The 57,671-nt window shown below is 62.9% G+C and carries 49 protein-coding genes and 1 pseudogene (2 of these 50 cut by a window edge); 15 read left to right on the top strand and 35 right to left on the bottom strand.

Going from position 1 to position 57,671, the window contains the following annotated elements; all coding sequences use genetic code 11:
* The 4 genes in view from LB535_RS14920 to LB535_RS14905 are tightly spaced (at most 20 nt apart) and all read right to left on the bottom strand, a layout consistent with a single transcriptional unit that may run on beyond the window.
* Positions 1–644, bottom strand: partial view of a 2Fe-2S iron-sulfur cluster-binding protein gene (locus LB535_RS14920; RefSeq protein WP_224632753.1) — the 5' end (the start) only. 2,200 nt of this gene lie to the left of the window's left edge; the window shows 644 of its 2,844 coding nt (coding positions 1–644); it begins with the start codon at positions 642–644; its stop codon lies off the left edge, out of view.
* The gene (locus LB535_RS14915) at positions 641–907 is read right to left on the bottom strand and encodes a sarcosine oxidase subunit delta (RefSeq protein ID WP_224523179.1); all 267 of its coding nucleotides are present in this window, start codon (positions 905–907) and stop codon (positions 641–643) included. The genes LB535_RS14920 and LB535_RS14915 overlap by 4 nt, the downstream gene beginning before the upstream one ends.
* A gap of 20 nt (positions 908–927) precedes the next feature.
* The gene (locus LB535_RS14910; RefSeq protein WP_224632752.1) at positions 928–2,169 is read right to left on the bottom strand and encodes an FAD-dependent oxidoreductase; all 1,242 of its coding nucleotides are present in this window, start codon (positions 2,167–2,169) and stop codon (positions 928–930) included.
* A 7-nt stretch (positions 2,170–2,176) separates the two neighbouring features.
* Positions 2,177–3,574 carry an MmgE/PrpD family protein gene (locus tag LB535_RS14905; protein WP_224632751.1) on the bottom strand — a complete coding sequence of 466 codons (1,398 nt, stop codon included), beginning with the start codon at positions 3,572–3,574 and terminating at the stop codon, positions 2,177–2,179.
* A 169-nt stretch (positions 3,575–3,743) separates the two neighbouring features.
* Here LB535_RS14905 and LB535_RS14900 point away from each other — a divergent pair, with 169 nt between their 5' ends.
* The 4 genes from LB535_RS14900 to LB535_RS14885 all read left to right on the top strand — a co-directional run bounded on the left by LB535_RS14900 (position 3,744) and on the right by LB535_RS14885 (position 10,013).
* The gene (locus LB535_RS14900; protein WP_224632750.1) at positions 3,744–4,637 is read left to right on the top strand and encodes a LysR substrate-binding domain-containing protein; all 894 of its coding nucleotides are present in this window, start codon (positions 3,744–3,746) and stop codon (positions 4,635–4,637) included.
* A 177-nt stretch (positions 4,638–4,814) separates the two neighbouring features.
* Positions 4,815–6,470 (top strand): ABC transporter substrate-binding protein, encoded by a 1,656-nt coding sequence (locus LB535_RS14895; protein WP_224632749.1) that lies wholly within the window; start codon positions 4,815–4,817, stop codon positions 6,468–6,470.
* Between the two features lie 146 nt (positions 6,471–6,616).
* Positions 6,617–9,034 (top strand): FAD-dependent oxidoreductase, encoded by a 2,418-nt coding sequence (locus LB535_RS14890; RefSeq protein ID WP_224632748.1) that lies wholly within the window; start codon positions 6,617–6,619, stop codon positions 9,032–9,034.
* Positions 9,035–9,110: 76 nt separating this feature from the next.
* A complete protein-coding gene (locus tag LB535_RS14885) occupies positions 9,111–10,013 on the top strand; it encodes an SMP-30/gluconolactonase/LRE family protein (RefSeq protein ID WP_224632747.1) in 903 nt (300 codons plus the stop codon).
* Between the two features lie 27 nt (positions 10,014–10,040).
* On the opposite strand, the gene LB535_RS14880 is transcribed toward LB535_RS14885, so the two are convergent.
* The 11 genes from LB535_RS14880 to LB535_RS14835 all read right to left on the bottom strand — a co-directional run bounded on the left by LB535_RS14880 (position 10,041) and on the right by LB535_RS14835 (position 23,071).
* Positions 10,041–10,958: an allantoinase PuuE gene (locus tag LB535_RS14880; RefSeq protein WP_224632746.1), complete on the bottom strand. Its 918-nt coding sequence runs from the start codon at positions 10,956–10,958 to the stop codon at positions 10,041–10,043.
* Between the two features lie 22 nt (positions 10,959–10,980).
* Positions 10,981–12,057, bottom strand: coding sequence for a pyridoxal phosphate-dependent aminotransferase (locus LB535_RS14875; protein WP_224632745.1), 1,077 nt, complete (start codon positions 12,055–12,057; stop codon positions 10,981–10,983).
* A complete protein-coding gene (locus LB535_RS28835) occupies positions 12,048–12,182 on the bottom strand; it encodes a hypothetical protein (protein ID WP_263490720.1) in 135 nt (44 codons plus the stop codon). Before LB535_RS28835 ends, LB535_RS14875 begins: the two co-directional genes overlap by 10 nt.
* 126 nt (positions 12,183–12,308) lie before the next feature.
* Positions 12,309–14,360, bottom strand: coding sequence for an ABC transporter permease (locus LB535_RS14870; RefSeq protein ID WP_224632744.1), 2,052 nt, complete (start codon positions 14,358–14,360; stop codon positions 12,309–12,311).
* 41 nt (positions 14,361–14,401) lie between these two features.
* Positions 14,402–15,463: a glycine betaine/L-proline ABC transporter ATP-binding protein gene (locus LB535_RS14865; RefSeq protein WP_224632743.1), complete on the bottom strand. Its 1,062-nt coding sequence runs from the start codon at positions 15,461–15,463 to the stop codon at positions 14,402–14,404.
* A 93-nt stretch (positions 15,464–15,556) separates the two neighbouring features.
* Positions 15,557–16,495, bottom strand: a complete 939-nt coding sequence (locus LB535_RS14860; protein ID WP_224632742.1) for an ABC transporter substrate-binding protein — start codon at positions 16,493–16,495, stop codon at positions 15,557–15,559.
* 83 nt (positions 16,496–16,578) lie between these two features.
* Positions 16,579–17,409 carry an SDR family NAD(P)-dependent oxidoreductase gene (locus LB535_RS14855; RefSeq protein WP_224632741.1) on the bottom strand — a complete coding sequence of 277 codons (831 nt, stop codon included), beginning with the start codon at positions 17,407–17,409 and terminating at the stop codon, positions 16,579–16,581.
* 18 nt (positions 17,410–17,427) lie between these two features.
* The gene (locus LB535_RS14850; protein WP_224632740.1) at positions 17,428–18,198 is read right to left on the bottom strand and encodes a glucose 1-dehydrogenase; all 771 of its coding nucleotides are present in this window, start codon (positions 18,196–18,198) and stop codon (positions 17,428–17,430) included.
* A gap of 8 nt (positions 18,199–18,206) precedes the next feature.
* Positions 18,207–18,713: an acetone carboxylase subunit gamma gene (locus tag LB535_RS14845; RefSeq protein WP_095768577.1), complete on the bottom strand. Its 507-nt coding sequence runs from the start codon at positions 18,711–18,713 to the stop codon at positions 18,207–18,209.
* A gap of 6 nt (positions 18,714–18,719) precedes the next feature.
* Positions 18,720–20,915 (bottom strand): hydantoinase B/oxoprolinase family protein, encoded by a 2,196-nt coding sequence (locus LB535_RS14840; protein ID WP_224632739.1) that lies wholly within the window; start codon positions 20,913–20,915, stop codon positions 18,720–18,722.
* A 14-nt stretch (positions 20,916–20,929) separates the two neighbouring features.
* Positions 20,930–23,071 carry a hydantoinase/oxoprolinase family protein gene (locus LB535_RS14835; RefSeq protein ID WP_224632738.1) on the bottom strand — a complete coding sequence of 714 codons (2,142 nt, stop codon included), beginning with the start codon at positions 23,069–23,071 and terminating at the stop codon, positions 20,930–20,932.
* A gap of 110 nt (positions 23,072–23,181) precedes the next feature.
* Between LB535_RS14835 and LB535_RS14830 the strand changes: the two genes are divergently transcribed.
* Positions 23,182–23,964, top strand: coding sequence for a helix-turn-helix domain-containing protein (locus LB535_RS14830; RefSeq protein ID WP_140839218.1), 783 nt, complete (start codon positions 23,182–23,184; stop codon positions 23,962–23,964).
* Between the two features lie 677 nt (positions 23,965–24,641).
* Here the strand turns inward: LB535_RS14830 and LB535_RS14825 are convergent.
* Positions 24,642–25,055 (bottom strand): annotated as a pseudogene (locus LB535_RS14825) (NAD-dependent epimerase/dehydratase family protein); the annotation flags it as partial.
* 179 nt (positions 25,056–25,234) lie between these two features.
* On the opposite strand from LB535_RS14825, the gene LB535_RS14820 reads away from it, so the two are divergent.
* The 6 genes from LB535_RS14820 (at position 25,235) to LB535_RS14795 (ending at position 31,867) form a co-directional block, all read left to right on the top strand.
* A complete protein-coding gene (locus LB535_RS14820; RefSeq protein WP_224632737.1) occupies positions 25,235–26,203 on the top strand; it encodes a LysR family transcriptional regulator in 969 nt (322 codons plus the stop codon).
* Between the two features lie 172 nt (positions 26,204–26,375).
* Positions 26,376–27,389: an amino acid ABC transporter substrate-binding protein gene (locus tag LB535_RS14815; protein ID WP_224632736.1), complete on the top strand. Its 1,014-nt coding sequence runs from the start codon at positions 26,376–26,378 to the stop codon at positions 27,387–27,389.
* A 68-nt stretch (positions 27,390–27,457) separates the two neighbouring features.
* On the top strand, positions 27,458–28,645 hold the full coding sequence (locus tag LB535_RS14810; protein ID WP_224632735.1) for an amino acid ABC transporter permease: 1,188 nt from the start codon (positions 27,458–27,460) through the stop codon (positions 28,643–28,645).
* Between the two features lie 3 nt (positions 28,646–28,648).
* Entirely contained in the window at positions 28,649–29,788 is a 1,140-nt protein-coding gene (locus tag LB535_RS14805; protein ID WP_224632734.1) for an amino acid ABC transporter permease, read from the top strand.
* 12 nt (positions 29,789–29,800) lie between these two features.
* Positions 29,801–30,580, top strand: a complete 780-nt coding sequence (locus LB535_RS14800; protein WP_224632733.1) for an amino acid ABC transporter ATP-binding protein — start codon at positions 29,801–29,803, stop codon at positions 30,578–30,580.
* Positions 30,581–30,634: 54 nt separating this feature from the next.
* On the top strand, positions 30,635–31,867 hold the full coding sequence (locus tag LB535_RS14795; protein WP_224632732.1) for a MalY/PatB family protein: 1,233 nt from the start codon (positions 30,635–30,637) through the stop codon (positions 31,865–31,867).
* 693 nt (positions 31,868–32,560) lie between these two features.
* On the opposite strand, the gene LB535_RS14790 is transcribed toward LB535_RS14795, so the two are convergent.
* From LB535_RS14790 to LB535_RS14705, 18 genes are all read right to left on the bottom strand, one after another.
* Positions 32,561–33,373: an NAD-dependent epimerase/dehydratase family protein gene (locus LB535_RS14790; protein ID WP_224632731.1), complete on the bottom strand. Its 813-nt coding sequence runs from the start codon at positions 33,371–33,373 to the stop codon at positions 32,561–32,563.
* Between the two features lie 3 nt (positions 33,374–33,376).
* On the bottom strand, positions 33,377–34,579 hold the full coding sequence (locus LB535_RS14785) for a pyridoxal phosphate-dependent aminotransferase (protein WP_224632730.1): 1,203 nt from the start codon (positions 34,577–34,579) through the stop codon (positions 33,377–33,379).
* Complete coding sequence (locus tag LB535_RS14780) at positions 34,579–36,195, bottom strand: hydantoinase B/oxoprolinase family protein (protein WP_224632729.1); 1,617 nt, start codon at positions 36,193–36,195, stop codon at positions 34,579–34,581. Before LB535_RS14780 ends, LB535_RS14785 begins: the two co-directional genes overlap by 1 nt.
* Positions 36,192–38,288 (bottom strand): hydantoinase/oxoprolinase family protein, encoded by a 2,097-nt coding sequence (locus tag LB535_RS14775; RefSeq protein WP_224632728.1) that lies wholly within the window; start codon positions 38,286–38,288, stop codon positions 36,192–36,194. The genes LB535_RS14780 and LB535_RS14775 overlap by 4 nt, the downstream gene beginning before the upstream one ends.
* Positions 38,285–39,955: a thiamine pyrophosphate-binding protein gene (locus LB535_RS14770; RefSeq protein WP_224632727.1), complete on the bottom strand. Its 1,671-nt coding sequence runs from the start codon at positions 39,953–39,955 to the stop codon at positions 38,285–38,287. The genes LB535_RS14775 and LB535_RS14770 overlap by 4 nt, the downstream gene beginning before the upstream one ends.
* Before the next feature lie 121 nt (positions 39,956–40,076).
* On the bottom strand, positions 40,077–41,480 hold the full coding sequence (locus tag LB535_RS14765) for an FAD-binding oxidoreductase (RefSeq protein WP_224632726.1): 1,404 nt from the start codon (positions 41,478–41,480) through the stop codon (positions 40,077–40,079).
* 50 nt (positions 41,481–41,530) lie between these two features.
* Positions 41,531–42,286 (bottom strand): amino acid ABC transporter ATP-binding protein, encoded by a 756-nt coding sequence (locus LB535_RS14760; RefSeq protein ID WP_224632725.1) that lies wholly within the window; start codon positions 42,284–42,286, stop codon positions 41,531–41,533.
* Between the two features lie 9 nt (positions 42,287–42,295).
* The gene (locus tag LB535_RS14755) at positions 42,296–43,375 is read right to left on the bottom strand and encodes an amino acid ABC transporter permease (RefSeq protein ID WP_224632724.1); all 1,080 of its coding nucleotides are present in this window, start codon (positions 43,373–43,375) and stop codon (positions 42,296–42,298) included.
* A gap of 5 nt (positions 43,376–43,380) precedes the next feature.
* Positions 43,381–44,544 (bottom strand): amino acid ABC transporter permease, encoded by a 1,164-nt coding sequence (locus tag LB535_RS14750; protein WP_224632723.1) that lies wholly within the window; start codon positions 44,542–44,544, stop codon positions 43,381–43,383.
* 84 nt (positions 44,545–44,628) lie between these two features.
* Positions 44,629–45,663 carry an amino acid ABC transporter substrate-binding protein gene (locus tag LB535_RS14745; RefSeq protein ID WP_224632722.1) on the bottom strand — a complete coding sequence of 345 codons (1,035 nt, stop codon included), beginning with the start codon at positions 45,661–45,663 and terminating at the stop codon, positions 44,629–44,631.
* A gap of 88 nt (positions 45,664–45,751) precedes the next feature.
* Entirely contained in the window at positions 45,752–46,699 is a 948-nt protein-coding gene (locus tag LB535_RS14740) for a LysR substrate-binding domain-containing protein (protein WP_224523045.1), read from the bottom strand.
* A gap of 80 nt (positions 46,700–46,779) precedes the next feature.
* Positions 46,780–47,529, bottom strand: coding sequence for an SDR family NAD(P)-dependent oxidoreductase (locus LB535_RS14735; RefSeq protein ID WP_140630296.1), 750 nt, complete (start codon positions 47,527–47,529; stop codon positions 46,780–46,782).
* A gap of 10 nt (positions 47,530–47,539) precedes the next feature.
* Positions 47,540–48,250, bottom strand: a complete 711-nt coding sequence (locus LB535_RS14730) for an SDR family oxidoreductase (protein WP_224632721.1) — start codon at positions 48,248–48,250, stop codon at positions 47,540–47,542.
* Between the two features lie 279 nt (positions 48,251–48,529).
* Entirely contained in the window at positions 48,530–49,318 is a 789-nt protein-coding gene (locus LB535_RS14725; RefSeq protein WP_224632720.1) for a FadR/GntR family transcriptional regulator, read from the bottom strand.
* Between the two features lie 56 nt (positions 49,319–49,374).
* Positions 49,375–49,722, bottom strand: coding sequence for a RidA family protein (locus LB535_RS14720; RefSeq protein ID WP_224632719.1), 348 nt, complete (start codon positions 49,720–49,722; stop codon positions 49,375–49,377).
* 10 nt (positions 49,723–49,732) lie between these two features.
* The gene (locus LB535_RS14715) at positions 49,733–50,539 is read right to left on the bottom strand and encodes an SDR family NAD(P)-dependent oxidoreductase (RefSeq protein WP_224632718.1); all 807 of its coding nucleotides are present in this window, start codon (positions 50,537–50,539) and stop codon (positions 49,733–49,735) included.
* Positions 50,532–51,344 carry a shikimate dehydrogenase family protein gene (locus LB535_RS14710; protein ID WP_224632717.1) on the bottom strand — a complete coding sequence of 271 codons (813 nt, stop codon included), beginning with the start codon at positions 51,342–51,344 and terminating at the stop codon, positions 50,532–50,534. The genes LB535_RS14715 and LB535_RS14710 overlap by 8 nt, the downstream gene beginning before the upstream one ends.
* 3 nt (positions 51,345–51,347) lie before the next feature.
* Positions 51,348–52,238: a 2-hydroxy-3-oxopropionate reductase gene (locus LB535_RS14705; RefSeq protein WP_224632716.1), complete on the bottom strand. Its 891-nt coding sequence runs from the start codon at positions 52,236–52,238 to the stop codon at positions 51,348–51,350.
* A gap of 108 nt (positions 52,239–52,346) precedes the next feature.
* Here LB535_RS14705 and LB535_RS14700 point away from each other — a divergent pair, with 108 nt between their 5' ends.
* Together LB535_RS14700 and LB535_RS14695 are read left to right on the top strand one after the other, a co-directional pair.
* Positions 52,347–53,111: an HpcH/HpaI aldolase family protein gene (locus LB535_RS14700; protein WP_224632715.1), complete on the top strand. Its 765-nt coding sequence runs from the start codon at positions 52,347–52,349 to the stop codon at positions 53,109–53,111.
* Positions 53,112–53,119: 8 nt separating this feature from the next.
* Complete coding sequence (locus LB535_RS14695) at positions 53,120–54,337, top strand: NAD(P)/FAD-dependent oxidoreductase (protein WP_224632714.1); 1,218 nt, start codon at positions 53,120–53,122, stop codon at positions 54,335–54,337.
* A 113-nt stretch (positions 54,338–54,450) separates the two neighbouring features.
* Here the strand turns inward: LB535_RS14695 and LB535_RS14690 are convergent, their stop codons facing one another.
* On the bottom strand, positions 54,451–55,485 hold the full coding sequence (locus LB535_RS14690) for a LacI family DNA-binding transcriptional regulator (RefSeq protein WP_224606173.1): 1,035 nt from the start codon (positions 55,483–55,485) through the stop codon (positions 54,451–54,453).
* Between the two features lie 197 nt (positions 55,486–55,682).
* Between LB535_RS14690 and LB535_RS14685 the strand changes: the two genes are divergently transcribed.
* Both LB535_RS14685 and LB535_RS14680 read left to right on the top strand, forming a co-directional pair.
* Positions 55,683–56,729 carry a sterol desaturase family protein gene (locus tag LB535_RS14685; RefSeq protein WP_224632713.1) on the top strand — a complete coding sequence of 349 codons (1,047 nt, stop codon included), beginning with the start codon at positions 55,683–55,685 and terminating at the stop codon, positions 56,727–56,729.
* Positions 56,730–56,823: 94 nt separating this feature from the next.
* Positions 56,824–57,671 carry the 5' portion of a sugar ABC transporter substrate-binding protein gene (locus LB535_RS14680; protein ID WP_140542665.1) on the top strand. It continues 118 nt past the right edge of the window, so the window shows 848 of its 966 coding nt (coding positions 1–848); its start codon is at positions 56,824–56,826; the stop codon falls past the right edge of the window.

The following is a 57,671-nucleotide window of genomic DNA, read 5'->3' as shown; positions in this document are numbered from 1 at the left end:
GAGAGGATGGCCGGATCGTAGCGGCCATAGCTCAGCGCGCCGCCGATCTCCGGATTCTCGTCGCACAGCACCACATCGACGCTGGCCTCCGCGGCGGCGATCGCGGCGCTTAATCCCGCCGGGCCGGCGCCGACCACCAGCACGTCGCAATGCAGATGCGTCTTGTCGAAATGCCGGTGCGGCGCCTTGGTGTCGACCACGCCCAGGCCCGCCTTGCGGCGGATCACCGGCTCCCAGAATTTCAGCCAGCTGTCGCGGCGTGGACCCATGAACGTGCGGTAGTAGAACCCGACCGGCAGGAAGCGGCCGAACCTGTCCATGATGGCATCGCGGTCGCGCTCAAGCGAGCCGTTGACGTTCTGTGCGCTGACCCGCAGCCCTTCTCTGATCGGCGTGCGCTCGGCTGCAGCGTTCGGTTCGAATGGCAATTGCACCAGCGCGTTGGCGTCGGTCCCGGTCATCGACAGGATGCCACGCGGTCGATGATATTTGAACGAGCGCGACAACACCCATTGGCCGGAAGCGGCGAGGGCGCTGGCGATGCTGTCGCCTTCATAGCCTTTAAAAGGCTTGCCTTCGAAGGTGAAGCGGATAGGCTGGCTTCGATCGATGCGGCTTCCGAAAGGGGCGAGCAGCCGGTTCATGCGCGGTCCCGCAGCTCGGACGCGTCGAAGGTGCGGATGATCTCGTTGCTGACAAGATCGCGCTCGGCCAGGAAGAAATAGTTGCTCGGCACGTGCCGCCACCACTCGGTCACGATACCTTTGCGGTTTTCTGCGCGGAACAGATGGCGCGACCATTCGGTATCGGCGGTTGCGTCCGGATCGGGCCGCGCACGCACCGGGCCGAAGGACTGGAACTCGTCGATGTTGCGCAGGCCGTTCATGGGGCAGGTAAGCAGTTTCATCGGTCAGTGTGGTTTCATGGCTAATGGCTGGCGGCAGTCGCGCCCATTTCATTGAGCAGCCGGAAGGTTTCGAAGCGCTCCAATGCAAATGGTTTGAGGATATCGGGCACCCGGCCGTCGGCGATGGTCTGCGCCATGCGCTTGCCGGCGACAGGCGTCGCCTTGAAGCCCCAGGTGCCCCAGCCGCAGTCGAGCCAGAGATTGGCGAGGGGGCTGGCACCCATGATCGGGCTGTAGTCCGGCGTCATGTCGGTGATGCCGGCCCATTGCCGGAGTAGGCGCACGCCCTGCAGGAAGGGGAAGAGGTGGATGGCGCCCTCGGCGAGGTGCTCCTTCATGTCGAGCGTCGAGCGCGTCGAATAGAGCTGGTAGGGATCGGAGCCGCCGCCGATGACGACCTCGCCGCGCGAGGATTGCACGAGATAGGTGTGCAGCGAAACGGAGGAGACCAGCGTGTGCAGCCAGGGTTTCAAGGGCTGGGTCACCATTGCCTGCAGCGGATAGCAGCGGATGGGGAGCTCGACGCCGGCCTTCAGCGCGACGTCATAGTTCATGCCGCCGGTGGCGATCAGCACCTGGCCGCAAGCGACGCGGCCCCTGTTCGTCTTGACGGCCTGGACCCGGTCGCCGACGACCTCGAAGTCTTGCACCTCGGTGCGCTGGTGGATCTCGACGCCACGTCGCGACGCCTGGGCGGCGTAGCCCCAGGCGACGGCGTCATGGCGCGCCGTTCCGCCGTCGGCATGCCAGAGCCCGCCGAGGATTTCGAGCGGGCCGCCATAGTCCATATTCAAAAGCGGACAGAGCTCCTCGACGCCCTTCTGGTCGACGACCTCGGTGCGCGTGCCCATATGCTTGCCCATTTCGGCGCGCATGTGGAAGCTGCGCATCGTCGCCTCGCTATGCGCCAGCGTAAGTTGGCCGCGCTGCGAGAACATGACGTTGAAATCGAGCTCATGCGAGAGCCGCTCGAACAGCTCGACGCCTTCCTTGTAGAAAGCGATGCCTTCCGGCGTGATGTAGTTGGAGCGGATGGTGGTGGTGTTGCGCGCCGTGTTGCCGCCGGCGAGATAGGCTTTCTCCAGTACCGCCACGCTGCTTATATCGTGATATTTGGCAAGGTGATGCGCGCAGGACAGTCCATGCCCGCCGCCGCCGATGATGACGACATCATAGGCCGGCTTCAGCTCGGGCGTGGCGGGGATGTCGCCGCTCACCGGATAGTCCCTGCTGAGACCGTATTTCAGGAGCCTGAGGGGCATTGCGCGCTCAGCTCGAAATCTTGGGAGGATCGTAGAGCAGCGCCGACAGATCGGAGAAGCGGCTGTTGCGGTCGTCGAGCGAAAGCACCGCGTCGCGGATCGCAGCGGCGCGGCTAGATCCGAGCACGGGCGCGGCGAACTCCATGTATTTGGCCTCGACGTCCTGCCTGGTCATCGGCGCTTCCGGGCCGCCGCGCGCATGCACGTCGCCGGACGCCAGCACACGTCCGTCCGTCGTCGTGATGACGACGTCGGCCCAGCGGCCGGCCGGGAAGCGGGCGCTGTGGCGCTCGGTTTCGATTACCGTGATGCGCGTCAGCATGTCCGCGACCGCGGCGTCCACGAGCCCGGAGCCGGAAATATGCTCGAGCCCGATCCGCCCATGGAGGATGAAGGTCGCCACGGCGAAGCGCAGGCTGTATTGCGCCTTCGAGGTCGTGTCCGGCATGCCGTCGAAGAGCGTTGCGGCATAGTGGAAGCTGTTGACCTGGACATGGCCGATGTCGGACGGGGCAAGGTTGTGCGCCAGGCAAAGTCCACGCACGGCATCAATGGCCGCATGCGCCCAACGGCAGATCGGGTAGGGCTTTACATATTGATGGAGCGACTGCCAGAAGACGCCGAGATCCTGCCAATGCGCCGCGACCTCCGGCGCCTCCACCGTGATCGCCGGCGCGCCGGTGAAGCCACGTTCGGCAAGCAAAGCCGCGGAGAGGCCGACGAGAGCGCCGAGGCCGGAGCCGTCATGCAGCATGGTTGGCGTGGCGATCTCGCGCATCATCTGGCTGCGCGGGCCATGATACTCGGCAATGCCCAGCGCCTCGCGCAGTTGCGTTTCGTCGAGCCGCCGCTGCCGTGCCGCGATCGCCGCAACGCCCAGGGCGTTCCAGGCGCCGGAGGTATGATAGTCGCTCACCGTCGCATGCAAGGCGATGCCGGCCCGGCCGGCGATTTCGTAGCCGACCACCAGGGACGCCAGCGCCTCCGGCCCGGTGAGGTCGGGCCTCGCCTCCGCGAGTGCTGCAAGCGCCGGCACGACCGCCACGCCGATATGGCCTTTGGTGGGGCTGTAGCCGTCGTGGGCGTCGAGATTGTCGATCTGCGTGGCGACGGCATAGGCCGCGCCGGCAATGCTGGCGCGCCGTCCGTCGAACAGCATGCGGGCGGAATATTGCGGGTCGCCCGAGCCATAGAGCAGGACGGCGGCGTCGCGGGCAATGCGGCCTGCCTCCATCGGTCCTGCCGCGACGGCGATGCCCAGCGTGTCGAGCAGGAGGTAACGGGCCTGTTCGAGCACCGGCTGAGGGAAGACGGAAGCTGGACGCCGCAGCACGAAATCGGCCAGGCGTGTGAACGTATCGGAACTGACGACAGGCCCCTCACGCCGGTATGACGGCACAGCCACGCGCTTATCTCCCCTGTCTTCTCACAACATCATTAAATTGGGTTCATCGCGCAGGCACGCGATTAGTTTGGCGGCTTTGGCCAAAAATATTGATGCCATGTCGCTTGTCTGCGATTGAACGCCCGGTTGCCCATGCGATAGCTAGGCAACTGTGGAACAGGAGACCGGGATGAAGCCGCCACCCCCCTTGAACTATATCCGCTCGTTCGAGAGCTCGGCCAGGCATCTGAGCTTTACCACCGCTGCCAAGGAACTGGGCTACACGCAAGCCGCGGTCAGCACGCATGTGCGCGCGCTCGAACATTATATCGGCCGGCAGCTGTTCATCCGCTATCCGCGCAGCCTGAAGTTGACCGAGATGGGGGAGGCGTTCCTGCCGACCTTGCGCCAGGCGCTCGATCAGATCGACCAGGCGACTGAGGCGATCGTCGCGTCCTCTCGCAACCGGACAGTCGTGGTTTCGTGCCCGATGAGCCTTGCGGAAAACTGGCTGGCGGGCTGCATGGCCGCCTTCCGCAAGAGGCATCCTGAGATCGAGATCGTCCTGCACGGCACGATCTGGGAGGATCTGAACGAGCAGATCGCCGACATCACAATCTCCACGCGGCGTTTCGATGACAGGCCGCCGGCGGCGATCCCGCTCTGGAACGACGAACTGGTGCTGCTCTGCGCCCCTGCCTTGCTCGAGGGCGAGCATGCGCTGGAGACGCCGCAGGACATGCTAAAGGTCGACTGGATTTTCGTGCATGGCCGCCAGGAATACTGGCAGGCGGTGACCGAGGCGCTCGGCGTTGACATGGAGGACCATGACAAGGGCCTGTCGACCAACGCCTCCAACATCGCGCTCGAGCTCGCCGCGATGGGGGCGGGGCTCGTCGCCACGCAGCGCTCGCTGGCGCATGCCTATATGCGCCGCGGGCTTCTCGTCGAGCCGTTTCCGGTGCGGCCGCCAAGTCCCTGGAATTACTATCTCACCGAAAGCCAGCTTTCGAAGGGAAATATCGCCCGAACAGTGAGGGAATGGATCTTGTCCAGGGCCAGGGAAGACGCCGCCCGACCATAGGGCTATCCGCTCCTTCAAAAATTTAGCTAGCCAATGCCATTGTTTTTTTAGGCCTCAAGGGCCGGTTTTCTGCGGTTTGTGAAGGGTCGAGCCCTTCCGCGATTTTTGCATCACCCCTAACATGCTGAGCCGCAAGGGGAATGCAACGGGCGGAAAGCCCTGAACCGGAGAACAACGATGACAATGTTCAAGAGCAACGGTGACCGCGTGCCGGCGGTCATCGAAAGCTACGCAGCTGAAGTCAAAGGCGGGCGGATGGACCGCCGCGAATTCCTAGCCATGGCAAGCGTGATGGGTGCTTCAACGGCGCTTGCCTATGCGATGGCGGGGATGGAGCCGGCCAAGGCCTCGGCAGCCGTGCCCGGCAAGAAGGGCGGCATCCTGAAGATGCAGATGATCATCAAGGACATGAAGGATCCGCGCGCCTGGGACTGGTCGGAAATCGCCAATGTCATGCGCCAGTGCAACGATTACATGATCCGCTACACCACCGACTTCACCTTCGAGGGCCATCTGGTCGAGAGCTGGGAGGTGAGCGACGACGCCACCGAATACACGCTGCATCTGCGCAAGGGCGTGAAATGGTCGAATGGCGACGACTTCAACGCCGACGACATCGTCTACAACATCGAGCGCTGGTGCGATAAGGCGGCCGAGGGCAACTCGATGGCCGGGCGCATGGGCTCGCTGATCGACGCCGCCACGAAAAAAGCTACCAAAGGCGCCATCACCAAGCTCGACGACCATACGGTGAAGCTGAAATGCAATCAGTCCGACGTCACCATCATCCCGGGCTTCTCCGACTATCCGGCGGTCATCGTCCATCGCGACTTCGACAAGAACGGCGCCAATATGCTGAAGACGCCCGGCACCGGCCCGTATGAGTTGATCTCCTACAAGGTCGGCGAGTCCGCCTCGGTGCGGCGGCGCAAGGATTTCACCTGGTTCGGCGGCGAGCCCTATCTCGACGGCGTCGACTGGATCGACTACGGATCCGACGCATCCAACCCCGCCATCGGCAGCGCCTTCGAGGCCGGCGAGATCGATTGCAACTACCAGACGGTCGGCGGCACGGTCGATCTCTATGACAGCATGGGCCTGGTCAAGGAGCAGGTTGTCACCGCCGGCACGATCGTGCTGCGCACCAACGTGACCAACAAGCCCTATGACGACAAGCGCGTGCGCAACGCCATCCAGCTTGCGGTCGACAACGAGACGGTGCTGAAACTCGGCTATAGCGGCCTGGGGCAGATCGCCGAAAACCATCATGTCTGCCCGATCCATCCGGAATATTACGAACTGCCCAAAGTCCCGCGCGACCTGGCCAAGGCAAAGGCGCTGATGGCCGAGGCCGGCCAGACGGATCACGAGTTCGAGCTGATCTCCTACGACGCCGACTATGTGAAGGACCCGGCCGATGTCGTCGCTGCGCAGATGCGCGACGCCGGATTCAAGGTCAAGCGCACCATCATCCCGGGCTCCTCGTTCTGGAACGACTGGACGAAATATCCGTGGTCGACCACCGACTGGGGCATGCGGCCGCTGGGGGTGCAGGTGCTGGCGATCGCCTATCGCAGCGGTGAGGCGTGGAACGAGTCCGGCTATGCCAATCCGGAGTTCGACAAGAAGCTCAACGAAGCGATGGCCATCGCCGACCCGGCCAAGCGCAAGGAGCTGATGAAAGACGTGGAGTTCATCCTGCAGGACTCCGGCATCCTCGTCCAAGCGTTCTGGCGCTCGCTCTACCGCCACCACGCCACCTATGTGAAGAACCTCGGCATGCACCAGACGTTCGAACTGCAGCTCGACAAAGTCTGGTTGGATAGGGCCTAGACCGGCAGCTCAAACACCATTCAGGGGCGCGGTTTGCGCCCCTGAATTCGCTGGCGACTGCGACCGATCAGTCAGCTAATTGAAATGCCAAAGCGCTGCCAAAGAGCGCGAAGCAAAGTCGCCGAACAAAGGGAAGAAATCTCGATATGCGTACTCATGCACAAGCCGTTGTCATTGGCGGTGGTCTGATCGGCTGCTCGATCCTCTATCATCTCGCCAAGTTCGGCTGGACGGATGTCGTGCTTCTGGAACGCAGCGAGCTGACCTCCGGTTCGACCTGGCACGCGGCCGCCAACATCCACGGCCTGCATGATTCCACCAATATCAGCCGGCTGCAGCACTACACGATGGCGCTCTACAAGGAGCTGGAAGCGGAGACCGGCCAGGGCTGTGGTATCTTCCAGCCGGGTTCGCTCTATCTGGCCCAGACCGAGGCCCGCGAGCATCAGCTGCGGCTGCAGGAAGCCAAGGCGCGGCGCTACAAGATGAACTTCTACGAGGTCGGTCGCGACGAAGCGGAGCGACTGCATCCGCTGGTCGATTTCGACGGCATTCGTTGCATCATGTATGAGCCGGAGGGCGGCAATGTCGATCCGTCGGGCGTGACGGCGGCTTACGCCGCGGGGGCGCGGCAGCGCGGCGCGGAAATCCATCGCTTCACCCCGGTCACGGCGACCGAGGCGCAAGCGGACGGCAGCTGGATCGTGCGCACGCCAAAGGGCGATATCCGCACCCAATGGGTAGTCAACGCCGCCGGCCTGTGGGGCAGGGAGGTCGCCGCCATGGCCGGGCTGCAACTCCCGCTGATCCCGACCGAGCATCAGTATTTCGTCACCGAAACCATTCCGGAAATCGCCTCGATGGGCCGACGCCTGCCGTCGGTCGCCGACCGCGATGGCGAATATTATCTGCGCCAGGAAGGCCTCGGGCTGCTGATCGGCGCCTACGAGCGCAACATGAAATTCTGGGCCGAGGACGGCACGCCGATGGATTTCGGCCATGAGCTGTTTCCCGACGATCTCGACCGCATCGAGGAAAACATGATGCGCGCCATCCAGCGCGTTCCGGCGGCGGCCGCCGCCGGTGTCAAGAAGGTGATCAACGGTCCGATGATCTGGTCGCCCGACAGCGCGGTGCTGTTCGGGCCGGCGCCGGAGCTCAGCAATTATTTCTGCTGCAACGGCATCATCCCCGGCTTCTCGCAATCGGGCGGCATGGGCAAGCTCGCGGCCGAGTGGATGATCGAGGGCGAGCCTTCGCTCGACATGTTCGGCTGGGACATGGCGCGCTTCGGCCAATGGGCCGGCAAGGCCTTCACCAAGGCGCGCGTGCAGGACCAGTACAGCCACCGTTTCAAGATCCATTTCCCGAACGAGGAGCGCGCCGCCGGGCGTCCGGTGCGGACACGGCCGGTTTACGAGATGCAGAAGGAGATGGGCGCCGTGTTCGGCCTCAACTTCGGCTGGGAGCATCCGCTGTGGTTCGCGGCCGAAGGCGAGCCGCGCGAGGAAACGATCGGCTTCACTCGGCAGAACTGGTGGGGGCCGGTAGGCCGCGAGGCGCGTATGCTGCGCGGGTATGCCGGCATCATCGACATCTCCAATTTTGCCAAATACGAGATAAAGGGGCCGGACGCGGAAGCCTGGCTGAACGCGCTCTTCGCCAATCGCATGCCGGCCAAGGTCGGCAACTCTTGCCTGACGCCGCTGATCGGCAAGCGCGGCGGCATTGCCGGCGACTTCACCGTGACGAGGCTGGCGGAAGACGAGTTCATGGTGATCGGCTCGGGCATGGCCGAACGCTTCCACCAGCGCTTCTTCAAATCGGTGCCGCTGCCGGAAGGCACGACCTTCCGCTCGCGTACCGAGGATCTCGGCGGCTTCAACGTCGCCGGCCCGAAATCGCGCGAGCTCCTGCAGCGGCTCACCAATGATGATCTGTCGAACGAGGCCTTCCCGTTCATGCGCTCGCGGCAGATCACCGTCGCCGGCGTCGATGTCGTGGCGTTGAGGGTTTCCTTCACCGGCGATCTTGGCTGGGAACTGCACTGCAAGTCGGCCGACCAGGTCGAGCTCTACCGCGCGCTGCTCAAGGCGGGCGCGGAAGTCGGCGCCGGGCCGGTCGGCTCACGGGCGCTGATGTCGCTGCGCGTCGAAAAGGGCTATGGCAGCTGGAGCCGCGAATACTCGCCGGAATACTGGCCGCAGGAGGTCAAGCTCGATCGCCTGATCAAGACGGACAAGCAATTCCTCAACCGCGACGCCTATCTCGCCGTCGCCGACAAGCCGGCGCGGGATGAACTCATCATGCTTTCCGTGTCGGCCAAGGACGCGGACGCCACCGGCGGCGAGCCGATCTTCCTGCCGGACGGCACGCCGATCGGCCAGGTGTCATCGGGCGCCTATGGCTATTTCGTCGAGCAGTCGCTGGCGATGGGCTACGTCAAGGCTGGAACCGCCAAGGCCGGCGACAAGGTGACTGTCGCCATCCTCGGGCGGCCGCATGATGCGGTGCTGCTCGCGCATCCGCCCTTCGACCCGGAGGGCAAGCGGCTGCGGTCGTAAGCCCGCGAACGCCCGGCCACTGGGAGCACACGAGAGTCGAAGAGGACTTCCAACAACCAAAACAGAGGGGAATCGCATGATCAAACGGCATTTGCTGGGCACGATGCTTGCCCTGGTCCTGACGTCCGCCGCACAGGCGGCCGACATCAAGGTCGTCAACGACGACGCCTGGTTCGCCGAAGGTCCTATCTGGTATCAGGACAAGCTGTTCTACGTCGAATATGGCCGCGGCACGGTCACTGTCTGGGACGGCAAGAAGAACGACATTTTCTGGAAGATGGATGGCTGCGGCCCCTCGGCCGTTCTGCCGACCACCACCGGCGAGTTCCTCGTCACCTGCTACGACAACAACACGATCGGCCGCATCTCGGCCGACGGCAAGACGCTGCCCGCCTATGACAAGGACACGGACGGCAAGCCGTTCAGCGGACCGAACGATTTCGCGCCGGACAAGGATGGTGGCGTCTATTTCACGGGTTCCGGCAAGGGCGGTCCGCTGATCGACGCTTCGGCCTATTACATCGGCAAGGACGGCAGCGTGAAGAAGGTCGCCGGCGACCTGCACAATGCCAACGGCCTTGTCATGTCGAATGACGGCAAGATCCTCTATCTGGTCGAGACCGAGGACAACCGGATCATCGAGTTCGACGTTTCGTCCGACCACACCTTGAGCAACCGCCGCGTGTTCCTGCGGCTCGACGATCTGTTCCCGAACCAGCCGCATATCTGGCCCGACGGCATCAAGATGGACAAAGAAGGCGAGATGTATATCGGCCAGAGCCCGCGCTCGCTCGACTCGCCAGGCAAGATCATCGTCGTGGACAAGGACGCCAAGCTCTTGCACACGCTTTCGGTGCCGTCGCCCTCGATGCCGAACTTCGCCTTCGGACCGGACGAGAAGGTGCTTTATGTGATGGCGCTCGACCAGATCGATGCAGCACCCTGGCACGGCAAGGTCTATGAGGTGCCGAATAAATAGAGACTTCGCTGGTAACGGCTCGGTGGCTTAGCCGCCGAACCGGTCCAGCCAGTGGCGGGCGAGGTCGGAGCGGCGGCAGACCCAGATGTCGGGATTGGCGGTGATCTTGTCGAGGAAGCGATCCAGCCCGACCATTCGCCCCGGCCGCGCCGCCAGCCGGCAATGCAGCGACACCGTCATCATGCGCGGGGTCTTCTTGCCTTCCTTCAGCAGCCAGTCGACGCCGTCGCTGACATAGTCGAAGAACTGGCTACCGGTCTCCAAGCCTGAACCGCGCGAAAAGCGGCTGTCGTTGTTGTCGAAGCTGTGCGGCACGACGAGGTGCCGCTTGGCGCCGACATCGACGAAATAGGGCAGGTCGTCATTGTAGTCGTCGCAGTCGAACAGGAAGCCGCCATGCTCGACCACCAGCCTTCTCGTGTTGAGGCTTGGCCGGCCGGTGTACCACCCGAGGGGATCGATGCCGGTGATGTTTCGCACCGTGTCCACCGTCATGGCGATGTGCTGGCGCTCTTCCTCCTCGCTGAGCGGGGCGTAGTCGATCCAGCGCCAGCCGTGGCAGACGATGTCGCTGCCAAGTGCTGCGATCGCCTTGCCAGCCGCCGGGTTGATCTCAAGCGCGCGCCCGACAATGTAGAAGGTCGGGATGACGCCCTTGTCCCGGAACAGCGAGATGAGCCGCCAGACGCCGACACGCGAACCGTATTCATAAAGCGATTCCATGTTGCGGTTGCGCAGGCCCGGCACGGCGGGCGCGACGGCAAGGTCGGACAGGATCGTTTCGGAAACGCCGTCGCCTTCGCCGATCGAGTATTCCGCACCTTCCTCGTAGTTGACGACGATGTTGAGCGCCAACTTTGCGCCGCCCGGCCACTCGGCCCGTGGAGGCCGCTCCCCATAGCCGATGAAATCGCGAGCGGGCAGGTACGGTGCGTCTGACGTCATGAAATCTCCTCGGATGAAGCCCTTACCAGCATTGCCGGCCGCGCAGGGCGGTCAGGATACGCAGCGTGCGGTCCATGACTTCCTGCGGCCCGATCGTGATGCGCAGGCAGTCGGTCAGGCCGTAACCGGAGAGGCCGCGCACGATAATGTCGACGCCGCGCAGGGCACTGTCGGCGGCGGCCGCTGCCGCCGCGTCGGCAAAACGCGCCAGAACGAAATTGGTCCGGCTTTCGGGGACTTCGTATCCGGCCGCTCGCAAGCCTTGCGCGAAGCGGTCGCGAATGTCGGCGGTGCGGGTTACGATTGCGCGCGTATAGGCTTGGTCCTCTAGCGCCGCGACGGCCATGGCGAGGCTCACCGTCGAGACCTGGTTGGAGTTCTGCATCTTGCGCACCTCGGCGGCGATCCGCGGCGCGAACAAGCCCCAGCCGATGCGCGCGCCGGCCAGCCCATATGCCTTGGACAGACTACGCAGGATGACGGTGTCGCCGCGCCCGGCCAGCGCGAAGACGGCTTGCGGATCCTGATCGTCGAATTCGCCATAGGCTTGGTCGACCATCAGGAGAACGTCGCCGGGAAGGGCCGCGCGCAGGTGCAGCAGCTCCGCGTTCTTGATGCGCGTGCCGGTCGGGTTGCCCGGATTGCAGACGAACACGATACGTGTCGCCGACGTCACCGCCGCCAGGACGGCGTCGATCGAGACCTCAAAGCCGCGCTCCTGCGCTTTGGCATAGGTCGTCCCGACGCGCGCGGCCGCCGAGGCGGCGAAATTATAGGCATAGTCCGTACCCAGCACGTCAGCGCCCGGTCCGGCGAAGGCCGCGATGGTGCAGGCAATCAGCTCCATCGAACCCGCGCCGCACAGGATGAGATCGCGCTCGATCCCATAGGTTCTTGCGATCGCGTCGCGCAGCAAGGTCCAGTCCGGGTCCGGGTAGAGATGGCTGCGTGCCACAGCGACCCGGCCGGCTTCGATTGCCTTCGGGCTAGGCGGGAAGGCGCTCTCGTTCTGGGCTAGCGTGGGCCGGTCGAAGCCACCGAAATTCGCCAAGGCAAAAGCGGACATGGCCTTGACATGGGTAGTTGCTTTCACAGGCACGGCATATCCATGCAGGTCTGGCGACCAAATTTGTCGGCAAGGTCTTCCGGAACGGAAGCTATGGCACCGCGACCAAGCCGCAAAGCAAAATTAGCCGGTGCAATGACTGCGGGAATCTGGCCCATGGGAGGGTGTCCAGGCTCTTTTCTTGGATCACATAGGCCGGCCTGAAGTCTCCGCTATCGGCGCCTCCGGGCCAATCATGTTGTTTTTCAATAACTTAGCGGTTTCGCGGCTTTGTGGCGTCAGATTCAGCTGACTTCGTCGGCCCTGCCGCTGACGCCCGCCTGGATCAGCCGGTCGGCGAGGATCGCCAGGAAGGCGATCGACAGGCCGGCGATCAGGCCCATGCCGGCATCGGCCTTGCCGAGCGCGACATAGACTGCCTGGCCAAGATCGCGCGTGCCGACGAGCGCGGCGATTGCCAGCATCGACAGCGCCGCCATGATGGTCTGGTTGAGGCCAAGCATGACGACCGGCAAAGCCAGCGGCAGCTTGGCCTGCAGCAAGGTCTGCATCGGCGTCGCGCCCATCTGCTCGACCGCCTCGACGACATCGGGACGGACATGCCGCAGCCCGTGCTCGACATAGCGGATCGGCGGCACGATGGCGTAGAGCATGATGGCGATCAGCGCCGTGAACTCGCCCACCTTGAAGAACATCAGCGCCGGGATGAGGAAGACGAATTGCGGCATCGTCTGCAGCGCGTCGCAGATCGGCTTCAGGATATGCGAGACTCGATCGCTGTGCGCCGCCCATGTACCGAGCGCGCCGCCGATCAGAAGGCAGAGCAGGACCGCCAGCGTGCAGAGATAGAGCGACTGCACAAGTTGCGGCCACAGCCCGTTGACCAGGATCAGCCCGAAGCCGACAAGCGCGAAAAAACCGAGCCGCGGCCCGGCCACCTGGCCGGCAAGCAACGCGACGGCAAGGATGAAGGCAGGCCAGGGGAGATCGAGAAAGCCGGTATAGAGAGCAAGGCCGGCGGCCAGCACGGCCAGCGCCCCGCGCCAACCGAAGCCGCGCAGCGCCAACACGGCCAAGGCCAGCACCAGGACGAGATAGGCGGCGAGCACCGAAGATGGCAATGTGAAGCCCCACATTGCCGGCGTCGCCGAGCCGGCAATGCCGACGCGCATCGGCAGAAGCAGGCAGTAGAGCACCGCATTGCGCACGCCGTTGAAGAACCAGGCGTAGTCGCGCACGAGCGCCAGCAGCCATTGGTTGACGGCGCCCATCTGCATGCGCAGACCGGTTTCCGGCAGAAGCGCCGCATCTGGCGCGGCCAACCGGATGACCACGGCGAGAGCCAGCGCACCCGCCAATGACAAGGCCAACCGGCGCGGCGTCATCCAGCGCATGGCGGGCGCCGGCCCGGTCTCCGGCGCCTTCGCGAAGCCGATGGTGAGGCGGTCGATGAGGATGGCGAGCAGCGCGATGACGAGGCCGGAGAGGATGCTCTGGCCGAACTCGGCCTTGCGCATCGAGGAGAGCACCTCCCAGCCAATATCCTCGAAGCCACCGATAATGGCGGCGACGATGACCATCGACAGCGCCGCCATGGTCGTCTGGTTGAAGCCGACGAGAAGCTGCGGCAGCGCAGTCGGCACCTCGACCTGCCAGAATTGCTGACGGCGTGTGCAGCCGCTCATCAAGCCGGCCTCGCTGATGGCCGCCGGCATACGGTCCAATCCGAGCATGGTGTTGCGGACCATCGGCGGCGTCGCATAGATCGCCGAGGCAATCAGCCCAACCACCGGACCGAAGCCGAACAGGAGCAGGAGCGGAATGAGATAGGCGAAGGCCGGCACCGTCTGCATCAGGTCGAGCGCGCCGAGCAGGACCGGACGCCAGCGCGGGCGGGCGTAACCCAGAAAGCCAAGCAGGAAGCCGAGCACGGTGGAGATCGGCACCGCCAGCAGCACCAGCGCCAGCGTGTTCATGCTCTGCGGCCAGTAGCCGGCGAGCAGGATATAGGCGAGCGTGGCGAGCGCGAAGATCGCCAACCGCTCACCGCCCGACTTCAGCGCAAGGGCGGCGATCGCCAGCATCACCGCCGGCCAGGGCAGCCAGGCGAGCGCCAGCCGCGCGCCGCGCATCGGCGCATCGAGCAAAGCGGACAGCGCCCGGAAGGCCGGTTGGATGACGGCGACGACAATGTCGGTCACGGCGTTGATGTAGATAGCCAGCGGCAGCGTCCATTGCTTGGGGAAATTGACCAGCCAGGGAAGCTCGGTTTTGAGAAGCAGGCAAAGCGCCGTCAGCACGGCCAGGCCGCACCAAGGCAGAAGCGCCGGTTCCACCACGAACCGCGATGAGGGTCGAAATGCCGCGGCCGGCGCCGTCATGAGTTCTTGCGCCTTGCCTGCTCGCGTTCGAGCACCGCGAGCACGGCGCCAGCGTCGAGCACCGCCGGCGGGCTGTCACCCACCCCGGAAACGGTGAAGGCCGTGGCGCCCGCGGCGAGTTGCGGGATGAGCGCCTCTAGGCTGGTATCGGCGACGACGCTTCGTTCCGGCAACAGCGCGCCATTGGCGGGCGTGGCGATGTCGCCGGCCGTGATGACGCGCAACAGCGGCATGTCCTCGGTGAACTGCGCGACATAGTCGTCGGCCGGGTTGAGCACGATGTCGGCGGGACGGCCGATTTGCACGATCTTGCCGGCCCGCATGATCGCCAGCCTGTCGGCAAGCCGGAAGGCCTCGGCGATATCGTGGGTGATGAAGATGATAGTCTTCTTCAGCATGCGCTGCAGGCGCAGGAACTCATCCTGCATCTGCTTGCGGATCAGCGGATCGAGCGCCGAGAATGGCTCGTCGAGAAACCAGAGCTCCGGCCCCACCGCAAGCGAACGGGCGATGCCGACGCGCTGCTGCTGGCCGCCGGAGAGCTGGTGCGGGAAGGATGCCTCGCGGCCTTCGAGTCCGACCAGCGCGATCATCTCGCGGGCGCGGGCCTCGCGTTCCTTCGCCGGCTTGCCCTGGATTTTCAGCGGGAAGGCGACATTGCCCAACACGTTCAGATGCGGCAGCAGGCCGAAATTCTGGAACACCATGCCCATGGCGTGGCGGCGCAGCTCGATCAGCTCCTTGCCGCTGGCGGCAAGCAGGTTCCTACCGTCGAGCAGTATCTCGCCGGCGCTCGGCTCGACCAGGCGCGACAGGCAGCGCACCAGGGTCGACTTGCCGGAGCCGGACAGACCCATGATGACGAATATCTCGCCGGTCGCCACCTCGAAGCTGGCATCGACCACGGCCGGCAGATGCGCTTCGGCGCGCAGGCGCTCGGCCAGCGCATCGGGATCGATGATATAGCCGCGCGAGTCGAAGTAATAGGCCGGGCGCCGGCCATAGACCTTCCAGACATTTCGGCAGGCAAGCTTTATCGGACGCGCGGCCGTGTTCATCCTCAACCACCCGTGCCGATCGCCCGCCCGGCTCCGCGCAGTGCGGAAACCGGGCCTATGGTGCCCTCAGCCTTTGCCAGGCACATCGGCGAATTATCCCTTGGCGGCGTCGAGCCAAGGTTTCCACACCGTCTCGTTCTTGTCGATCCATTCCTTGACGACGGCGTCGAGATCCTTGCCTTGCTTGTCGACGGCCAGCATCATCTTCTGCTGCTCGGTCGCATCCATCTTGAAGGCCTTGAGGAAGGCGTAAGCCGCCGGCCATTTGGCGCCAAAGCCCGACCAGACGATCTTGTCGACGTCGGGGGGCGTGATGCAGTGCTCGTTGGTCTGCTCCTTGCAGGGCGGCATCGTCACCCAGCCGACGTCGTTCTCGGCCAGCGCGTAGTGCGGACCCCAGAACATCATGATGAGCGGCGTCTTGGCGGCTTCGGCGGCTTCCAACTCGGCCACCAGCGCGCCTTCGGAGCCCGACGGCACAGCGGTGTAGGGCATGTTGTTGTCGGCAAGGATGGTGGCCGCGCGCGAGCCCCAATCGGCCGGGTAATCGAGGAAGCGGCCATTGGGCGCGGTTTCGGGCGTCGCCAATGCCTGCACGCATTCGGGCTTGTTCAGCGCAGTCCAGTCCGGCAGGCCGGGGCAGACCTTTTCCATGAATTTCGGATAGATCCAGCCTTCCTGCGTCTTCAGATCGAGCTTGCCGATGTCCTCGATCTGCTTGGCGGCCAGCACTTTCGGATAGATGTCGCCGACATTGTTCAACCAGATCTCGACCGATGCGCTGAGCGAGCCGTCGGCGAGGCCCGAAAATTGCGGGAAATTGCCGGCGGTGACGTATTCGACCTTATAGCCGAGCTTCTCCAGAAGCTGGCCTGCGATGTGCGTGGAGACGTGCGCGCCCGTCCATTCCAGCATGGCGAGCTTGATCGGCTCGTCCTTCGCGCCAAGATCGGCGCTTTGCCCGGCCGTCGTTGCGGCAAGCATCAGCCCGAGGCCAAGGCAGGCCCCTTGCAAGGCATTTCTTATTTTCATGTCAGTTCCCCTGTCTGTTGATGGTCCTTCCGTCTATGCCGGTCTCCTCCCACGAGACCGGAATCCATCACCCCCCACCGACGCTACCACAAGGCGCCGCCGGTGATCTGGACGTTTTCCATGGTGATCCCCCTGGCGAGGTCCGAGCAAAGGAAGACGACGAGCGCCGCGATTTCCTCCGGCTGCATCATGCGCCCCTGGGGATTGCCTTTCCTGAACTCGTCCATCAGTTCCTCTGCGCTGCGGCCCTTGCCTTCGCGCTCGACGACCTGCGCCACGTTGCGGCGCATCAGCTCGGTCTCGACCCAGGTCGGACTGATCATGACGCAGGTGACGCCGTGTGCCGCGCCTTCGAGCGCCACGCAACGCGTCAGCCCGAGCAGGCCGGCCTTGGATGCGCAGTAAGCAGGATTGTCCTTCCAGCCGACGGAAGCCGCGGTCGAGCCGATGTTGACGATGCGGCCCCAGCCGCGTTCGATCATGCCGGGCAGGACCGCGCGGGTCGTACGGAACGCCCCGGTGAGATTGGTGTCGACGATCTTGTCCCAGAGCTCGTCGGAATGGCCGCAGACCGGTTGCTCGGCCGTGGTGCCGGCGGCGTTGACCAGGATGTCTGCCGGGCCGACTGCCGCCTGGGCTTCGGCAAAGAAGAGATTGGTGAGCGCGCTGTCGCGCACGTCGAGATGGGCGGCGTGCACCTTGGTGCCGTGGGCAGCCAGCGCTGACTTGACGCGCTCGATCTCGTCGGCGCCGGGATAGTAGGCGGCATCCGCCGCCCTGTCCGCCTGCGGCGGCGCCACATAGGAGCCGACGGCGACATTGGCGCCGGCCTTGGCGAGCGCCGTGGCGATGGCAAAACCCATGCCGGAAAAGCCGCCGGTGACGATGGCGCTGCGGCCGGTGAGGTTGGTCATCGCGAACGTGCTCCGTGTTCACACTGCAAGATAGCCTCCGTCGACGACCATTTCGGAGCCGGTGACGAATTTCGATTCGTCCGAGGCGAGGTAGAGGACCATGTAGGCGATGTCGTTGGGTTCGCCGAGGAAGCCGATCGGATGGCGCGACAGCGCCTTCGCCTTCTCCTGCTCGAGCGTGCCCAGATCGCGCAGATAATTCTCGGTCTGCGGCGTCCAGATATAGCCGGGGTGGATCGAATTGCAGCGGATGCCGTAGCGCTGCTCGGCACAGTGTACGGCCACCGCTTTGGTCAAGGTGCGCACGCCGCCCTTGGAGGCGCAGTAGGCGGCAAGATCCGCCTCGCCGATGACGCCGTCGATGGAAGAGAGATTGATGATCGATCCGCCGCCGGATTTCTTCATCAGCTTGATGCCTTCCTGGCAGCCGAGGAAGACGCCGTCGAGGTTGATCGCCATGGTGCGCCGCCATTCGGCTAAAGAGGTATCCTCGATGTTCCGAGCGATGGCGATGCCGGCATTGTTGACCAGCACGTCGAGCCGGCCGAAGCGCTGCTCGATCGCCGCCATGGCGGCAGACCAATCCTCGGGCTTCGAGACGTCATGGCGAAGCGCCAACGCCTCGCCGCCAACTTTGATAATCTGCGCCGCCGTATCGCCGGCGAGCCTCTCGTCTATGTCGCTGACGACGAGCCTGGCGCCTTCCGACGCCAGCAAAAGCGACGACGCCCGTCCGAGGCCGAGACCGGCCCCGGTAACGAGCGCCACCTTGCCTGCGACGCGGCCCATTTGCGGCATCAGCCTCCTTTGTTCGACGGCTCCAGCGGCTTGCCAAGCCAATCGCGATAGAATCCTTCGAGATCGGGCTCGAAATCATGCACGATCGGGTAGCCGGGCGCCGCCGCCTCGACCTCATGCAGCGTGCCACATTCAGGGCAGATGAATTCGCGGATCTCCATCCAGTCCGGATCCGGCAGATCGCTGTTGGGGTAGATCTCGCGCAGCGTCTCCTCGCTGTCGCGCACGATGATCGCCGCCTTCAGCTTCCAGTTCTTGCGATAGTCGCCGAAGGAATGGCCGCATTCGCATTTCGTCACCCGCTCGTCACCGCTTTGGCAGATGAAGAGATGATCGCCGACCGGAAGCAGGATCGGATCGCTCCAGCCGACGCGGTCCTGCAGCACCGAGACATATTTGAAGAAGCGGTCGTCGTCCTTGTAGGCGCTCATGATGCGGCGCGTCTGCGGCCAGGGCAGCGTGCCGGCAACCAGGTCGGCGATGACTTCCTTGCTGTATGAGGTCATGGTCCCTTACTCCACGCCGAAGGTCGATTTGGCGTCGACATCCCAGAAGGTCGAAAAATCCTTGGTGAAGCGCGGCGAAAGCTTGATCGCGCTGACATACATCTTCCTCACCTCGGGCGCGAAATCGGCCGCCTTCACCCTTTCGCGCTCGCTGGCGATCCATTCGGAAACCGGTTTTGCACGAGCCAAACGTCGCGCCCGCATTTCGGCACGATGGCGCTTGGTGGCGTCCAGATTGGCGATCGGGAAGCCTTCCTCGTCCTCATCGAGCACGATGCCGAAGATGCCTTCGGCAGCCTCCTTGGTGAGGAAGCCGTTCTCGACATCCCAGGCGGTCTTGACCGGATCGCGCTCGAGCACATCGCCGTAACCGCCGCCGCCATTGTAGGAATGGGTGAAGACGTCGCCCGTCTTGTGGGGTGCTGTGATGTATGGCCCTTCGAGCGTCACATGCTCGCCTTCCAGCCGCATTTCCAGCTCCGAGCGATACGGGTTGGTGCCGGTGTGGTGCGCCAGCGGCGCGCCGTTTTCGGCCAGCTCGAATATGTTGCTCTCGCGCACGGCGCGGTGCTTCTGGCAGGTCGGCGCCGGATAGCCGCCGCAAAGCCCGCCATTGTCGAACACGCGCGAGGAATGTTCGGACGTGACCAGCCTGAGATGATCGGTCTTGCTCACCAGCCAGGTCGACAGGAAGGAGCAGCCGCCGCGATATTTGCCGGCGCCGCCGGAGTTGGGGACGATGGAGCGGCCGATATAGAGCATCGGCATGTTCTGTTCCCATATCTCGATATTGCCCATGTCGGATTCCGGGTTCCAGCCGACATAGGCGGTGTCCAAGCCGTCCTTGATCGCGAGCGCGCCGGATCCGGCGGCGGCGCATTCGAAATGCGCCATGCCGAAGGGCGTGCCGTATTGGCTGGTGCCCCCCATCTCGATCATCGGGCTGTTGACCTGGCCGACAAAGGCCTCCTCGACGAAGCCGCGCGCGATGAAGGAGCGCGACAAGAGCCTCTGGAAGACGCCATAGGCCGGCAGCAGCAGCGCCCAGGAGGTGGCGGTCGCCACCATCTCATTGTCGGGGTTGGTCCAGGTGCCATGCGGCAGCTTCAGCTCGGTCGCCATCCAGGCGCCGTCATTGACCAGGCCCTCGAAGTTCATGTGCTGCGTCAGCGTCACGAACATGCCGCCATCCATGCCGGCCGGCGTGCAGTTCATCGAATGGTAGCCCCAGGGCTGCGTGCCCTCGAAGTCCATCTTGATCTTGCCGTCCGACGTGATCTCCATCTCGATCGGGACGTTATAGAGCCAGTCGGGATCGCCGAGCGGCTGGTAGCCGGGCTTGCCCTTGGTGACGTGGCCATAAAAAGTGTGGCCGCGATAGATGCCGGGCACCGTTAGCTGGCGCGTGCGGGCGAGCTGGGCGCGGCGGCCCTCCTCGATGAATTCCTTCGACACCTGCATCCAGTAGTCGAGGCCGATCTCGTCGATCAGCGCCTTGACGCTTTCGCGCATGTCGATGCACGACGCCACCTTGGCCTTCTCGTCGAGCACCCAGTAGATCGGCATGCGGAGATTGCGCTCGCAGCGGATGACGTAGTCGCGCCGAAGCTCGTCATTCTCGCCGACCTTCTCGGCGCAGACGAAGAGGCCCTCGGTGAAACGTTCCTGCGCCAGCGCAACGTCGCCGCCCGGCGTGATGCCGCCGGCTTCGAGCTCGTGGCAGACCGCACCGGCCCAGCCGACGAGCTTGCCGGAATGGAAGATCGGCACCACGTCCATCACATCCGGCACCTGGACGGTGCCGATGAAGGCGTCATTGTTGGCGAAGATGTCGCCATCACGGATCTGCGGGTTTTCCTCGTAGCCGTTGCGGATCATCCATTTGATGAAGCGGCTCATCGTGTGCACATGCACCATGATGCCGTTGGAAAGCGCGATGGCATCGCCTTCCGGCGTGTAGATGGCGACGACCATCTCGCCGACCTCGCGCACGCCGGGCGAGGCGGAGATGCGGCGCGCCATCTCGCGGGCCGATACGCAGTAGGCGCGCAATTTGGTGTGCAGCGTCTCGAATTTCAGCGGATCCTGGTTGCGCAGCTTGAGCTCGGTGATGCCGTCATAGCAGCCGGTCTCGTCCATCAGCCGTTCGGATTCGAGCAGCCTTTCGCGGATGCGCAGCGCAGAGGCGGGTTTGTCCAGCATGGCGTTCGCCCTTCTCAAGCGTGAGTGTAGTGCAGCAGCGTCCATTCATCGACATGGACGCGATCCTGCGGATGGACGACGAGCGTCGTCGCCGGATGTTCGATGATGGCGGGGCCGACAACCTCGTGGCCGGGTTGCAGCAAGTCCATCTCGTAGAGATTCGCCTTGTGCCAGCGGCCCCCGATATAGGCATCGCGCACGCCCTTGTGGGCGGACGCCGGATCGGATTTGCCGAGCGGCCGCTTGACCAGCATCGGCTTGACCTTGTCGGCGGTGGCGATCAGCCCGAGCTCGGTGATCGAGAAGCCGGCCTCGCCATAGCGCGAGACGCGGTGGTTGACCTTGGCATAGACCGCCTCGAACTCGGCGATGACCTTGCGCATGTCGTCGGCCGAGCGAACCGCCGACAGCGGCGCCATGACCTCGACGTCCTCGAGCTGGCCGGTGTAGCGCATCATCAGGAACGGCACGGTCTTGATCTTGTCGTGGCTGTGGCCGTCGGCGATCATTTCGTCGACCGCAGCCTTGGTGAGATCGTCCCAGACATTGGTCACCTTCTTGCCAAAGGCCTGCAATTCGTCATCGCTGGCGCGGGCGCCGATGTCGATCTGCGTCGACACCGAATGGCGGCGCATGAAATCGGCCGTGGTGCAGCCGAAGGCCGAGAAGGCTGCGGCGAACTGGAAGGTGATGATGTCCTTGAAGCCGATGCCCCTGGAGCAGCCGGCGAGGTGCAATGGCCCCGAGCCGCCATAGGACAGAAGCGTGAATTCCGAGGGGTGAATGCCTTGGCCGGAGATGACGCGGCGGAGCGCATTGTTAGCGTCGGCCTCCAGCATGTCGATCATGCCTTCGGCAGCTTCCTCGACACCGACGCCGAGAACGCGGGCGCATTTCTCCTCGAAGGCTTTGCGCGCCTTCTCGACCTGCAGCACGACCTTGCCGCCGAGGAAGTAATGCGGGTTCAAGCGGCCGAGGATAGCATCGCAATCGGCGATGGTTGGTTCGGTGCCGCCCTTGGCGAAGCAGATCGGGCCGGGATCGGAACCGGCGCTTTCCGGTCCGAGCGAGACTTTTCGGGTCAGCGGGTCGACCTTCAGGATCATGCCGGCGCCAGCGCCGATCGTGTCGAGATGCAGCGTCGGCACGTTGAGCTTGAAGCGGTCCATCAGCGGCTCGTTTTCGATCCGCGTCTGGCCGCGCGTGATGACGCCCATGTCGAAGGACGTGCCGCCCATATCCGAGCAGATCAGCGAGTCGTTGCCAATCAGCTTGCCGACATAGGCCGCGCCGAGAATGCCGCCGATCGGCCCGGAGATCATCGTCTCGTGCAGGCGCGGATGGTCGATCGAGGTCAGGCCACCGAAGGAGAGCAGCGTCTGCACGCCATATTTGAAGCCGTATTTCTTGGAGACGTCCTCGATGCCCTTGAGCTGCTTGCGGCCGCGCGAAGTGGCGTAGGCCTCGATCAGCACCGAGTTCAGCCGCGACTGCTCGCGGATGACCGGACGCACCTCATGGCTGGTGTAGACGAGGATGTCGGCGCCGGCGGTGGCGATCTCCTCGCGGCAGATCTCGGCAATGCGTTTCTCATGCGCCGGATTGACGTGAGAGAAGATGGTCATGATGCAGATCGCCTCGACCTTGTCGGCAATCAGCTTCTTCGCCGCCGCATGCACCTCGTGCTCGTAGAGCGGCAGGATGACGTCGCCGAACTGGTCGATGCGCTCGGTGACGCCATGGGTGCGGCGGCGCGGCACCAGCGGATCGGGATGGTGATGGGTGACCGCATGCAGGCGGTCGGCATAGGAATAGTCGGCCCAGGCCTGCAGGCCGCGGCCCATGAGGATCATGTCCTCGAGGCCCTTGGTGGTGATCAGCCCGAGCTTGCGGCCGGTGCGCGACAACAGCGTGTTGAGCATACCGGTGCCGGAATAGAGTACGACATTGACGCCTGAGAACAGGTCCTGCAGCGAGATGCCCCAGGCATCGGCCGCATCCTCGGCGGAGGCGAGGAAGCCCTCGGCCTCGTTCTTCGGAGTGGTCGCCGACTTGCCGATCTTGAAGTGGCCGTCCTGATCGACAAGGATCGTGTCGGTCATGGTGCCGCCGGCGTCGATGCCGATGACGATTGGGTTGGTGGTAATCTGGTCCACGGGTCCCTTTCCCTTGCCGAGAGTGACCGCAGGCTAGATTCCCAAAGCCGGATCGCGCCATATGCCTAAAGACACAATGACGCTTGGGCCGGGTTCGCCGAGAAAAGGGCATGCGCATGGGCAACATCTGGGCGCCGCTGGCCAAGGCGATCGCCGCCACCGGCACCGACCGGCATGTCGACTGCCTGATCGACCTGATCGGCGCCGACATCGCGCATGACCTGGTGACGGTGACGCGCTACTCGGCGACCAAGACGCCGGAATTCGTCAAGCACCGGCGCTTCTCCGACGAGATGGTGCGGCGCTATCTCGACAATTACTACGTCTTCGATCCGTTCTATGCCTCGTGGCGCAGCCAGCGCCGGCTAGGCATCATGCCGCTGAAAGGTCTGGCCAACGAGGAGGCCAAACGCGGGCAGTACATAGCCGGTTTCCTGGCGCAGTCGGAAATCTGCGACGAGGTCGGCATCATGCTGGCCGATGGCGGCGACTGGTGCCTCGGCATCTTCCTCGACCGCTCGACGGTGTCGTTCAAGGACAGCGAGATCGCGCTGCTCACCGAGCGATTGCCGGTGTTCGAGGCGCTGCATGCGCTGGACATCAAAGCACGCGGCTCAGACTTCTCCCGCACCTCGGCGCCCAGTGGTCCCGGCGCCTCGCCGCAGCAGAAGCCCAGAATTCCGGAAAGCCTCTGGCCCGAGCTTTCATCGCGCGAGCGCGAACTGGTGCAGCTCATCCTCGCCGGCCATCCCACCGCCAACATTGCCGAGCGGCTCGGCATCACCGTCGGCACGGTGAAGAACCACCGCCGCCGCATCTATGAAAAGCTCGACATCACCACCGAGCGTGAATTGTTCCTGCAGTTCTTCCAACATCTGGGTCCAGCAGCGTAGCTGACATCGGTCAGGAGCAGCGAAATCGCTGAACCGGATCGATTCAATGCTCTTGCGGCCGGATATCGGTTCTGAACCAGATCACGATGCGAGAATAATGTCCGTTCTTGAAGGTTCCGCTGCCCTAAGCTGCCGGCCCGCTTGCGGCCCAAACCAGCCGCGCTCATACCGTCATGGTCCATACATGCGCCCTGCGACCATTTTTGTGGGAAAGAAGCCGCTCCCTAGTTCGCCAGAATACGAAGGATATGGGTCGGCTAACCAGCCGCTAGGCCATTGATTTTCTTTCGAAGCCTCACACCCTCAGCGACTAACATAGTCGGTATAAATCAATGGCTACGAAATGGTTCGCCAAAAGAAGCCGATTCACCACTCGCCGACCGCAGCTTATCCTTTGACTTCCGGGGGTGGAAACGTCCCTACAGGCTAGTCGCTGTAAATCTCTCGATCTCGACAAGACTGACTGCGCGGACGGACCTTGCCCGAGGTGAGAGGTACCTTCATCGCTAGTAAGCTCGGAAGAGAAATCATGTTGACGCTCTGCCGATTGTGATACGGCGCGACATTCGGCCTGGGTGGCTTGTCACCGCCTGACGCCTGGAACGAGCTGGTCAGAGATCAGCCGGATGTAGTGGCTCTATCAAGCCGGTCGCCGCTGCCCGTGGGGCACGATCGGGTCACTGTGTCCGGCAGTCATACTCTTGCCGGAACCCAAGGACGTCGCGCAGCTTCCGGTTGGAGATCGGTCCCTCAAATGCGTCCATGGCGCGGGTGACCGGTATGTTGGGCACATGCTTCCTGAGAAACTCCGCCGTCGGCAATTCAGACACGATGGTGTCGTTGACGGCGTTGAATATCTGGAATCCCAAGCCGTCCCTCTCGACACACAGGTCGACGATCTGACCGAGATCGCGCACGTCCATATAGGTCCAGGCGTCGCGCCGCCGCTTCGAGGGATCGGCCAGGAATTCCGGAAAGCGGGCATAGTCCTTCGGCTCGACGACGCCACCGATCCGCAGGGCATAAATGTCGGCTCCGGTGCGAGAGGCGAAAGACCGCGCGATCTTCTCGCCTAGCAGTTTGGAAAGGCCGTCACAGCCGCCTCAACAATCCCCTGGTGCGATGATTGATTTCGATCAGTGCTGGTCCAGGGGCGTCGATCATCGCTGGGGCGGAGCTATCTTCACTGTCCAGGCGGCATCTTCACCTTTAATACCTCACTTGGTGGAGCGTGGTGCAGAGCCGCGATCTCTACGGACGAGGTGCCGCTATGAACTTTGTCGACATGGACCTCAACTTGTTGCGCGTTTTCGATGTAATGATGCGTGAGAGAAGCGTCACGCGCGCGGCTACCGAATTGGGCAGAACACAATCTGCTGTGAGCCACTCCTTGGCGAAGCTTCGGTTTCTATTGCGGGATGAATTGTTCACCAGAGATGGGGGCGAGATGCGACCGACGCCTCGGGCAGTGGAGTTGCTGTCTGACATTTCTGCTGCGCTGGCAACGATTCGGGCCTCGATCGACCGGCATCAGGTGTTCAATCCGGCAACGACCCGACGCAACTTTCGCGTTGGACTTACCGACTATCATGCCATGATATTTATCCCGGGGCTCATCCGAGAGTTTTCGAGGCAAGCCCCTAACGCGACACTGAACGTCATTCCCGCAAACGGACCCGACATCGGCTCCTCGGTCTATCTGAGGCAAGTTGACTGTGCGCTGACGGGAGCGGCAATACGCGACGATCCGAATCTCCTGAAGGTGGAGCTCGGGCAGGACCGCCTTTTTTGCGCGGTGTGGAGTGGAAGTAAGATCGCCAGCGGCGGTATGACGCTGGAAGCTTACTTGGCCAGTTCCCACCTCCAGATCTCGGCCGATGGTCAAGCAGAGGGGCTGGCAGATGCCGCCCTCAAGCAGCGCGGTCTGCGGCGCAACGTCGTTGCTACCATCTCGAACTATTTGGTGCTTCCCTGGGCGCTGCGCGGCACCGAACTGATCACCCATTGCGGGGATGCCATTCTGCAGATGCTGGATGAGAGAAGTGAAGTGAGCCTTATCTCGCCACCGCTTCCTATTTCGGATGTCAATGCGTGGCTCGTCGTTCACCGTCAGATGGCGAACGATCCGGGGACCAAGTGGCTTCGGGAGGTGATCGTGGGCATCTACAACGAGTCCCAGGCCAAGAGGCGCCGAAGTTCAATCGTCGACATCGGAGCACCAGGTCGACCGAAACAATAGCCGCCCACTGAACCCTGTTTCACTAGGCTACTGCACAGCAACCTAAATGCCGACCGCTCTTTCTGCGTGCAAATTATGATCGATATTCATTTTCACAATGAAAACAATCAATTTGACGAATAGTTTGCGCAACGTGCAGACTGAACCCCAATAAAAACAGGGGAATGCCGGAATGAGATCGATGCTTAAGGGTTTGATTGCCGTAGCCATGGCGTGCACCGCCTCATCGGCGTGGTCCGCAACCCTCGACAATGTCAAGAAAAATGGAGTCCTCACCTGCGGAACAAATTCAGCAACCGCAGGCTTCAGCCTTCCGGACAATGAAGGCAAGTGGACTGGATTCGTCGTCGATTACTGTCGTGCCGTGGCTGCCGCCGTGCTTGGCGACGCGCAAAAGGTGAAGTTCATTCCGTTGACGCCGAAAGATCGCTTCACCGCGTTGCAGTCGGGAGAGATCGACATTCTCGCGCATAACGCAACCTGGACATCCTCCCGCGACATGTCGCTCGGCATTCTTTTCGCTGGCACGTATTTCTATGACGGTCAGGGGTTTATGGTGCGCAAAGCGGACAACATCACATCAGCCAAGGGGCTGGATGGCGCATCGATTTGCGTCACCCAAGGCACCACAACCGAATTGAACCTTGCCGACTACTTCCGTTCGCAATCGCTCAAATACAGCACGGTTGGGTTCGCCGACGAGGAAGCTGTCGTGAAGGCTTTTGAGGAGGGGCGTTGCGACGTCCTGTCCGCGGACACCTCCACCTTGAACGCGTCGCGATTGCGCATGGCCAAGCCGGCCGACAGCATCGTGCTTCCCGAGTTGATCTCCAAGGAACCGCTTGGCCCAGCGGTGCGGCAGGGCGATGATCAGTGGTTCAATGTGGCGAAGTGGACGCTCTATGTCATGGTGGCCGCTGAAGAATTTGGGGTCACCTCGAAAAATGTCGATGCAATGAAATCGTCGGACAATCCGAACATCCGCCGTTTGCTCGGCGTAGAAGGCAGCATAGGCAAGGACATCGGGCTCGGCGACAATTGGCCGGTCGAGGTGATCAAGCAGGTGGGCAACTACGGTGAAGTCTTTGACCGGAATGTCGGCAAGGACTCGCCGCTCAAAATGGAGCGCGGCCTCAACGCGCTCTGGAACAAGGGCGGCGTTCAGTACGCTCCGCCAATTCGCTAACAAGACATCATTGCCGGGCGCTGCTGCATAATCGCCAGCGCCGTTGTGCTTACCCGACAGGACCGGCCATGTCCGATTTGACGCTTTCCGTGCAGCCGCGCAGAAGCCTCTCTTTGCACAATAAGAAGGTGCGAGGCATTTTCTACCAGGTCCTGCTCGCCGGCAGTCTGTTGGCCTTGGCCCTCGGTATCGGCATCCAGACCACCTCGAATATGCGGGCACGGGGAATCCCGCTTTCATTCGGCTTTTGGAATGAGGCTGCCGGCTTCGACATCAATCAGACGCTCATACCCTACGACACGCTTTCTACCTACGGCCAGGCCTTCTGGGTGGGCGTGGTCAACACGCTCTACGTCAGCTTGCTGGCAATCCTGTTGGCAACCTTGCTCGGCTTCGTGGTCGGCATTGCCCGCTTGTCGCAAAACTGGATCGTGGCGAAGGTCGCGACTTCGTATGTCGAGGTCATACGCAACGTCCCGTTATTGCTGCAGCTGCTTTTCTGGTACAACGCCGTGCTCAAGCCGCTGCCCGCGCCGAAGTCGTCGATCGAAATTCCCGGCGGCATCTACCTCAACAATCGCGGCCTCATAATTCCGGAGATCCAGCTGCATCCGGGAGCGGGGCTGGTGGACCTGGCATTCGCGGCAGCCATTTTCTTCTGCATCGTCTTCTGCTTCTACGCCAAGCGCGCCCAGAGACGAACTGGCAGGCAACTGCCAGTGCTCTTGGTTAGCCTCGCGACCTTGATAGGGTTTCCCCTCGTCATTTTCCTGGCGGCCGGCGAGCCGGTATCGTTCATAAGGCCGCAGCTGCACGGGTTCAATTTTCAAGGCGGACATCAGCTCTATCCGGAGTTCGCCGCTCTCCTGATCGGCCTGTCGGTCTACACCGGATCCTACATCGCCGAGATCGTCCGTGGTGGCATCCAGGCGGTGCCGAAGGGCCAGACCGAGGCTGCCTACGCGCTGGGGCTCTCACCGGGCAAGACGCTTCGCCTGGTCGTTGTTCCGCAGGCGCTGCGCATCATCATACCGCCTCTGACAAGTCAGTATCTCAACCTGACCAAGAACTCGTCGCTTGCCGTCTTCGTCGGCTACCCCGACCTCGTTCAGATCTTTGCGGGGACGGTGCTCAACCAGACGGGAGCGGCCGTCCAGGTGATGGCAATCACCCTGGCGGTCTATCTCGCCATCTCCATTGTCACCTCGTTGGCCATGAACGCGTTCAACCGGCATTTTGCGATCGTCGAGAGGTGACTCATGATCGATCAATCCTTGCGTCCACCAATCGTCAATCTCGCACTGATGCCGGCGATGGCACCGCCTGCCGATGTCCGGCCGAGTCCGTTGACCTGGGTCAAAAGGAATCTGTTCTCGACGCCTTTCTCAGGCGCGCTGACAATATGCTTTGTCCTCCTTGCGGTGTGGCTGCTGCATCAGTTTCTGAGCTTCGCCATCCTCAACGCGGTCTGGAGCGGCGGCCGAGAGGCCTGCCGTGCGAACCCGGAAGGAGCCTGCTGGCCCTTCATCGCGGAGAAATTCGATTATCTGCGATACGGCGCGTACCCCATTTCCGAGCGGTGGCGCGTTGATCTCACGCAGGCGATCGGGGCCATCCTGATAGCTTGGCTGCTGTGGACGAAGGCTCCGCGGCGCAAATTGGCGGCAATGCTATTTTTCGTTTTCTACCCCGTTGCCGCCTTCGTTCTCTTGCGTGGCGTCGCTCTGCTCCATTTGCCCGTGAATGATACCACGCTCTGGGGCGGCCTCTTGATTACGCTGCTCATGTCGATCGTGGGCATCGTCTTCTCGCTTCCGATCGGGATCCTCCTGGCGCTCGGACGCAGGTCGGACCTCCCAATCGTCAAGGCGGTTTGCCTAACATTCATCGAAGTCGTTCGGGGCGTGCCGTTTATCACTGTGTTGTTCATGGCGAACTTCATGATGCCGCTTTTCGTGCCGGATTACTTGACGCCAGATCGTCTCCTGCGCCCGCTCATCGCCATAGCCTTGTTCTCCTCCGCCTACATGGCAGAAGTTGTGCGGGCCGGTCTTCAGGCGATCCCGAAAGGCCAATACGAGGCGGCGAAGGCGCTCGGCATCAGCTACTTCGACATGATGCGCCTGATCGTACTGCCCCAGGCATTGACGATCGTCATCCCGAGCATTGTCTCGACATTCATCGGCCTGTTCAAAGACACGACGCTGGTTGCCATCGTCGGCATCGCAGACTTCTTGAAGGCCGTCGAAACGGCGCGGGTCGATCCGAGCTGGGCAGGCCCTACGATCTCCTCAACAGGGTACCTTTTTGCGGGGCTGGTCTATTGGGGCTTCTGCTTCGGCATGTCCCGTTACTCGCAGTCAATGGAGCGCCAGCTGGCGCGCGGCCACAAATCCTAGGAACGAACGACGATGCCTCAAGCAGTGTACGCTCCGAGAAGGGAAGCACCCGGCGAGTCCGTCGTCGCCGTCGAGCTGCGCGACGTTAACAAATGGTTCGGCTCGTTCCATGCGCTCAAGAACATCAATCTCTCGGTGCCTCGCGGTCAGCGAGTCGTGATCTGTGGCCCATCCGGGTCGGGCAAATCGACCATGATCCGATGCATAAACCATCTCGAGGAGCATCAATCGGGCGAGATCATCGTCAACGGAAAGCCGGTGGCGCAGGATCTCCGCAGGATAGACGAAGTCCGCAGCAACGTGGGTATGGTGTTCCAGCACTTCAATCTGTTTCCCCACCTGACGGTGCTCGAGAATTGCATGCTTGCGCCGGTGTGGGTGAGAAAGATGCCGCGGATGGCGGCAGAAGAATTGGCGCGCCATTATCTCGATCGCGTCAAGATCGCGGAGAAGGCGACCAACTATCCGGGACAGCTGTCGGGTGGCCAGCAGCAACGCGCTGCGATTGCCCGTGCCCTCTGCATGAACCCAAGAGTAATGCTCTTCGACGAGCCGACCTCCGCCCTCGATCCGGAGATGGTGAAGGAGGTCCTTGACACGATGGTGTCGCTCGCCAGCGAGGGCATGACGATGCTCTGCGTCACGCATGAGATGGGTTTCGCGCGGGAGGTAGCCGATCGAGTGGTGTTTATGGACCACGGCGAGATCGTTGAGGCGAACACACCACATGAGTTCTTCGCCAATTCCCGATCGGAGAGGGCGCGCCAGTTTCTAGCGCAAATCCTCAAATAGCGACGCCGCAGGCAGTGCGGCAAGCGCGACAACAGACTTTTGCGGGCATTACAAATGGCATGTGCAGACACGTCCAATCCGTCGATCGCGGCAGCAAGCGTTGCAGGAGTGGATCTCGACAAAATCCACGACCGCCAGCAATTCGGATCGGTCAAATGGGCCAATCAATGGGATGAGTTCTCCCCGCGGGTCGAGGGCGAAGACCTGCTCTCGCTATGGACGGCGGATATGGATTTCCGGGCTCCGGAAACCGTCGTCGCGCGGCTGCGCGAAGCGGCAGACCACGGTATTTACGGCTACACCCGTCGCGATCCGCGCCACTATGAGATCGTGCAATCGTGGTTTGCACGACGCCACAACTGGTCGCCGAAGCTGGAATCGTTGCTTCCCGCGCCGGCGATCATGCCGTCAGTGGCGACGATACTGCGAACCTTCACGAAACCGGGTGACGGCATCATTGTTCAGGCGCCTGTGTACTCGCCCTACTTCGAAGTGGTCCAGGGAAACGGACGGGTTCTGCTTATGAACCGCCTTAAGCTGGAAGACAACAAGTATGAGCTCGATCTCGAGGACTTCGAGACGCTGGCGGCAAGCGGCGCCAAGATATTTCTGCTCTGCAACCCTCACAATCCTGCCGGAAAAGCCTGGACGCTTGAGGAACTGACGGCACTGAACGCTATTTGTGAGCGCCATGGGGTTTTGGTCATTTCCGACGACATACACTGTGACATAAGACTGTCCGGCCGACCCCACATTGTCTTCTCCTCCATCTGTGAGGATGCGGCCGAGAAGTCGTTCATCTGCACGGCGCCGACGAAAACCTTCAACCTGGCCGGCATTCCCTCGGCGACCATTTCGGTGGCGAACAAAAAGCGCCGCGACAAGCTTCTTGCGGCGATGCAGGCCTCATTCATGGTGAACGCGAACTTTTTCGGCCGCCTCGCTCTGGAGGTCGCTTACAGTACCGGCGCGCCATGGCTCGACCAACTCACACGCTACATCGCCGGCAACATAGATCTGGTCTGCGAATTCGCCCGCGAACATCTTCCAGGAATTACGCCGATGATGCCCGACGCATCGTTTCTGGTGTGGTTGGATGCGCGCGCGCTCGATCGCCGGGTGGAAGGAGTTCAGAAGTTCTTTGTCAATCGTGCCGGGGTCAATTTGTACGATGGCCGCGTATATGGGCCCGGTGGCGAAGGATTCATTCGCCTCAATGTCGGCTGTCCGCGTCCTCTATTGCGTCGAGGGCTGGAGCGCATGGCTAACGCGCTGGTCTCGTCGTGACAAGGGGCTTAGGCCGGAGTCGGCGAAAGCTCATTTTCTAGCGAATCATCCTCAGACGCCCTCCGGGCAAGTTACTGTCATTGACCGACTTCCGCCCGCCACAAGCGGACAATCTGGAAACGGCCCAAACCGGTCGGCCGCCGATGGCCAAGCAGCGTCAGCTACCGCATCAGGTAGGCACATGATAGCCCCCGGGGACGACATGCGCGCCATCGGCCAGATACCAGCAGGATGGTTGAGAAACGATGGGTCTAGCTAGATAGACTGCGGAACCATACGGAAAGATACGGGAAGGTTCTCAATTTTCGCCCACGAAAAGCCAATAAAATCAATGTTCTGAGGCCGCCCTCCGTGCCCACCAAAACACCCCCGTAAGCCATTGTTCTCGCTGTATTTTTTGAGAGTTGCCCACAATGTGGACTCGAACCCCCCTCGTTTGAAGAATCTCGAAGCGTTTTTTACGCCTTTCAAGGACATCGAATCGAGCCAGCCATCGCGAGTGCTGAACTTGAGCGACCGTTGTCGCGTTTCGGCGAAATCCGCGCGCTTCTGATATTCAGTCCACGGACAATCGCTTTGGGTCCGGGCCAGGTATTGCTGGCATCAGTCTGAGAGATTTCGCGCATGCGAAGCGCGTTCTGTGATGCCAGTTGGCGTGATTAAACCACATGTTACTCCCGCTGTCGTAAATCGTCATACTGGCGTATCGTCAGGGTGGCCAAGCTCGCAGAACCAGCCTCCGAGATACTTCACCGACGGTCTGGTTGGATCGGGAACTGGGGTCTTTGCCTCGACTGTGGCGCGAAACGGTTCGGCGCTGTCCCGCGGGATAAAGCCGAGGTGGTCCGCGCCGCTGTTGTCGACCATCTTTAGCTTGTTGTTGGAAATGCCGAAGGAGATCGTATGGCCGACGCGCGGCGCGGTCAGCGATGCTTCCACCAAGCGCACGCAGTCGGCGAAGGAGAGATACGACCACAGCATGCGGCGGTCGGCCGGCTCGGGGAAGGACGAAAAGATGCGCAGGCATACCGTCTCGATGCCGAACTTGTCCCAGTAGAGCCGGCTGAGGCTTTCGACGAAATTCTTCGACACGCCGTAGAGGCTATCCGGGCGCACCGGCGCGTCGACGCCGATATGCGCCTCGATCTCGTGATAGCCGATGGCATGCACCGACGAGGCGTAGATGACACGCTTCACGCCGTGTTTCCGCGCGCCTTCGTAAATGTGGTAGGAGCCCCGGATGCTGGAATCGAGGATGGTCTGCCACTCGCATTCGAGCGGCGCGCCGCCGAAATGCACGATCGCGTCGCAATCCTTGGTCGCGGCGATCGTGGCTTCCATGTCGGCGAGATCGAAGACCGCTTCCTCTTCGTGAGGCGCGAGATCACCGAACGGGTGGCGCCCCGCCAGGCGAATCGTCTTTGCCAGCGGCACCAGCCCCTTGCGCAGCTCTGACCCAAGCCGGCCGGCGGCGCCAGTGATCAGGATACGTTCGTAATGCGGCATCGTTTACTCCACTTGCGCGACGGCGGCATTGATCCGCGCGATCGCCTCGGTCAGCGTCTCTTCGCTGGTCGCGGTCGAGATGCGGAAATAGGGTGACAGTCCATAGGCAACGCCAGGCACCGACGCCACCCGACCTTCGCTCAGAAGGTAGTTCGATACGGCTGCGTCGTCTTCCAACACGACGCTCTTGGGCGTCTTGCGGCCGATCAGGCTGGCACAGCCGATATAGGCGTAGAAGGCGCCTTCCGGCGCCGGCAGTGTCAGCCCGTCGATCTTGCGGATGCCGTCCACAACCAGATTGCGGCGGGACTGGAACGCCTGCCGGAAGCGGGCTACCTCATCCTGCGGACCGTTGAGCGCGGCTACGGTCGCGGCCTGCGCGATCGAGCACACCGAGGTGCAGGACTGGCTCTGGATCGTCCACATCGCCTTGACGAGCGGCGCGGGTCCTGCCGCGTAACCGACGCGCCACCCGGTCATCGCGTAGGATTTCGAGACGCCGTTGACGATCAGCGTGCGGTCCTTGAGCTCCGGGCAGGCCTTGCCGAAGGAAACGAACTCGCGTCCATCGAACAGGATGTGCTCGTAGATCTCGTCGGAAAGGATTAGCACCTGCGGGTGCTTTGCCAGCACAGCCCCCAGCGCCTTGAGGTCTGATTCCGAATAGACCGCGCCGGACGGATTGCCCGGCATGTTGAGGAAGAGCCACTTCGTCCTCGGCGTGATCGCCTTTTCCAGCAGCGCCGGAGTGATCCGGAAGCCGCTGGTCTCCGGGCACTCGACGACGACAGGTGTGCCGCCGAGCAGCTTCACCATTTCGGGATAGGAGACGAAGTACGGCGCCGGTAGGATTGCTTCGTCGCCAGTTTCCAGCGTCGCCATCAGCGCGTTGAAGATGATCTGCTTGGCGCCGTTGGCCACCACGATGTCATCGGCCCTGTAGTCGAGTCCGTTCTCGCGACGGAATTTTTCCGCTATGGCTTCGCGCACTTCGACTGTCCCGGCAGCGGCGGTATAGAGAGTCTGGCCGGCCCTGGCGGCGAAATGCGCGGCATCGATGATGTGGAGGGGCGTCGGGAAATCGGGCTCGCCCAGGCCGAGGTCGATCACGTCCACGCCCTTGGCGCGTAGCGCCTTGGCGGCCTGCGATGCCGCCATCGAGGCCGAAGGCTTCACCACCGAGAGGCGCGAGGCAATATAGCTCATCAGTCGTTCTCCGTGATGTAACCCTTGGACCGGTCATTGGCTCGCGCGGCCGCATTGCGTTTGACCGGATCGCCATAGCCGCCGCCGCCCGGCAGTTCGAGGATCAGCCGGCGTCCGGCCGGCACATGCTGCCAACCCTTGGGCCGCATCCTGGTGCCGTCGTCGAGCTTGACCACGCCGGCAACGCCCGGCTTGCCGCCGTTGCGGCCGTGGGCCGGATGATTGACGCGGTCGAACATGGCCGAGAAGTCGAATTCGTGGCCGTCGGTTGCTGCGATCTCGATGATCTGGCCGAGGCCGCCGCGGAATTCGCCGTCGCCGCCGGAGTTGGGGCGCAGCTCCTTACGCCAGATTACGATCGGGCCAGTATGTTCCGTCGCTTCGATCGGCATCGTGTGCACGCCGGACGGAAAGGCCGTCGCCGACAAGCCGTCGAGCTCGGGGCGGGCGCCCATGCCGCCGGAATTGAACATAAGCACTTCGGCGCGGCGACCGGATGCGCCTGAAACAGGGCGCGCCGAAATATGGATGTTCCAGAGTGCGCCGGCGCCTTCCGCGAGGATTTTTCCGGGTAACGCCTTCGAGAAGGCGCCGAGCACCAGATCGGGAACCATGTGGCCGAAAATATGCCTGAGCGCCACCGGCGCCGGCCGCACCGCGTTCAGGATGTTGACCGGTGAGGATACGGTGAAGAAGGCGAGCGAGGCGGCATTGTTGGGAATGTCGGGCGCCACCATGCATTTCAGCGCATAGCAGGCATAGGCCTTGCTGTAGATGATCGGGCAGTTGATGCCCCAGCGGCTCATCGGATCTGTGCCGGTGAAATCGACTTCGACATGGTCGTCGCGGACCGAGACCGTGGCCGCAAGCTTGACCGGCTCATCATAACCGTCGGTCACCAGCTCGTTCGACCAGCTTCCCTTCGGTAGCGCCTCGATGCGCTCGAGCATCGCGTCGCGGGTGCGCGAGAAGATGAAGTCGCCGAGCCCGTCGAGCGAGGGGAGGCCGATCTCCTTCATCATGTCGACGAGACGGCGATGGCCGACCTCGTTGCAGGCTGCAAGCGAATAGAAGTCGCCGACGACCTGGTTGGGCTCGCGGACATTGGCGCGCAGGATGCGGACCAAGTCGAGGTTGACCTTGCCCTTCTCGGCAAACTTCATGATCGGGATCTGAATGCCTTCCTCATAGACCGATTTGCCGTCGGCGCCGAAGCCGCGGCCGCCGACATCGACCACATGCGCCGTGCAGGCGAAGAAGGCGACGAGCTTGCCATTGAGGAAGGACGGCGAGACCATGGTGATGTCGTGCAGGTGGCCGGTGCCGAGCCAGGGATCGTTGGTGACGTAAGTGTCGCCCTCGAACATTTGATCGCGCGGGATCTCGTTCATGAAATGCAGCACGGCTTCGGCCATGGTGTTGACGTGGCCGGGCGTGCCGGTCACCGCCTGCGCCAGCATCTGGCCGCGCGGATCGAACACGCCGGCCGACAGGTCCCCGGATTCGCGCACCGAGGTGGAGAAGGCGGTGCGCAGCAGGGTGAGCGCCTGTTCCTCGACCACCGAGATCAACCGGTTCCACATGACCTGCATGCGGATTTCGCCAATATCGCTCATGCCTGGCTGCCTTTGCGGATCAGGAGGATCGCGCCGTCGCTCTGGATGACGGCGTCGAAGCTGGTGGTGACAACGGTCGATGTCTCGCGCTCGACGATGACGGCCGGGCCAGCGATGCGATCGCCGGGGCACAGCGCCTCGCGTTCGACGATGCCGTAGCTCTGCGGCGCCCCCGTTGCCGGATCGAAGACCGCGCGGGTCGTCGTCGGTTGGCTGGTCTTCTTGCCTGCGGTGAGCTCGTGCCTGGTGCCGGCCGGACGAATATCGGTCGCCTTCACCGACCAAGTGACGATCTCAATCTCCAGCCCGTCGAGCCCGTCGATGGCGCGGCCGAAGAAGCGCTGATAGCTGGTCTCGAACAGCGCCTTGAGCCTGGCGGCCGCATCGTCGCCGAACGGCTCGTCCGATACCGGCACGGGGATTTCCCAGCCCTGGCCGGCATAGCGCATGAAGGCGGTGATCTCGCAGACGATCTGGCCACTAGCGCCGGTGCGGACAAAGCCTTCGGCGGAGGCTTTGAGATCGGAGAGCAGGGCGTTGACGTCGGCCGGCTTGAAGCGCGAAAGGCGCGTCAGTTTCGAGGCCAGCGCCTCGTAGCCGAACGGCGCCTTGAGGAAACCGATCGCCGATCCAACGCCGGCGCCGCGCGGCACGATGCACTGATCGATGCCGAGCTTTTCGCAAAGCCTTGCCGCATGCAGAGGCGCTGCGCCGCCAAAGGCGATCATCAGATTGTCGGAAATGTTCTTGCCGTTCTCAACGGCGTGTACGCGGGCGGCGTTGGCCATGTTCTCGTCCACCACCTCGCAGATGCCGAAGGCGGTCGATATGGCATTCAACGACAGGCGCTCGCCGACATCGCGCAGGATCGCCTGCTCGGAAGCGGAGATGTCCAGCTTGATCGCGCCGCCGGCGAAATTGTGCGGATCAAGCTTGCCGAGCACCAAGTCGGCGTCGGTGATCGCCGGGCGCTTACCGCCGCGGCCATAGCAGGCCGGACCAGGTTCCGAGCCGGCGCTCTCCGGTCCGGTCTGGATGCGGCCCATAGCGTCCACCCACGCGATCGAGCCGCCGCCGGCGCCGATCTCGATCATCTCGATCACGGGGATCGAGATCGGCATGCCGGAGCCCTTGGAGAAGCGATAGGTGCGCGCCACTTCGAAGGTTCTCGCCGTGCGCGGCGCAAAATCCTCGATCAGGCAGATCTTGGCGGTGGTTCCGCCCATGTCATAGGAGACGACCTTCTCCAGGCCGAAGCGCCGAGCGATGTCGGCGGCAAAAATGGCGCCACCCGCGGGACCGGACTCGACCAGCCGGACAGGGAATTCAGAAGCGGTTTCCACCGAGATCAGGCCGCCGCCGGAATGGATCATGAAGACCGGGCACTCGGCGCCCATGTCCTTCAGGCGCGTCTGCAGGCGAGCGAGGTAGTCGGCCATCTGCGGCCGCACATAGGCGTTGGCGCAGACCGTGTTGAAGCGCTCGAACTCGCGCATCTGCGGCGAGACCTCGGCGCTGATTGACATCGGGATGGTAAGCTTGCGAGCGAGGATCTGGCGCGCCCGGCGCTCGTGATCGGGGTTGGCGTAAGCGTGGATGAAGCCGATCGCCACGGAGCCGAAATTGCCGGCCAAGATCCGCTCGGCGATTGCTTCCAGCGCCGCTTCGTCGAGCGGCTGCAGTTCCTGGCCCTCGGCGCCGATGCGGCCCTTGACGGTGAAACGATCTTCGCGCGGGATCAGCGGCGTCGGCAGCTGCAGGTTCAGATCATACTGCTCGAACCGGTTCTCCGTCCGCATCTCGATCACATCGCGAAAGCCTTCCGTCGTGACGAGCGCGGTCCTGGCGCCGCGCCGCTCGATCAGCGCATTGGTGGCGAGCGTCGTGCCGTGGATGATGATGCCTATCTCGGCTGCCGAAATTCCGGCGTCGCGGACGACGACGTCGATGCCGTCGAGGATCGCCTGCTCGGGCGCCGAATAATTGGTCAGCACCTTGGTCGAAAACATCGTTCCCCTGACATCGAGGGCGATGTCGGTGAAGGTGCCACCGATGTCCGCGCCGAGGCGGATGTCGTCTGATCTGGAGGTCATGCCGTGGCCTTCTGCGAAGCGAGTGCTGCGTCGCGCATCTGGGAAAGGGTCTGCCGGGGCGTGAGCGCTTCGGGCGAGATGGCGATGTCGAGAACGGCGCCGGTCGCAGACTGCTGGGCCCGCCGGAACGCCGCCGCGAAATGCCCGGTGCTTTCGACGCGCTCGGCGTGAAAACCATAGGCCTTTGCCAGCGCCACGAAGTCCGGGTTTTCCAGCGAGGTGCCGGAGACGCGGGCCGGATAGTTGCGTTCCTGATGCGCGCGGATCGTGCCGTATATGCCGTTGTTGATGATGAGCACGATCGGCTGCGCGCCGGCCTGCATAGCCGTGCCGAGCTCCTGGCAGTTCATCTGAAAGTCACCATCGCCGGCAAAGCATACGACGGTGCGCTGCGGAAACGCGACTTTCGCGGCGATGGCAGCAGGCAGGCCATAGCCCATCGCGCCAGACTGCGGGGCAAGCAGCCGCGCGCCCGGCCCGAACTTGAAGAACTTGTTCGGCCATACCGTGAAATTGCCGGCGCCGTTGGTGAGGATGACGTCGGCCGGCAAGGTCTCGCGCAACCAGGTGATGACCGCGACCATGTCGACCGGGCCGGGCTGGACGGGTGCCGCGAATGTGGCTTCATAGGCCTTGCGCGCCGCCGCGCGCCAGTCCGCCCAGGCGCCCCTCACCGAGGTCAACGCCCTGGCAAAAGCGTTTGGACCGGCATGAATGCCGATGGTGGGTACATAGATCTTGCCGATCTCGCGGTCGGATCCGTGGACGTGGATCAGCTTCTGGCGCGGCACCGGAACGTCGAGCAGCGTGTAGCCGTCGGTCGTCATCTCGCCGAAGCGGACATTGACAGCCAAGATCACGTCAGCATCGCGGATCAGCGTCTTGACATGCGCCACCATGCCGACGCCGGCTTCGCCAACGAAGACTGGCGAATGGTTGTCGAACTGGTCCTGGTAGCGGAAGGCGGCAATGACGGGGATGTCGGAAGCCTCGGCGAAGGCCTGGAGCGCGGCGCGTCCATTTGCCGTCCAGTTGGCCCCGCCTATCAGCAGCACCGGCCTCTCGGCCGCAGCCAGCATCTCAAGCGCCGACGAAAGGGCATCCTGCGACGGAGCGGCTTCGAAAATCGAAGCAGGGCCGCTGAGCGGCGCGACCTCGGTCGCGGTCGTCAGCATGTCTTCGGGCAGCGCGACGACGACGGGGCCGGGCCGGCCGGTCAAGGCGGTGGTCCAAGCGCGCGCCAAGATTTCAGGCAGGCGCTCAACGTCGTCGATCTCGACCGCCCATTTGGCGACGGTGCCGTAGACGGCGCGGTAGTCGATCTCCTGGAAGGCCTCGCGGCCCTTCATATCGGTGCCGACCTGGCCGACGAAGAGGATCATCGGCGAGCTATCCTGCATCGCGGTGTGGATGCCGATGCTGGCATTGGTCACGCCCGGACCGCGGGTCACTAAGCAGATGCCGGGCGATCCCGTCAACTTGCCGTAGGCCGAGGCCATGAAGGCGGCGCCGCCTTCATTGCGGCAAAGCACATAGTCCAGCTTGCCCTTGGTATCGTGCAGCGCGTCGAGAACGGCGAGATAGCTTTCGCCGGGCACGCCAAAGCTCTTGGTCGCGCCCAAGGCGATCAGGCACTCGACAAGAAGGCGACCGCCTTTGCGGACCATGCTTCGACATCCTCTTAAGCCGGTGGCAAGCGGACCGAGCCTGCCTTTCGGATTTATACCTGCACTGCGGCCGGTCGACGCGAAATCAAGAAATGCGATCCATACGAAAGTTTTTCTTTCGCTATGAAATCCGTACCAAAACACTGGGGTTCATGATGCCCGACGGATCGAATGCATCCTTCAGCCGTGCCATGAGCTCCCGCTCCACCGGACTTCTATTCCGGTCGGCCATGGCGATCTTGGCGCGGCCGAGCCCATGCTCGGCGGCGAAGCTCCCGCCCATGTCGGTGGCTGAAGCGGCCAGCGCCTCAGCGAATGCCGCGGCTTTCCCATCGAAATCGGCGCGGCCCGCCGGCGGTGACAGATTGTAGTGGATGTTGCCGTCGCCGAGATGGCCGAACGGGTTGATCCGCACGCCCGGAAGAATCTCGTGGCATAGTTTCGCGCCCGCCTCGATGAAGCGCGCGATCGCGCCCGGCGGCACGGAGATGTCGTGCTTGAGCTGCCCGCCCTCCAGCCGCTGGCCTTCCGGCTGCTCCTCGCGCAGGCGCCAGAACTGCGCCCGCTGCGCGCCCGAATTGGCCAGCGCGCCATCGACGACCAGGCCTTGCTCCATGCCCCAGTCCAGCGCCGAGCCCAGGATGTCGTCGAGGGGAACGCGCGTCGAGCCCGACGCCATCTCGACAAGCAGGTAGACGTCGCCCCGCGTCTCCAGCTGATAGGCGAGGTCTGGAAGATGCTTGAGCGCGAGCGTCAGGCCGACATCCGAAAAGAATTCAAGGCCGGCCAGGAACTCTCCGGCCTCGCCACGCAGAAACGCACCGAACGACACGGCGGCGGCGAAGTCGGACATCACCAGCAGCGCGCTCGCCCGCTGCTTTGGCGAGGGATAGAGCCTGAGGATTGCCCGCGTCACGATGCCGAGCGTGCCTTCCGAACCGCAGAACAGCTTGCGCAGCTGATAGCCTGCATTGTCCTTCTGCACTGCGCGCATTCCGTCCCACACCGTGCCGTCCGCCATGACGACCTCGAGGCCGAGGACCAGATCCTGCATCATGCCGAAGCGGAAGGCCTGGCTGCCGCCGGCATTGGTGCCGATCAGACCGCCGATCCTGGCGCTGCCTTCGGCCCCAAGATGCACTGGGAACATCAGGCCATGCGGCTCCAGCGCCTCGTGCAGCGCGGCGAGCACGACGCCTGCCTCAACAGCGATCGAGCCGCTCTCCGGATCCGGCTCGCCGATTGCCGTCATGCGCGACAGCGAGACGATAACCGCGTCGGGCTGCTCGGCGACGGCCCCACCGCACAGGCCGGTATTGCCGCCTTGCGGCACGACTGCCAATCCTGCCTGCCGGCAAGCCTTGACGACCGCGGCCACCTCCGCGGTGTTGGCGGGGCGGGCGACGCCCACGGGCCGGACGCCGTAGCGGTTGAGCCAATCGCGCTGGTAAGGTTGGGCATCATCGCCCGAAAGCCAGCCTTTCGGTCCGAGTATCCCGCGCAGGGCGACAATGGGATCGGTCATTGAAATTCCTGCTGATGTGCGCGCGAACGTTGCATCTCCCGGGATGCTGTTCAATGACCCAGCACCTGCGACAGAAACTGACGAGTTCGCTCATTTCGGGAGGAGGTGAAGAACGCCTCCGGCGGCGCCTCTTCCACGATCTCGCCGCCGTCCATGAAGATGACCCGGTCGGCGACGCGACGGGCGAAGCCCATTTCGTGGGTCACGCAGATCATCGTCATGCCTTCGGAAGCGAGCGTCACCATGACATCCAGCACCTCGGCGATCATCTCCGGGTCGAGCGCCGAGGTCGGCTCGTCGAACAGCATGATATGCGGCTGCATGCAGAGCGCGCGGGCGATCGCGACGCGCTGCTGCTGGCCGCCGGAAAGCTGGCTCGGAAACTTCATCGCCTGCTCAGGGATTCGCACCTTCTCCAGAAAGCGCCTGGCCGTCGTCTCGGCTTCCGCGCGCGGCCGCTTGCGGACGATCATTGGCGCGATCATGCAGTTCTCCAGCACCGTCATGTGCGGGAACAGATTGAAGTGCTGGAACACCATGCCGACTTCGCGCCTGATCCCGTCGATATTGCCGACGTCGTCGTTGAGCTCGGTGCCGAGCACGGCGATGCGGCCGCCGTCATGCTGTTCGAGCCGGTTGATGCAGCGGATCAGGGTGGATTTGCCGGAGCCTGACGGACCGCAGATGACGATCCTTTCGCCGCGCCCGACGGAGAGGTTTATCTTTCGCAGCGCGTGGAACGACCCGTAATGTTTGTCGAGACTTTCGATTTGCACGGCCGAGCCGGACGGGAGCGTCGGTTCCATGCATCCTCCTTAGCGTTCGCCGACCGCCATGCGCCGCTCGAGGTAAGCGCCGTAGCGGGACAGGCTGAAGACGAAGACGAAATAGATGAAGGCAATGAAGGCATAGACCTCGACATAGGCGAAGCGCCATTCGCCGGTGCCATAGGCGGCGTTGCCGGAGGCCAGGATCTCGAAGAAGCCGACGATGACCACCAGCGAGGTCTCCTTGAACGAGATGACGAACTGGTTGATCGTGGCCGGCAGCGCGTTGCGCATCGCCTGCGGCAGAAGGATGCGGCCGATACGCTGCCAGTAGCTCATGCCGAGCGCCATGGCGGCTTCTTCCTGCCCGGCCGGGACGCCCTGCATGCCGCCTCTGACGATCTCGGCCTGATAGGCGGAGAAGAACAAGGCGGAACCCAGGATCACCCGGTAGAGTTTGTCGCCCGCCATCCACTGCGGCAAGGCGAAAGGCAGGACGATGGCGAAGGTGAACAGGATCGAGATCAGCGGCAATGACCGGACCCCATCGATGATGAGACCGGTGGTCCTGGATATCCATGGCAGCTCGGAGCGGCGCAGCAGCGCCAGGCAGACCGCCAGCGGGAAGCCGATCAGACAGGTGGTCACGAAGATGAAGAGGGTGAGCGCCAGCCCGCCCCAGGCTTCCTCGCCGACATAGGAAAGGCCGAGCACGCCGCCTTTCATCAGCACGTAGTACGACGCTGCTCCTGCTCCCCACACCAGCGCGATCCGGCGTCCGGTCCAGAAGGCCGGAATACAGCTCAGCACCGTCATCACCACCACGGTCAGGCAGGCGAGCGCGGAGCGCCATTGCTCCTCGAAGGGATAGAGGCCGAACAGGATGATCCGCCACCGGGCAGCGATGACCGACCAGCAGGCTCCTGCCGCCGCCTGGCACGCATCTGGCCCGCCACTCGTGGTGAAGACGGCAGAAAAGACTGCCCAGTTGAGCAGTTTCCAGACGATAGAGACCATGATCGCCAAGGAGATCAGCGACAGCAGCGCCTGGAGCGGCGTCGCGAAGAAGCGGCGCTTCAGGTCTTCGAGCCTGCCCGGGGCAGGGGGGGCGACAATGACCATCTCCATCTCTGTCATCCCCTCAGTTGATTGCCCTTGAGGGCAATGGCCTTGTTGATGCGGTTGAAGACGGCGGCAAGGCTGAGATTGATGGCGAGGAAGCCTCCCATCAGGATGCCGATCACTTCCAGGGTCTGCCCGGAATGATTGATGGTCAACGCCACGATCATGAAGAAGTCGGTGAAGCCGACGGCAATGCCCATGGTCGTGGCCTTCATCAGCCAGACATACTGGTTGGCAAGGATCGGCAGCATGGCCCGCAACGCCAGCGGCAGACGCACCAGCGTGAAGACGCGCCATGGGCTCAAACCGAGCGAGCGTGCAGCTTCCATCTGGCCCATGCCGACAGATTTGAAGCCGCCGCGCACGATTTCTGCGATGTAGGAGCCGCCATAGATGGCGATCGCGATAGCCAAGGCGGAGAATTCCGGCGGAACGCGCAGGCCGCCCCTCAGGTTGAGGCCTTCTAGGGCCGGGAAATCGAGCAGCGGTGCGTCAGGCAGACGTCCTACCATCAAAACGATGGCCGCGCAGGCCAGCGCCGCAGCAGCACCGGCAAGCTGAATGGTGGCACGCTGGCCGAACGGCTGGCTGAGCCGTGACGTCCTGCCCAGCCAGACCGGCAGCGCGATGGCGGCGATCACGGCCGATGTGGCCAGCGCCATTGCCACCCCGCCGACATTCGGCGCCGGCACATAGAGGCCGCGGCTGGTCAGCAGAAAGCCCCAGGCTTCGTGCGCAGCGCGCGGCGTCGGCAGGTGCGTGATCAAAGCGTACCAGAAGAAGACCTGGAGGATCAGCGGGATGTTGCGGAAGATGTCGACATAGGTGCGGCCGAGCAATTGCGCCAGTTCGTTGGACGAGGTCCGCGCCAGGCCGACGATCGTCCCGACTAGCGTTGCCAGGATCAGCCCCGTGCAGCCCAGGAACAGCGTGTTGATGATGCCGATAAGGAAGAACCACCAATAGGGATCATTGGCCGTGGCCGGCAGCAACGAGAAGTTCACGTCCCAGCCCGTCGACTTGTAGAGGAAATCGAATCCCGAGGTGATCCCTTGCTCCGCGAGATTCCGCCGCGCGATGATGATGCCTGCGAGCACCAGGGCCGCAAGCGAACCGACATAGACGACCTGCAACAGCGCGCTGCGGACCTTCTGATTTCTCAGCAGGCTGACCATTGACCAATCCTTCTCGAATTGCCGCCGGCTCCGCCCGGCCGAAGCCAGGCGGGAGCCTTGAGCGGTAACACCGTCAGACGTGGATCAGTCGATCACCAGCGGGAACAGGACGCCGCCATTGTTCCAGAGGTTGGTTAGCTCGCGATCCATCTTGTAGGGCGAGTCCTTGCCTAGGTCGCGATCGAAGATCTCGCCGTAATTGCCGACCTTCTTGATCACGTTGTAGGCCCAATCGTCGGAGAGTCCGAGGCCCTTGCCCATGCCGGGCGTCACGCCAAGGAACTTCGCCACCTGCGGCGAGGTCGGCTTGGCCTTGATCTCGTCGACGTTCTTGGAGGTGATGCCTTCCTGCTCGGCGAAGATCAGTGTGCTCAGCGTCCAGTTGGCGATGTCGACCCAATTGTCGTCGCCCTGGCGCATGATCATGACTTCCGGCTCTACCGCGAGCACGTCGGGCAGGATGACATGGTCTTCGACCTTGCTCTTGGCGATGCGGGCGATGGCCAATGTCGGACCCCACTGTGCATAAAGATCGCAACGGCCGGAGAAGTAGGCCTGCTCCAACTCTTCCGTCTTTTCGATCAGCACCGGCTCGAGCTTGATGCCGAGCTTCTGGGCGTAGGCGGCGACCTGCTGTTCCTGCGAGGTGCCGGCGGGAATGCAGATCGTGCCGCCATTGGCATCCTTGAGCGACTTCAGGTTGAGCTCCTTATGCGCCATCACCTTGGTGGTGCCGAGATAGTAGGACGTCGAGAATTGCAGGCCGAGCTCGGTGTCGCGGCTGAGTGTGCCGCCCGAGGCCTTGATGATGATGTCGACATCGCCCGACTGAAGCGAGGGCCAGCGCTGCGCCCAGCTGATCGGCACGACCTTCAGCTTCGCCGGATCGCCGAACACGGCGGTCGCCACCGCCTTGCAAAGGTCGATGTCCATGCCCTTCCAGTTGCCCTTGTCGTCCACCTCGGCGAAGCCGAGATAGGAGCCGTCATGGCCAGTGCAGTTGAGCACGCCGCGGGCCTTCACGGTCTCCAGCGTCTTGCCGCCGGCGGCTTCAGCCGGCGCCGCCAGATGCACGAGGCCCAGGGCCATGGCGGCGGCCCCCCATTTGATCATTTTCATAGTTGTTGTCTCCACTGTTGAGGTTGTTCCGTTTCTTGTTGTTGGAGCCCCGCAAGATGTCTTCGGGACTCGGTCTCGAAGCCGCCTCTCAGTCGGAAAGCGGGGTCGGTTTCGGCAAGGAGAGTTTCAGGTCGCTCCGCCAATCCTCCTGGGCCAGCCATCGATGGAGCGCCGCCACCGCCTTCACGCGCAGATGCCCGCGCGGGACGACGAGGTAGAAACCAGGCACTTCCTCCGGCTTCATATCGGCAATGGCGTCGCGGCCGATCGGCGCCACCAGCGCGCCGGAGCGGAAATCTTCCTCGGCATCGATCACGGAAACCAGGCCGACGCCGATGCCTTGCAGGGTCGCCCGACGCATGGTCGCGGCATCGTCGAAGCTGATGCTGCGGTCACCATCCGTCAGCTCGACGCCAAGGTGCCGCAGAATATCCGGCCACAGGCGCTTCGACTTGACGGTGTCGAGCAGCGTGAACTTCGTCAGATCGTGCGCCGACTTGATCTTTTCGCCGATCGCCGGCGTGCAGCAGATGATCTTCGGATCCGGCACCAAGAGCGTGGTTTCGTAGTCCGGCCAGTTGCCGTAGCCCCACTGCACGGTCATATCGATGTCGTCGCGCCCGAAGTCGGGCAGGTCGACCATCGTCGTCAGGCGCAGATCGGCGCCCGGCAGCATCTCGCGGAAGAGCGAGAGCCTGGGCAGCAAATAGTGCGTGGCGAAGTAGGGGCTGGCATTGAGGTTGATGCGGTCGCGGTAGTTCGACTTGGTGACGCGGCGGACACCTTCGGAAAACTCCTCGAAGCCGGCCTTGACGTAGTGCGAGAGCAAAATGGCGGATTCGGTCAGCTCGATCGAACGACCCTTGCGCTCGAACAGCGTCACCTGGAGCGTGTCCTCCAGGAGCTTGATCTGCTGCCCGACCGCTTGCGGCGTGACCAGCAATTCGTCGGCTGCCTGCCTAAAACTCTTGTGCTGCGCGACGGCGTGGAAAACGCGCAGCGCATTGAGCGATGGGAGGCGAAGCTTGCCGGTCATGGAATTCCGCCTCCTTTCGTTCGAGACTCCGTCGATCATGCACTGCTGAATGTCAGCCGGGCCGGGCTGATGAAGTTTGTTCAGGCGTAGATGTAACCACCTGAGACAATGACGTTTTCGCCTGTCATGTAGGTATTCTTGGGCCCGCCGGTCATGAGTACCCACTCGGCGATTTCCGTCGGCTCCGCGCCGCGGCCGAGAGGGCTTGCCTTAGCCAGCTCCTCGAGGAAACCGAGCGCCTTTGCCTTCTCCGTGGCCATGCCGGCGGGTGCGACGGAATTCACCAGGACGCCGTCCTTGGCGACGTGATGGGCAAAGGAGCGCGTCAGGCTGACGACGGCTGCCTTCGTCGCTGCATAATGGGCGTTCTGCGGGTGCGCCTTGAAGGCATCGACCGAGGTGAGGTTCACAATCCGCCCGCGGACATGGTTCTTCGGCTCTTGCGCCTGCATGTGGCGAACCGCGGCCACCATCATGTGATAGGTGCCTTTGATGTTGATGCCGTTGGAGGCGTCCCAATCGGCGTCGGTGATCTCGAGCAGCGGACGGCGCGGATAGATGGCGGCGCAATTGATCAGCGTGTCGATGCGCCCGAGCTTCGAAACGATGGCGTCGAAAGCGGCATGGCACTGCGGGCCGACCTGGATGTCGCAAGTCGCCGCTGCGGTCGGCAGGCTCTTGGCCTTTGCCGGATCGAGCGCGCTCTGCGCTGCTTCCTGGTTGATGTCGATGATACCGATCTTTGTCGCTCCGGCCTCCACGGCCATGCGGGCGAGAAGAGCGCCGAGGCCTGCGCCGCCGCCAACGATCAGAACGGAAAGGTCTTTCATCCTGTTTCCCTTACTTGGTGCCGCTCGGCGAGGTTGGCCAGGTCGGCATGATGTCAAAACGGGTAACGTCGGCCCATGCGGGGAGCGCGAGAACCGCGGTCACCATCTTGGCCACGTCATCCGGCTGCACCACCTTGCTGGCGTACATGGCCTCGCGCGCCTTGGCGTCGAGGATGTCTTCATAGAGCTGCGTCTCGACACGGCCGGCGACGATCTCGGTGACGCGTATGCCGGACGCAGAGAGGTCGGCGCGCAGCGCGCCGGCAAAGCCGGAGATCGCCGCCTTGGTGGCCGCGTAGACGGCGATGTTGGAGAATGCCGTGTGGCCGGCGACGGAACCGGTGAACAAGATGTGGCCCGACTGCCGCTCGCGCATCTGCGGCACGACGAGGCGGGTGAGCAGGATCGCGGCGCTGAGGTTCACCTCGAGCGTGGTGTCGATGTCGGCGATGTTCATATCGGCGAAATTGCCGAGCGGCGGCATGATGCCGGCGTTGTTGATCAAGACGTCGACGGTGAGATCGGCCAGCACCGATTCCAGCGCCTCGCGGTCGGTGACGTCGACGGCGATCGGCACGATGCCCGGACGCTCGGCCTGTAGCTCCTTGAGCGCGGCCTGGCTGCGGCCGATGGCATAGACGTCGTAGCCGGCGTCGCTCAGCGCAATTGCCATCGCCCGCCCTATGCCGCTCGTCGCTCCTGTTATGAAGGCTGTCGTCACCTGGGCTTCCCCGATTGCTTGGACTTCAGTTTGCGGCCTGGGCCGATGCCGCGAAACCAAGAAAAGCAGCAAAAAGGAAAGATAAACTTTCGAACGCCTTTCGGCGGCTGGAATATTCCGGCGTGCCTAGGCGGCGACAAACGCTGCTGTCCCAAGGAAAACAATGTCCTCAAACCGCGAAGGCGGATTTCCGATCGCCAGCTGAGAAAAAACATGGCTTTCGTAAACAACCGGCCGCCTGCGCGGCGACAGAGGCAAACGACCTCGCAGTCGGTGAACCTACCCGGCGGTCGGCAAAGGCTTTTTCAGCTTGGTGAAAAGCGAGGCCGCCGCGGCCTTCTGCTCGGCCTCGGTTGTCTCGACGCCCGAGGCTTTGGCAAGCGCGCGCACACGTCCCAAACTGTTCTGCAGATGCTTGCGCATCGCCTGTCGGGCTTTGCTTCCGTCCTGCCTTTCGATGGCATCGACGATGGCTTTGTGCTCGCTGTGGATACGCGCGTAGTAGCTGTCCTTGAGGGCAGGCTCGACGACATAACCGAGCTGGAATCTCGGCACGATCATCGGCCCGAGATAGGCAAGGAAGCCGTGGATGAATTCGTTGCGCGCCGCCTTGGCGATCGCGAGGTGGAAGTCGTAATCGTAATGGATCTGGACCGCGGCGGGGTCGGCCTGCTGCGCGTCGATGTCATCCATTATGGCGCGGATGCCGCTTGCTTCCTTGTCGGTGCGGCGTTCCGCACAGAGCCCGGCGGATTCCACCTCGACGCTCAGTCTGAGTTCAAGCAAGGCGATGGTTTCCGGCAGGGTCCTGAGTGCCTCGTCCGGGATCGAGAAACTGCGCGGGGTCGGCGTCTCGCTGACGAACATGCCGCGCCCCTGCTGCGGAACCACCATACCCTCGGAGCGCAGCCGCGCCACTGCTTCGCGCACGACGGTGCGGCTGACGTCGTATTCGGCGCAAAGCTCGGCCTCGGTCGGCAGTTGCGCGCCAGGCTGCAACTGACCGGAGCGGATCTTTTCGGCCAAGCTCTCCGCCACCAGGGTGGAAAGCGGCTTGCGTTTCGTCATTGAGGTCCTTCCGTTCAAGTTCAGATTCGGGATGATGCCCGAACCGGCAGGACCATTCAAACCGCGGCTGTCACGATCAGCTCGATCAGCATGCCGGGCTTGGCCATGCGGCCCTCGCCGGAGGAGCGGGCCGGCGCGTGCTCCTTCGGCATCCAGGCATCCCAGACCGTGTTGACCTCGTCGAAATCGCGCACGTCGTCCAGCCACATCTGGACGTGCAGGATGCGGGTCTTGTTAGTGCCCGCCTTGGCGAGCAGCGCGTCGATCTTGTCCAGCACCTCGCGCATCTGGTCGGCCGCGGATTGGCCCGGCTTCGCCACCTGACCAGTGAGGTACAGCGTGCCGTTGTGGATGACGCCGTGATGAACGCGGGTGTCGAAGTCGAAGCGCTGGATGTCGGTCACGGGTTCTCTCTCAGATAGCCGGCGTCAGCCGAATGGGATTGCCTTGCAGATACTGCGCGTAGGGCGCCTGGACGAGCCAGCCGGCATCGACGGGCAGGGTCACGCCGGTTATCGAGGCGGCGCGGTCGGAGCACAGGAACAGCGCGGCCTCGGCAACGTCGCGCGGCTCGACGAAGCGGCGCAGCGCCGTGGTCGCCTGGATGGCTTCGGGGTTGCGCTCGCCCTTGGCGATCTTTGCTTTCAGCCCGTCCGACAGCGTGTAACCCGGAGCCACGGCATTGACGCGTACCCCGTGCGGGCCGAGCTCGGCGGCCAACATCTGGGTGAGGGCCAGCACCGCATGTTTTCCCGGCGTATAGGCCGGCAGCGACAGCGGCGCGAAAGAGGCAAGCGAGCCGACATTGAGGATCGCCCCGCGCCCGGCCGCCGACATCAGCCGGCCGAACACCTGGCAGCCGAGCAGGGTGCCGCGATAGTTGATGCGCCACATCTTTTCGTCTTCGGCGAGGTCCTGGTCGAGCACATGCTTGCCGCTCTGCAGGATGCCGGCGCAGTTGACGACGACATGAGGCGTGCCGAAGGCGTCGCCGACGGCTTGCGCCAGCGCCTCGACGGAGACGGGATCGGCAACGTCGGTCCCGACGAAGAGGGCTCGCGGCGCGCCTATGCTCTCGCAGGCGCTCGCCGTTTCCTTGCCACGGACGCTGTCGCGGCCGGCGACGACCACCTGATAGCCGTCCCCGGCAAAGTGCTCGGCGATCGCACGGCCGATGCCGGACGTGCCGCCGATGATGACGGCGCTCATTGCATCAGCCATGGTGGCGGTCCTTCCGCTCGATGTCGAAGAACGCGGCCATGGCCTCGACCTGGAAATCCATCATCGGGCGTCCGGGTTGAATGCGGCAGCCGATCGCCTTCGCCGCCTTGAGCAGGGCGGTCTCGGCCGGCTCCATGATGATGTCGACCACCGTCATGTTCGGGGTCAGCTTGCTAACATCCATCGGCAGCGGGTCGCCGGCTTTCAGGCCGGACGGCGTCGCGTTGATCGCCATGTCCATGCCGGACGGGTCGGGATCTGCGACCTCGATGCGGCAATCGGGGAAGGACTTGTTGACCAGCGATGCGAGTTTTTGCGCGCGTTCCCTGTCGATGTCGGCCAGGCGGATTTCCGCCGCGCCTTCTTCGGCAAGGCAATAAGTCAGCGAGGCACCCGCGCCGCCGGCGCCGACCTGGAGGATACGCTTGCCGGCGATCCGGTGTTCGCCTGCCTTCAGCCCCTCGATGAAGCCGACGCCGTCGAAATTGTCGGCATACCAGCTGCCGTCCGCCTGCCGGCGCACCGAGTTGGCGCTCTGCACGCGCGCGGCGCGGTCGTGAGCGGCCGCGCATTTGTGGTAGACCGGGACCTTATAGGGCACGGAGATGATCACACCCCTGATGTTCTCAGCCGCCGTGATGCCGGCCCAGAAAGTGTCGAAATCTTCCGGACGGCAGCTCAGCGGCACCATCAGGCTGTCGAGCCCCTTCTGCTCGAAGATCTCGTTGAATATGCCGGGGCTCTTCGCATGGCCCACGGGATGGGCTAGCATGACGAAGATGTCGGCCTTGCCGGATCCGCGCATCGGTTATTCCTTTCCGTTTGAAAGTTCGTGATCACTCAGGATTTCGAGCGCCCGCACGAGTGACGAATGGTCGGCGTCCGCGCCGGCGGTTCGCGCTGAGCAGGCATTCATCAGCTGCTGCGCCGTTGCCGTGCCCGGCAATGCAACGCTAAGCGCGCGAGCACTTTCGAGCGCAAGACCGAGATCCTTCTGGTGCAGCCGGATGCGGAAACCCGGGGCGAAGGCGCGGGCGATCATGCGCTCGCCATGCACTTCAAGCACGCGCGATGAGGCGAAGCCGCCCATCAGGGCAGTGCGCACCTTCGCCGGATCGCAGCCGGCCTTGCCGGCAAAGACCAGCGCTTCGGCAACCGCTTCGATGTTGAGCGCGACGATGATCTGGTTGGCGATCTTGCAGGTCTGGCCGGCGCCGTTCTTTTCGCCGATCAGCGTGATGTTGTTGCCAAGCTTCTCAAAGATCGGCAGCGCGCGCTCGAACTCGGCAGCCGGACCACCGACCATGATGGTAAGTGTGGCCGCCTTGGCGCCGACCTCGCCGCCGGAGACCGGCGCGTCGAGATAGCCGCCCCCCGCTTCCCTGATTTTCGCCGCAAATTGGGCGGTGGCGATCGGGCTGATCGAGCTCATGTCGATCACCAGCTTGCCGGCGGATATCCCTTCAAGCACGCCGTTCTGGCCAAACAGGACGCGCTCCACGTCAGGCGTGTCGGGCAGCATCGTGATGACGATCTCCGCGGTCCGCGCTACCTCGGCGGCGGAGGCGACGACCGATGCTCGCAGATCTGCAGGCAGAGGCGAGCGGTTGAGCACCGTGAGGACCTCATACCCCGCGTCGGCGAGATGCCTTGCCATCGGCGCCCCCATGACGCCCAGTCCGATAAAGCCAATCTTCATTTGCAACTCCGTTGCGGCCAGAGCCATCTTGCAGGCCAAGCTTGCCATATGATATAGGACATCATACAAATTTCAATGCACCTTCTTTAGCTGGAGATCGATCGCAAAATGCAGGAGCGTGTCAATTCGCTAAAGGCTGCCGTGCAGGCGGGCAAACCCCACATCGGTATCTGGTGCTCGCTGGCTTCGGCGCTGACCACCGAGGTCGTCGCCGGTTCCGGGACGGGCTGGCTGCTGATCGACGGCGAACACAGCCCGAACGATCTGCGCAGCATCATGGCGCAGCTGCAGGTCGCGGCAGCGTTTCCTTGTGAGGCAGTGGTGCGCCTGCCGTCCGACGATGCCAACCTCATGAAGCAGGCTTTGGATGTCGGCGCCCGCAGCTTGATGATTCCAAATGTGCGCACGGCGGAGCAGGCACGCGCCATCGTCGCAGCCATTACCTATGCGCCAGGCGGCTTCCGCGGCTTTTCCGTCGGTCATCGTGCCAACGCGTTTGGCCGCATCGCCAGCTACCACGCCAAGGCACGCGAGCAGCAGCTGCTGGCCGTCCAGATCGAGGACGAATCGGGCGTCGCCAATGCGGGCGAGATCGCCGCTGTCGCGGGCGTCGATGTGCTCTTCGTCGGCCCCGGCGATCTCTCCACCAATATGGGCGCGATGGGCAATCCAGGCGCTGCACATGTGCAGGAGGCGATCGCTTCGGTGCGCAAGGCCGCGGCCGCCGCTGGCAAGGCCAGCGGCATCCTGGCGCCGGTCAAGGCCGACGCCGACCGCTATGTCGCCGACGGCTTCACCATGATTGCGGTGGGCTCGGATCTCGGTTTGCTGGCGCGGGGCTCGGATGCCCTGATCGCTTCTTTCAGGCAGTAGGAAAAGCCATGGCAATTCCTCCTTACAAGGCGCCTTCCCGGGACGCCTACGACATCGTCATCGTCGGTGGCGCGGTGATCGGTTCGTCGACCGCTTACTGGCTGAGCCAGGCGCTGGGCAGCGGCGCGTCGATCCTCGTGGTCGAACGCGACTCAAGCTACGAGTTCTCCTCGACGGCGCTCTCCACCAGCGCAATCCGCCAGCAATATTCCAACCCGATCAATGTGAAGATCAGCCAGTTCGGCATCGAGATCATCCGCGGTTTTCAGGAGCGGATGGCGCCGTTCTACACCAATGAGCCCGCGCCTGATCTCGGCTTCAAGGAACATGGATATCTCTACTGCTGCTCGCCCGAGGGCGTGAACGCAGCGCGCGAACGGGTCGAGCTGCAGCGCAGCCTCGGCGCCCACACCGTCTTCCTCGAACCGGGCGCGTTGAAGGCACGTTTTCCGTGGCTGAATGTCGACGACCTCGGCGGAGGTTCGTGGGGTTCGCGCGAAGAGGGCTGGTTCGACTCCATGGGCTTGCTTAATGGGTTCCGCCGCGCGGCGCGAGCGAGCGGCGTCGAATATATCGACAACGCCGTGACGGATTTGGATGTTTCCGAAGGCCGGGTCGTCTCTGCCCGTCTCTCGACCGGCCAGACGGTTCGTTGCGGAACCCTAGTCAACGCCGCCGGTCCACGCGCACAGCAGGTCGCCGCCATGGCTGGCTTGTCCATCCCGGTTGCTCCCTACAAGCGCTACAGTTTTGTTTTCGCCAGCGCCAATCCCATCCCCGGGCGGATGCCCAATGTCATCGATCTTTCCGGCACCTTCGTGCGTCCGGAAGGTGAGCTCTTCCTCACCGGCAACACGCCGCAGGGCGACGGGCCGGCCGACTACGACGACTTCGAGATCCATTTTGAAGAGTTCGACGACTACATCTGGCCGGCGCTCTGGCACCGCATTCCAGCCTTCGACGCGTTGAAGGTGCAGACCAGTTGGACCGGCCATTACGAATACAACATGCTCGACCACAACGGTATCGTCGGCTTCCACCCGGAGGTGACCAACTTCATGTTCGCCAACGGTTTCTCCGGCCATGGCCTGCAGCAGTCGCCTGCCGTCGGCCGGGCGGTCTCGGAGCTGATTGTCCACGGGGCTTTTCAGACGCTCGACCTGTCGCCGTTCAGCTACGAGCGCATACCGCGCAATGAACCGTTCCTCGAGGAAGCAGTGATCTAATGGCCTTGAGTGTTGACCGCCTTGCGCCTCTTCCCGGTCGCTGAGATCGGCTCGTTTTCGCCCGACAACGGACTTCAAACCAAATGTCCGATGGCGGCCCGGCTGCCCGTGCCTCAGATATTCTCCGGCGTGACAATTTCAAATGGTATTGATCGCTGAAGGGTGGCGAATGGTGCCTGTGGTCCAATGACGTCGATCATGGTCTGCACGAGAAGGGCGGAAGTCGCCTCGAGGGGATGGCAGAGCGCGGCTGTGATCAGTCCCTCAGACAGTCCTTTTCGGGTCTCCGGGCCAATGTCGCGGCACACCACCTTGATCCCTGCTCGCCTCTCGGCAGACGCCTCCCTTAAGGCACGAAGAACGCCTGTGATGCCGCCGCCAACGATCAGAATCCCGACAAGATCGTCGGTCGTCTTCAGCAACTCCGCCACCATGCGGTAAGCTTCGCTTGGTTCCTCATGAGTGGGGCGGCTTTCCTCAACTGTGAGCCGAGGCGCGTGCTCGCGCAGATAGGAGCGGAAGCTGGCATCCGAGACATCCTGGCACTGATACCGGTGATTGCCGATGAAAACCGCAATGCGACCGGGGCCTTGCGTCGTTTGCGTGATCAGGAAGGCTGCGGTCCGCCCCAGCTTCCAATTGTCGGTGCCCACATAAGCCGCCCTTTCCGGGGCGGATTGATCCGTGATGTAGGAGACGACCGGTTTCCCCATTTCCTTCAGTGAACGGATGGCCTGGCCAACGATCGGGTGATCAGCCGCGACCACCGCGACCGCATCGCATCCCTCGCCGAGCGCGATAAGACGGCCCGATATGGTCTCCGGCGTTAGAATATCGACGAAGTCGACGACAGGTTCAATGACCTCGTCCCGACGCTCGCGACAGGCGGCAATAATCTTCTTCCCGAACAGCTGGTAGAGGTCGCGGGTCGACTGCTGGAGCAGGAAACCCAGCCGGTAGTGTGGCGATATTTTTCGGGCCCGATCGTCAATCGCTCCTATGCCGTAAAACCCGATTTCCTCCGCGGCGCTCTGCACGCGTTGGACTGTCTTGGGCCGCACGGAAACGGTGCCGCCCAGAATTCTGTTCACGGTCGCCACCGATACGCCTGCCGCCGTGGCGAGATCATGGATTGTCGGCCGCTTCATTGAACGCCCATCCCTTTGCAGTATCATCATGATTGAAACTAAATGATACAAATGCAATTTTGATACTATTTCTGCCTTCTCCAAATATCAACCCTCCGATATGAATTGCGCCTAGTTAGGGCTCGGCCAGCTGAGCCCAGGGCGGGGCCTGATCCCTGCAGATTCCAGACCGATCCGGGTGAGGAGGCGCTGTTACGATGGATGACCTTCAGTATGGAACACGCGACAAACGCGGCAATTGGGCCCCGCACCGCCGCGCCGAGCCGGCGCCGATCTGGCACCGTCCGTTCAATGCGAAAAGAGTGGTGGCCTGGATTCCGGAGTTCTTCTGGCCGTGGAACACGTTCCATCTCGCCACGTCGCTCATTTGGGTCAATCTGCTCATCCCGAGCTGGCAAAGCCTCGCGAGCTTTTCGCTGCTCAACTACCTTTGGCTGTATGGCCTCAACGCCGCCGGGATTTTTCTTTTCTACGGCTTCTTCGAGTTGCGCTACTACATCCAGCGCAAGCAGCAGAAGCGTTTCAAATACAATCCGAAATTTCCGTCCGAGGTGCCCTCCGACGTGTTCTGGTTTCAAAGCCAGAACATCGACAATTTTGCCCGCTCTTTTTTCGTCACGATACCGCTGTGGACGGTGGTCGAGATCGTGATGCTGTGGGTCTATGCCAACAGCTGGGCGGTCTGGCTGCCGTGGACGACGAACTGGCTATACCTGTCGTTCCTGGTGCTTGTCGCGCCGGCCGTGCATGAGGTCTATTTCTTCTTCCTGCATAGGGCGATCCACTGGCCGCCGCTCTACAAATGGGTGCATTCGGTCCATCACAATTCGATCAACCCGAGCCCGTGGTCGTCGCTGTCGATGCATCCGGTCGAAGGCTTCCTCTATCACGCTGAGGCCTGGCTGCACCTGTTGATCCCGTCCAACCCGGTCTGCGCCTACTTCACACTGCACGGCGCGGGTTTCGGCGCGGTGAACGGTCACCTCGGTTTCGAGATCTTCGAAATCACCGACAAGGTCAATCTCGATAGCCATTCCTACGTACACTACCTGCATCACAAGTATTTCGAGGTGAATTACGGCGGCGACGGGCTGGTACCCCTCGATAAGCTGTTTGGCACCTGGCACGACGGCAGCAAGGAAGCGGACGAGGCCATGAAGGCGCGCTTCCGCAAGAAGAAGGAAAAGATGCGGAGCCGCCAGGAAGGCCGCGGTGATCCGGCGCCTGGAATGCCGGCGGAATAACCAACCAAACGCTGTTTCGGCTGAGCCGTGAGGAGCGGGCCCGGAGCAGGAAGACTTTTGTTGAAACCCCACGGGGTAATCTGGGAGGAATACCATGAAGCTTTTCAAGACACTGGTGTCGACAGCGGTGCTGATCGGGTTCAGCACCGGCGCGACGCTCGCCGCCAATATCTTCGTGGTCGGCGGCAAGCCCGACGATCCGTTCTGGTCGATTGTCAAGCGCGGCGCTGAAGACGCCGGCAAGGTGGTCGAGGCTCAGGGCGGCAAGGTTACCTGGCTCGGGCCGCAGAACTACGACAATCTCGGTGTAGACGCCGCCGAACTGATCCGCCAGGCGATCGACCAGAAGGCCGACGCCATTGTCGGCCCGGACTGGGTGCCGGAAGCTATGGACCCTGCGTTCAAGGCGGTAAAGGACGCGGGCATTCCGCTGCTTATCTACAATGCCGGCGGGTTGAAAGCGGCCGATCGCCTTGGCGCCATGAACTATGTCGGCTCGGACGATTATAAGGGCGGCGTCGCGGCCGGCGAGTACCTCACCAAGGCTGGCAACAAGAAAGGCGTCTGCATCAACACGCTGCCAGGCGCCGCCAACATCGAGGCGTTTTGCGGTGGCTTCAAGGAGGGGATGAAGAACGGCGGCGGCGAAGCCGACGTGCTGCCACTGCCGGCCACCTCGTTCGGCTCGGCCACGGCCGTTGCGCAGGCGGTGAAGGCCTATCTGCTACAGCATCAGGACGTGAACGCCGTCTTCACCATCGGCAACGTCGATGCGAACTCGGCCATGAACGGCATTACCCAGGCCGGCAAGATCGGAAAAGTCCATCTGTGCGGCATGAATTTCGACGAGACCATCCTGAACAACATCAAGGGCGGCCAGCAGGACTGCGCGATCGACCAGCAGGGCTATCTGCAAGGCTATCTCGCCGTTGCGATCCTGAA

This window comes from Mesorhizobium sp. CA10, assembly GCF_020165285.1.
In the GTDB taxonomy this organism is placed as follows: domain Bacteria; phylum Pseudomonadota; class Alphaproteobacteria; order Rhizobiales; family Rhizobiaceae; genus Mesorhizobium.
Note: the sequence above shows the minus strand (reverse complement) of the source record. Positions and strands in the feature narration are given on the sequence as shown.

What these genes read in the sequence shown, in the direction of transcription:
- LB535_RS14910 (WP_224632752.1), bottom strand. Translation starts at nt 2,169, where the DNA reads ATGCCCCTCAGGCTCCTGAAATACGGTCTCAGCAGGGACTATCCGGTG.
- LB535_RS14850 (WP_224632740.1), bottom strand. Translation starts at nt 18,198, where the DNA reads ATGGGCCGCGTCGCAGGCAAGGTGGCGCTCGTTACCGGGGCCGGTCTC.
- LB535_RS14805 (WP_224632734.1), top strand. Translation starts at nt 28,649, where the DNA reads ATGATCGATCAATCCTTGCGTCCACCAATCGTCAATCTCGCACTGATG.
- LB535_RS14685 (WP_224632713.1), top strand. Translation starts at nt 55,683, where the DNA reads ATGGATGACCTTCAGTATGGAACACGCGACAAACGCGGCAATTGGGCC.
- LB535_RS14715 (WP_224632718.1), bottom strand. Translation starts at nt 50,539, where the DNA reads ATGGCTGATGCAATGAGCGCCGTCATCATCGGCGGCACGTCCGGCATC.
- LB535_RS14790 (WP_224632731.1), bottom strand. Translation starts at nt 33,373, where the DNA reads ATGCCGCATTACGAACGTATCCTGATCACTGGCGCCGCCGGCCGGCTT.
- LB535_RS14845 (WP_095768577.1), bottom strand. Translation starts at nt 18,713, where the DNA reads ATGACCTCATACAGCAAGGAAGTCATCGCCGACCTGGTTGCCGGCACG.
- LB535_RS14690 (WP_224606173.1), bottom strand. Translation starts at nt 55,485, where the DNA reads ATGAAGCGGCCGACAATCCATGATCTCGCCACGGCGGCAGGCGTATCG.
- LB535_RS14820 (WP_224632737.1), top strand. Translation starts at nt 25,235, where the DNA reads ATGAACTTTGTCGACATGGACCTCAACTTGTTGCGCGTTTTCGATGTA.
- LB535_RS14855 (WP_224632741.1), bottom strand. Translation starts at nt 17,409, where the DNA reads ATGACCAACCTCACCGGCCGCAGCGCCATCGTCACCGGCGGCTTTTCC.
- LB535_RS28835 (WP_263490720.1), bottom strand. Translation starts at nt 12,182, where the DNA reads ATGGGCCAGATTCCCGCAGTCATTGCACCGGCTAATTTTGCTTTGCGG.
- LB535_RS14740 (WP_224523045.1), bottom strand. Translation starts at nt 46,699, where the DNA reads ATGACCGGCAAGCTTCGCCTCCCATCGCTCAATGCGCTGCGCGTTTTC.
- LB535_RS14750 (WP_224632723.1), bottom strand. Translation starts at nt 44,544, where the DNA reads ATGGTCAGCCTGCTGAGAAATCAGAAGGTCCGCAGCGCGCTGTTGCAG.
- LB535_RS14760 (WP_224632725.1), bottom strand. Translation starts at nt 42,286, where the DNA reads ATGGAACCGACGCTCCCGTCCGGCTCGGCCGTGCAAATCGAAAGTCTC.
- LB535_RS14885 (WP_224632747.1), top strand. Translation starts at nt 9,111, where the DNA reads ATGATCAAACGGCATTTGCTGGGCACGATGCTTGCCCTGGTCCTGACG.
- LB535_RS14860 (WP_224632742.1), bottom strand. Translation starts at nt 16,495, where the DNA reads ATGAAAATAAGAAATGCCTTGCAAGGGGCCTGCCTTGGCCTCGGGCTG.
- LB535_RS14745 (WP_224632722.1), bottom strand. Translation starts at nt 45,663, where the DNA reads ATGAAAATGATCAAATGGGGGGCCGCCGCCATGGCCCTGGGCCTCGTG.
- LB535_RS14800 (WP_224632733.1), top strand. Translation starts at nt 29,801, where the DNA reads ATGCCTCAAGCAGTGTACGCTCCGAGAAGGGAAGCACCCGGCGAGTCC.
- LB535_RS14795 (WP_224632732.1), top strand. Translation starts at nt 30,635, where the DNA reads ATGGCATGTGCAGACACGTCCAATCCGTCGATCGCGGCAGCAAGCGTT.
- LB535_RS14735 (WP_140630296.1), bottom strand. Translation starts at nt 47,529, where the DNA reads ATGAAAGACCTTTCCGTTCTGATCGTTGGCGGCGGCGCAGGCCTCGGC.
- LB535_RS14785 (WP_224632730.1), bottom strand. Translation starts at nt 34,579, where the DNA reads ATGAGCTATATTGCCTCGCGCCTCTCGGTGGTGAAGCCTTCGGCCTCG.
- LB535_RS14725 (WP_224632720.1), bottom strand. Translation starts at nt 49,318, where the DNA reads ATGACGAAACGCAAGCCGCTTTCCACCCTGGTGGCGGAGAGCTTGGCC.
- LB535_RS14840 (WP_224632739.1), bottom strand. Translation starts at nt 20,915, where the DNA reads ATGCTGGACAAACCCGCCTCTGCGCTGCGCATCCGCGAAAGGCTGCTC.
- LB535_RS14915 (WP_224523179.1), bottom strand. Translation starts at nt 907, where the DNA reads ATGAAACTGCTTACCTGCCCCATGAACGGCCTGCGCAACATCGACGAG.
- LB535_RS14755 (WP_224632724.1), bottom strand. Translation starts at nt 43,375, where the DNA reads ATGGAGATGGTCATTGTCGCCCCCCCTGCCCCGGGCAGGCTCGAAGAC.
- LB535_RS14895 (WP_224632749.1), top strand. Translation starts at nt 4,815, where the DNA reads ATGACAATGTTCAAGAGCAACGGTGACCGCGTGCCGGCGGTCATCGAA.
- LB535_RS14695 (WP_224632714.1), top strand. Translation starts at nt 53,120, where the DNA reads ATGGCAATTCCTCCTTACAAGGCGCCTTCCCGGGACGCCTACGACATC.
- LB535_RS14810 (WP_224632735.1), top strand. Translation starts at nt 27,458, where the DNA reads ATGTCCGATTTGACGCTTTCCGTGCAGCCGCGCAGAAGCCTCTCTTTG.
- LB535_RS14815 (WP_224632736.1), top strand. Translation starts at nt 26,376, where the DNA reads ATGAGATCGATGCTTAAGGGTTTGATTGCCGTAGCCATGGCGTGCACC.
- LB535_RS14770 (WP_224632727.1), bottom strand. Translation starts at nt 39,955, where the DNA reads ATGGTCCGCAAAGGCGGTCGCCTTCTTGTCGAGTGCCTGATCGCCTTG.
- LB535_RS14865 (WP_224632743.1), bottom strand. Translation starts at nt 15,463, where the DNA reads ATGAACACGGCCGCGCGTCCGATAAAGCTTGCCTGCCGAAATGTCTGG.
- LB535_RS14780 (WP_224632729.1), bottom strand. Translation starts at nt 36,195, where the DNA reads ATGAGCGATATTGGCGAAATCCGCATGCAGGTCATGTGGAACCGGTTG.
- LB535_RS14890 (WP_224632748.1), top strand. Translation starts at nt 6,617, where the DNA reads ATGCGTACTCATGCACAAGCCGTTGTCATTGGCGGTGGTCTGATCGGC.
- LB535_RS14830 (WP_140839218.1), top strand. Translation starts at nt 23,182, where the DNA reads ATGCGCATGGGCAACATCTGGGCGCCGCTGGCCAAGGCGATCGCCGCC.
- LB535_RS14775 (WP_224632728.1), bottom strand. Translation starts at nt 38,288, where the DNA reads ATGACCTCCAGATCAGACGACATCCGCCTCGGCGCGGACATCGGTGGC.
- LB535_RS14705 (WP_224632716.1), bottom strand. Translation starts at nt 52,238, where the DNA reads ATGAAGATTGGCTTTATCGGACTGGGCGTCATGGGGGCGCCGATGGCA.
- LB535_RS14700 (WP_224632715.1), top strand. Translation starts at nt 52,347, where the DNA reads ATGCAGGAGCGTGTCAATTCGCTAAAGGCTGCCGTGCAGGCGGGCAAA.
- LB535_RS14880 (WP_224632746.1), bottom strand. Translation starts at nt 10,958, where the DNA reads ATGACGTCAGACGCACCGTACCTGCCCGCTCGCGATTTCATCGGCTAT.
- LB535_RS14710 (WP_224632717.1), bottom strand. Translation starts at nt 51,344, where the DNA reads ATGCGCGGATCCGGCAAGGCCGACATCTTCGTCATGCTAGCCCATCCC.
- LB535_RS14765 (WP_224632726.1), bottom strand. Translation starts at nt 41,480, where the DNA reads ATGACCGATCCCATTGTCGCCCTGCGCGGGATACTCGGACCGAAAGGC.
- LB535_RS14900 (WP_224632750.1), top strand. Translation starts at nt 3,744, where the DNA reads ATGAAGCCGCCACCCCCCTTGAACTATATCCGCTCGTTCGAGAGCTCG.